General features: G+C 70.8%; 53 protein-coding genes (2 of these 53 cut by a window edge). 33 read left to right on the forward strand and 20 right to left on the reverse strand.

Features of this window, described 5'->3' with window-relative positions; genetic code table 11:
* Positions 1-957, reverse strand: partial view of a PA14 domain-containing protein gene (locus OO70_RS10220; RefSeq protein ID WP_043667240.1) — the start only. 1,065 nt of this gene lie to the left of the window's left edge; the window shows 957 of its 2,022 coding nt (coding positions 1-957); the start codon lies at positions 955-957; its stop codon lies off the left edge, out of view.
* 295 nt (positions 958-1,252) lie between these two features.
* Between OO70_RS10220 and OO70_RS10225 the strand changes: the two genes are divergently transcribed.
* Positions 1,253-2,359, forward strand: coding sequence for a sugar ABC transporter substrate-binding protein (locus tag OO70_RS10225; RefSeq protein ID WP_043667242.1), 1,107 nt, complete (start codon positions 1,253-1,255; stop codon positions 2,357-2,359).
* Between the two features lie 52 nt (positions 2,360-2,411).
* Here the strand turns inward: OO70_RS10225 and OO70_RS10230 are convergent, their stop codons facing one another.
* From OO70_RS10230 to OO70_RS10240, 3 genes are read right to left on the reverse strand one after another with little or no spacing between them, the layout of a single operon-like run.
* Positions 2,412-3,254, reverse strand: coding sequence for a transglutaminase family protein (locus OO70_RS10230; protein WP_043667245.1), 843 nt, complete (start codon positions 3,252-3,254; stop codon positions 2,412-2,414).
* A 1-nt stretch (position 3,255) separates the two neighbouring features.
* Positions 3,256-4,188, reverse strand: coding sequence for an alpha-E domain-containing protein (locus OO70_RS10235; RefSeq protein ID WP_043667248.1), 933 nt, complete (start codon positions 4,186-4,188; stop codon positions 3,256-3,258).
* On the reverse strand, positions 4,185-5,732 hold the full coding sequence (locus OO70_RS10240) for a circularly permuted type 2 ATP-grasp protein (protein ID WP_043667251.1): 1,548 nt from the start codon (positions 5,730-5,732) through the stop codon (positions 4,185-4,187). Before OO70_RS10240 ends, OO70_RS10235 begins: the two co-directional genes overlap by 4 nt.
* 263 nt (positions 5,733-5,995) lie before the next feature.
* On the opposite strand from OO70_RS10240, the gene OO70_RS10245 reads away from it, so the two are divergent.
* Entirely contained in the window at positions 5,996-7,063 is a 1,068-nt protein-coding gene (locus OO70_RS10245) for a helix-turn-helix transcriptional regulator (RefSeq protein WP_043667253.1), read from the forward strand.
* On the opposite strand, the gene OO70_RS10250 is transcribed toward OO70_RS10245, so the two are convergent.
* Genes OO70_RS10250 through OO70_RS10260 form a run of 3 tightly spaced genes read right to left on the reverse strand, consistent with a single transcriptional unit; the run spans position 7,026 to position 9,990 of the window.
* Complete coding sequence (locus tag OO70_RS10250; protein ID WP_043667257.1) at positions 7,026-8,009, reverse strand: helix-turn-helix transcriptional regulator; 984 nt, start codon at positions 8,007-8,009, stop codon at positions 7,026-7,028. The genes OO70_RS10245 and OO70_RS10250 overlap by 38 nt on opposite strands.
* Positions 8,006-8,989: a helix-turn-helix transcriptional regulator gene (locus OO70_RS10255; RefSeq protein WP_043667260.1), complete on the reverse strand. Its 984-nt coding sequence runs from the start codon at positions 8,987-8,989 to the stop codon at positions 8,006-8,008. The genes OO70_RS10250 and OO70_RS10255 overlap by 4 nt, the downstream gene beginning before the upstream one ends.
* Entirely contained in the window at positions 8,986-9,990 is a 1,005-nt protein-coding gene (locus OO70_RS10260) for a helix-turn-helix transcriptional regulator (RefSeq protein ID WP_078651335.1), read from the reverse strand. The genes OO70_RS10255 and OO70_RS10260 overlap by 4 nt, the downstream gene beginning before the upstream one ends.
* Before the next feature lie 370 nt (positions 9,991-10,360).
* Here OO70_RS10260 and OO70_RS10270 point away from each other — a divergent pair, with 370 nt between their 5' ends.
* A complete protein-coding gene (locus OO70_RS10270) occupies positions 10,361-10,657 on the forward strand; it encodes a Rieske (2Fe-2S) protein (protein ID WP_019070395.1) in 297 nt (98 codons plus the stop codon).
* Between the two features lie 195 nt (positions 10,658-10,852).
* Here OO70_RS10270 and OO70_RS10275 read toward each other — a convergent pair whose 3' ends face one another.
* Positions 10,853-11,266 carry a pyridoxamine 5'-phosphate oxidase family protein gene (locus OO70_RS10275; protein WP_043667267.1) on the reverse strand — a complete coding sequence of 138 codons (414 nt, stop codon included), beginning with the start codon at positions 11,264-11,266 and terminating at the stop codon, positions 10,853-10,855.
* Positions 11,267-11,379: 113 nt separating this feature from the next.
* Between OO70_RS10275 and clpB the strand changes: the two genes are divergently transcribed.
* Both clpB and OO70_RS10285 read left to right on the forward strand, forming a co-directional pair.
* Entirely contained in the window at positions 11,380-13,977 is a 2,598-nt protein-coding gene (gene clpB / locus OO70_RS10280; RefSeq protein WP_043667270.1) for an ATP-dependent chaperone ClpB, read from the forward strand.
* A 125-nt stretch (positions 13,978-14,102) separates the two neighbouring features.
* Positions 14,103-14,636 carry a type III secretion system chaperone family protein gene (locus tag OO70_RS10285; RefSeq protein ID WP_043667273.1) on the forward strand — a complete coding sequence of 178 codons (534 nt, stop codon included), beginning with the start codon at positions 14,103-14,105 and terminating at the stop codon, positions 14,634-14,636.
* 85 nt (positions 14,637-14,721) lie between these two features.
* Here OO70_RS10285 and OO70_RS10290 read toward each other — a convergent pair whose 3' ends face one another.
* The gene (locus OO70_RS10290) at positions 14,722-15,927 is read right to left on the reverse strand and encodes a pyridoxal phosphate-dependent aminotransferase (RefSeq protein ID WP_043667276.1); all 1,206 of its coding nucleotides are present in this window, start codon (positions 15,925-15,927) and stop codon (positions 14,722-14,724) included.
* 129 nt (positions 15,928-16,056) lie between these two features.
* Between OO70_RS10290 and OO70_RS10295 the strand changes: the two genes are divergently transcribed.
* From OO70_RS10295 to kynU, 11 genes are all read left to right on the forward strand, one after another.
* Positions 16,057-16,371, forward strand: a complete 315-nt coding sequence (locus OO70_RS10295; RefSeq protein ID WP_043667278.1) for a hypothetical protein — start codon at positions 16,057-16,059, stop codon at positions 16,369-16,371.
* 321 nt (positions 16,372-16,692) lie between these two features.
* A complete protein-coding gene (locus OO70_RS10300; RefSeq protein ID WP_043667281.1) occupies positions 16,693-17,229 on the forward strand; it encodes a DUF2617 family protein in 537 nt (178 codons plus the stop codon).
* 92 nt (positions 17,230-17,321) lie between these two features.
* Positions 17,322-18,917 carry a polyamine aminopropyltransferase gene (locus OO70_RS10305; protein WP_043667283.1) on the forward strand — a complete coding sequence of 532 codons (1,596 nt, stop codon included), beginning with the start codon at positions 17,322-17,324 and terminating at the stop codon, positions 18,915-18,917.
* Positions 18,918-19,018: 101 nt separating this feature from the next.
* Positions 19,019-19,846 carry an SRPBCC domain-containing protein gene (locus OO70_RS10310; protein WP_043667285.1) on the forward strand — a complete coding sequence of 276 codons (828 nt, stop codon included), beginning with the start codon at positions 19,019-19,021 and terminating at the stop codon, positions 19,844-19,846.
* 44 nt (positions 19,847-19,890) lie between these two features.
* Positions 19,891-20,679 carry an aldose epimerase family protein gene (locus OO70_RS10315; protein WP_043667287.1) on the forward strand — a complete coding sequence of 263 codons (789 nt, stop codon included), beginning with the start codon at positions 19,891-19,893 and terminating at the stop codon, positions 20,677-20,679.
* A gap of 31 nt (positions 20,680-20,710) precedes the next feature.
* Positions 20,711-21,259: an orotate phosphoribosyltransferase gene (gene pyrE, locus OO70_RS10320; protein WP_043667290.1), complete on the forward strand. Its 549-nt coding sequence runs from the start codon at positions 20,711-20,713 to the stop codon at positions 21,257-21,259.
* Between the two features lie 176 nt (positions 21,260-21,435).
* Positions 21,436-22,467, forward strand: a complete 1,032-nt coding sequence (fbaA, locus tag OO70_RS10325) for a class II fructose-bisphosphate aldolase (protein WP_043667292.1) — start codon at positions 21,436-21,438, stop codon at positions 22,465-22,467.
* 59 nt (positions 22,468-22,526) lie between these two features.
* Complete coding sequence (locus tag OO70_RS10330; protein ID WP_043667294.1) at positions 22,527-24,014, forward strand: MFS transporter; 1,488 nt, start codon at positions 22,527-22,529, stop codon at positions 24,012-24,014.
* 238 nt (positions 24,015-24,252) lie between these two features.
* A complete protein-coding gene (locus OO70_RS10335) occupies positions 24,253-24,666 on the forward strand; it encodes a DUF3151 domain-containing protein (protein ID WP_043667295.1) in 414 nt (137 codons plus the stop codon).
* Between the two features lie 154 nt (positions 24,667-24,820).
* Positions 24,821-25,660, forward strand: coding sequence for a tryptophan 2,3-dioxygenase family protein (locus tag OO70_RS10340; RefSeq protein ID WP_043667297.1), 840 nt, complete (start codon positions 24,821-24,823; stop codon positions 25,658-25,660).
* Positions 25,653-26,843 carry a kynureninase gene (kynU, locus tag OO70_RS10345; protein WP_043667299.1) on the forward strand — a complete coding sequence of 397 codons (1,191 nt, stop codon included), beginning with the start codon at positions 25,653-25,655 and terminating at the stop codon, positions 26,841-26,843. The genes OO70_RS10340 and kynU overlap by 8 nt, the downstream gene beginning before the upstream one ends.
* A gap of 15 nt (positions 26,844-26,858) precedes the next feature.
* Here the strand turns inward: kynU and OO70_RS10350 are convergent, their stop codons facing one another.
* On the reverse strand, positions 26,859-27,494 hold the full coding sequence (locus tag OO70_RS10350) for a TetR/AcrR family transcriptional regulator (RefSeq protein ID WP_043667301.1): 636 nt from the start codon (positions 27,492-27,494) through the stop codon (positions 26,859-26,861).
* A gap of 264 nt (positions 27,495-27,758) precedes the next feature.
* Between OO70_RS10350 and OO70_RS10355 the strand changes: the two genes are divergently transcribed.
* The 10 genes from OO70_RS10355 to OO70_RS10400 all read left to right on the forward strand — a co-directional run bounded on the left by OO70_RS10355 (position 27,759) and on the right by OO70_RS10400 (position 37,567).
* The gene (locus OO70_RS10355; protein WP_043667303.1) at positions 27,759-28,664 is read left to right on the forward strand and encodes an alpha/beta hydrolase; all 906 of its coding nucleotides are present in this window, start codon (positions 27,759-27,761) and stop codon (positions 28,662-28,664) included.
* Between the two features lie 149 nt (positions 28,665-28,813).
* Positions 28,814-29,914 (forward strand): alpha/beta hydrolase, encoded by a 1,101-nt coding sequence (locus tag OO70_RS10360; protein WP_078651336.1) that lies wholly within the window; start codon positions 28,814-28,816, stop codon positions 29,912-29,914.
* Positions 29,915-29,933: 19 nt separating this feature from the next.
* A complete protein-coding gene (locus tag OO70_RS10365) occupies positions 29,934-31,151 on the forward strand; it encodes an acyltransferase family protein (protein WP_051741105.1) in 1,218 nt (405 codons plus the stop codon).
* Positions 31,152-31,161: 10 nt separating this feature from the next.
* Positions 31,162-32,574 carry a sensor histidine kinase gene (locus OO70_RS10370; RefSeq protein WP_043667305.1) on the forward strand — a complete coding sequence of 471 codons (1,413 nt, stop codon included), beginning with the start codon at positions 31,162-31,164 and terminating at the stop codon, positions 32,572-32,574.
* Positions 32,571-33,248: a response regulator gene (locus tag OO70_RS10375; RefSeq protein ID WP_043667307.1), complete on the forward strand. Its 678-nt coding sequence runs from the start codon at positions 32,571-32,573 to the stop codon at positions 33,246-33,248. Before OO70_RS10370 ends, OO70_RS10375 begins: the two co-directional genes overlap by 4 nt.
* Positions 33,249-33,375: 127 nt before the next feature.
* Entirely contained in the window at positions 33,376-34,740 is a 1,365-nt protein-coding gene (locus OO70_RS10380) for a sensor histidine kinase (RefSeq protein ID WP_407702758.1), read from the forward strand.
* Positions 34,737-35,405, forward strand: a complete 669-nt coding sequence (locus OO70_RS10385; RefSeq protein WP_043667309.1) for a response regulator — start codon at positions 34,737-34,739, stop codon at positions 35,403-35,405. Before OO70_RS10380 ends, OO70_RS10385 begins: the two co-directional genes overlap by 4 nt.
* Positions 35,406-35,609: 204 nt before the next feature.
* Positions 35,610-36,254 carry a hypothetical protein gene (locus tag OO70_RS10390; RefSeq protein WP_043667311.1) on the forward strand — a complete coding sequence of 215 codons (645 nt, stop codon included), beginning with the start codon at positions 35,610-35,612 and terminating at the stop codon, positions 36,252-36,254.
* Positions 36,255-36,267: 13 nt separating this feature from the next.
* Positions 36,268-37,128, forward strand: coding sequence for a glycine betaine ABC transporter substrate-binding protein (locus OO70_RS10395; protein WP_043667312.1), 861 nt, complete (start codon positions 36,268-36,270; stop codon positions 37,126-37,128).
* A gap of 70 nt (positions 37,129-37,198) precedes the next feature.
* Positions 37,199-37,567, forward strand: a complete 369-nt coding sequence (locus OO70_RS10400; RefSeq protein ID WP_043667314.1) for a hypothetical protein — start codon at positions 37,199-37,201, stop codon at positions 37,565-37,567.
* Here OO70_RS10400 and OO70_RS10405 read toward each other — a convergent pair.
* From OO70_RS10405 to OO70_RS10415, 3 genes are all read right to left on the reverse strand, one after another.
* A complete protein-coding gene (locus OO70_RS10405; protein WP_106971651.1) occupies positions 37,546-38,379 on the reverse strand; it encodes a response regulator transcription factor in 834 nt (277 codons plus the stop codon). The genes OO70_RS10400 and OO70_RS10405 overlap by 22 nt on opposite strands.
* A 102-nt stretch (positions 38,380-38,481) precedes the next feature.
* Complete coding sequence (locus OO70_RS10410) at positions 38,482-42,318, reverse strand: nSTAND1 domain-containing NTPase (RefSeq protein ID WP_043667317.1); 3,837 nt, start codon at positions 42,316-42,318, stop codon at positions 38,482-38,484.
* A 464-nt stretch (positions 42,319-42,782) separates the two neighbouring features.
* Complete coding sequence (locus tag OO70_RS10415) at positions 42,783-43,190, reverse strand: ATP-binding protein (RefSeq protein WP_043667320.1); 408 nt, start codon at positions 43,188-43,190, stop codon at positions 42,783-42,785.
* Positions 43,191-43,408: 218 nt separating this feature from the next.
* Here OO70_RS10415 and OO70_RS10420 point away from each other — a divergent pair, with 218 nt between their 5' ends.
* From OO70_RS10420 to OO70_RS10430, 3 genes are read left to right on the forward strand one after another with little or no spacing between them, the layout of a single operon-like run.
* Positions 43,409-44,260, forward strand: a complete 852-nt coding sequence (locus OO70_RS10420) for a helix-turn-helix domain-containing protein (RefSeq protein WP_043667322.1) — start codon at positions 43,409-43,411, stop codon at positions 44,258-44,260.
* The gene (locus OO70_RS10425) at positions 44,260-44,475 is read left to right on the forward strand and encodes a DUF397 domain-containing protein (protein WP_051741041.1); all 216 of its coding nucleotides are present in this window, start codon (positions 44,260-44,262) and stop codon (positions 44,473-44,475) included. The genes OO70_RS10420 and OO70_RS10425 overlap by 1 nt, the downstream gene beginning before the upstream one ends.
* A gap of 54 nt (positions 44,476-44,529) precedes the next feature.
* Complete coding sequence (locus OO70_RS10430) at positions 44,530-45,042, forward strand: RICIN domain-containing protein (RefSeq protein ID WP_043667324.1); 513 nt, start codon at positions 44,530-44,532, stop codon at positions 45,040-45,042.
* Between the two features lie 48 nt (positions 45,043-45,090).
* Here OO70_RS10430 and OO70_RS10435 read toward each other — a convergent pair whose 3' ends face one another.
* The gene (locus OO70_RS10435; RefSeq protein ID WP_051741043.1) at positions 45,091-46,362 is read right to left on the reverse strand and encodes an MFS transporter; all 1,272 of its coding nucleotides are present in this window, start codon (positions 46,360-46,362) and stop codon (positions 45,091-45,093) included.
* 1 nt (position 46,363) lies between these two features.
* Positions 46,364-47,107, reverse strand: a complete 744-nt coding sequence (locus OO70_RS10440) for a GntR family transcriptional regulator (RefSeq protein WP_043667326.1) — start codon at positions 47,105-47,107, stop codon at positions 46,364-46,366.
* Between the two features lie 200 nt (positions 47,108-47,307).
* Here OO70_RS10440 and OO70_RS10445 point away from each other — a divergent pair, with 200 nt between their 5' ends.
* Complete coding sequence (locus tag OO70_RS10445; RefSeq protein ID WP_043667329.1) at positions 47,308-48,510, forward strand: cytochrome P450; 1,203 nt, start codon at positions 47,308-47,310, stop codon at positions 48,508-48,510.
* Here the strand turns inward: OO70_RS10445 and OO70_RS10450 are convergent.
* The 3 genes from OO70_RS10450 to OO70_RS10460 are packed head-to-tail and all read right to left on the reverse strand — an operon-like array spanning position 48,500 to position 51,287.
* A complete protein-coding gene (locus tag OO70_RS10450; RefSeq protein WP_043667331.1) occupies positions 48,500-48,718 on the reverse strand; it encodes a hypothetical protein in 219 nt (72 codons plus the stop codon). The genes OO70_RS10445 and OO70_RS10450 overlap by 11 nt on opposite strands.
* Positions 48,719-48,765: 47 nt before the next feature.
* On the reverse strand, positions 48,766-50,382 hold the full coding sequence (locus tag OO70_RS10455; protein WP_043667334.1) for an ABC transporter permease: 1,617 nt from the start codon (positions 50,380-50,382) through the stop codon (positions 48,766-48,768).
* Positions 50,379-51,287 (reverse strand): ABC transporter ATP-binding protein, encoded by a 909-nt coding sequence (locus OO70_RS10460; RefSeq protein WP_043667336.1) that lies wholly within the window; start codon positions 51,285-51,287, stop codon positions 50,379-50,381. Before OO70_RS10460 ends, OO70_RS10455 begins: the two co-directional genes overlap by 4 nt.
* A gap of 73 nt (positions 51,288-51,360) precedes the next feature.
* Between OO70_RS10460 and OO70_RS10465 the strand changes: the two genes are divergently transcribed.
* Positions 51,361-51,858 (forward strand): GbsR/MarR family transcriptional regulator, encoded by a 498-nt coding sequence (locus tag OO70_RS10465; protein ID WP_078651337.1) that lies wholly within the window; start codon positions 51,361-51,363, stop codon positions 51,856-51,858.
* A gap of 107 nt (positions 51,859-51,965) precedes the next feature.
* Here the strand turns inward: OO70_RS10465 and OO70_RS10470 are convergent, their stop codons facing one another.
* Positions 51,966-53,477: an APC family permease gene (locus tag OO70_RS10470; RefSeq protein WP_043667340.1), complete on the reverse strand. Its 1,512-nt coding sequence runs from the start codon at positions 53,475-53,477 to the stop codon at positions 51,966-51,968.
* A 171-nt stretch (positions 53,478-53,648) separates the two neighbouring features.
* Here OO70_RS10470 and OO70_RS10475 point away from each other — a divergent pair, with 171 nt between their 5' ends.
* Both OO70_RS10475 and eutC read left to right on the forward strand, forming a co-directional pair.
* A complete protein-coding gene (locus OO70_RS10475; RefSeq protein ID WP_043667342.1) occupies positions 53,649-55,037 on the forward strand; it encodes an ethanolamine ammonia-lyase subunit EutB in 1,389 nt (462 codons plus the stop codon).
* Entirely contained in the window at positions 55,034-55,792 is a 759-nt protein-coding gene (gene eutC, locus OO70_RS10480) for an ethanolamine ammonia-lyase subunit EutC (RefSeq protein ID WP_043667344.1), read from the forward strand. The genes OO70_RS10475 and eutC overlap by 4 nt, the downstream gene beginning before the upstream one ends.
* A gap of 138 nt (positions 55,793-55,930) precedes the next feature.
* On the opposite strand, the gene OO70_RS10485 is transcribed toward eutC, so the two are convergent.
* On the reverse strand, positions 55,931-56,495 hold the 3' portion of the coding sequence (locus OO70_RS10485; RefSeq protein ID WP_043667346.1) for a diacylglycerol kinase family protein. 299 nt of this gene lie beyond the right edge of the window; the window shows 565 of its 864 coding nt (coding positions 300-864); its start codon lies off the right edge, out of view — the gene reads right to left on this strand; the stop codon is at positions 55,931-55,933.

The following is a 56,495-nucleotide window of genomic DNA, read 5'->3' on the forward strand; positions in this document are numbered from 1 at the left end:
AGCGGTGTCGGTGGTCTCGGCGATCTCGGTGTACGAGGTCGCCGAATCGGACTTGCGGTAGACCCGGTAGAGCACGGCGTCGGCGGAGGCCGTCCAGGACAGGTTGTTGGAGGCCTCCACGGCGGTGGCGGTGAGGGCGGGGGCGGCAGGGGCGGTCCAGTCCACCGAGGTGATCGGCTGGTCGGCGGAGCCCGCCGACTCGTTGCCGGCCTTGTCGTAGGCGCGGACCTCGTAGTAGTACGACTGCCCGGTGGGCGGCGGCTCGTCCCCGGCCGTGCGCTTGGCCGCCGTGGTCGTGGCCACCTTGGTCCAGGCGCCGGAGCCCTTCAGCCGGCGGTAGACGCGGTAGCCGGCGAGGTCCATCTCCTTGTTGGCGGACCAGGCGAGCTCGGTGTACGCCCACTCCCCGTCGGGGATGTAGTCGGCGGAGACGCCGGTCGGGGCGAGCGGCCCGACCTTGTCGACGGTCGCCGAAGTGCGGGGCGTGTAGCCGACCTTGACCTTCGCGGCGCCGGTCCAGTTGACGTAGTCGATCCGCAGGGTGTGCCTGCCCTTGGGGATCGTCGCATTGACCGTCTTGGAGTGCGACCCGGTCGTGTTGGACCAGAGGTCGATCTTGCGGCTGTTGTCCAGGTAGACGCGGATGCCGTCCGTCCCGGCGGCGCTGAGCGCGAAGGGCCCGCCGGAGCCGAAGTCGCGGGTGACGGTCCAGCGGACGCCGAAGTTGTCCTTCGGGAGGCCGGAGGCGGGGGCGCCGCTCCAGCTCTCGTCGATCGCGCTGTCGCAGTCCGTCTTCTTCGCGGTGCCCGAGAACGTGGTGTTCGCGAAGAACTGCCGTTTGAGGGCGGGGGAGGTGCAACTGGCCGCCGCGGAGGCGGACGTCGTCGCGGCGGCGAGCAGGCCGCCCGCGACGGAGAGCGCGAGGGCGGCGGCCGTCGCGTGTCTGGCTGGGTTCATGCGGTCCTCTGTCGGATCGGTCACGGCGGCAAGTGGCCGTTGATGATCACGACTCGCGAGAAAAGCACTTGGTTGTGCTGATCTTTGCCCGTTCATGAACTCCCGTTGAGTGGAGGGTCCGTAAAGAGTGTTTGGAGGTGATTTCGCGAGGTCTCCACATACCAAACGGAACGTGGCGTTGCCATCTCGTTAAGCGGTTCCGCTTGACGCCGGTGGTCGTGGACGCGTTGGCTTTTCAGTCACCTGGGTTGCATGCTGCACCCACGTCCGGACGGCACCAGAAGTGAGCTCACCAATGCGTCGTATCGCCATATCCGTGGCCGCGTTCTCGCTGGCCCTCCCCCTGGCCGCCTGTGGCGTGCTCGACTCGTCGGGGAGCAGTGCGGACGCGACTCCGGCGAAGGGCAACGACATCACGGTGGGCGTGCTCATGCCGGAGAAGACGAACACGCGGTACGCGGAGTTCGACTTCCCGATCATGAAGGCGAAGATCCAGTCGCTCACGGCGAACAAGGGCAAGGCCGAGTACGCCAACGCCGGCGGCGACGCGGCCGTCCAGGACAAGCAGATGCAGGAGATGATCGACAAGAAGGTCGACATCATCGTGCTCGACGCCGTCGACTCGCACGCCATCCGGACCATGGTGGGCAAGGCCAAGGCCGCAGGCATCCCGGTCATCGCCTACGACCGCCTCGCCGAGGGGCCGATCGACGCGTACGTCTCCTTCGACGGCGAACTGGTCGGCGAGGTGCAGGGCCGCTCCCTGGTCGAGGCGCTGGGCAGCAACGTGGACACCTCCGACAAGGTCGTGATGATCAACGGCTCGCCGACCGACCCGAACGCCGCGGTGTTCAAGACCGGGGCGCTGTCCGAGCTGCAGGGCAAGGTGACGGTCGCCGCGAGCTACAACACCAAGGCCTGGGACCCGGTCATCGCCCAGAAGGAGATGACCGAGGCGATCGACAGGCTCGGCAAGAACAACATCGCCGCGGTGTACTCCGCCAACGACGCCATGGCCGGCGGCATCATCAAGGCCCTGAAGGCGGCGGGCCTGACGAAGATTCCGCCCGTCACCGGCCAGGACGCCGAACTCACCGCCGTGCAGCGGATCGTCACCGGCGAGCAGTACATGAGCGTCTACAAGCCGTACCCCGACCTGGCCGAGGCCGCCGCGAAGATCGCGGTCGCCAAGGTCCAGGGCAGGGACATCGAGTTCGACGCCCTCACCCGTGACTCGGTCGACAGCCCCACCAACAAGAAGATCCCCTCGCAGCTGGTGTCCGTGGTCGCGCTGACGCAGGACAACATCAAGTCGACGGTGGTCGCGGACGGGATCTACAAGATCTCCGACATCTGCACCGCCGACTACAAGACGGCGTGCGAGGCGCACGGGCTGAAGTAGCCCGCCCCGCCTCGCCCCCGCCCTGTCCAACTCGCCCGTCCGGCCCCGGAGTTCACGCCACCCGCGTGAACTCCACCGTCACCTCCGGCGGGCCGCCGGCCACGCCCCGGTAGATCCCCTTGTGCGGGGTCACGTCGTCGTAGTCCCGGCCCCGGCCGACCACGACATGGGACTCGTCGGGGCGGGTGCGGTTGGTGGGGTCGTAGCCGCACCAGTCGCCCGCCCAGTACTCGATCCAGGCGTGGCTCTGCCCGGCCACCGGGCGGTGCAGTTCCGCCTCGCGCTCGGGGTGGAGGTAGCCGGAGACGTAGCGCGTGGGCAGGCCGAGGCCGCGCAGCAGGGCGATCGTCACGTGGGCGATGTCCTGGCAGACGCCGGCGCCCTGCTCCCAGGCCTCGGTGGCGGAGGTGTTCACGCCGGTGACGCCGGGCAGGTACGCCACCCGGTCGGCGACCAGCGCGGAGACGGCCACCGCGGTCTCGTGCGGGTCGAGGCCCACGGCCGCCCTGCGCGCCTTCTTCAGCAGCTTGGGCGGGACCGTCGTACGGACCGTGGGGCCGATGAACTCCAACAGGCGGGAGTTCGTGGTCCGTTCGGTCACCTCCTGCCAGCCGGGCGCGGGGCCGAGCAGCTCCGGCGGGGCCGTCTCGACGAGGCTCGACGCGGTGATCGTGAGGTCCGCGTGCGGGTCCATCAGGTCGAAGCCGGTGACCTGGGTGCCCCAGTAGTCCCAGTACGACCAGGTGGGGGTCGTGGGGTTCACCGTGACGCGCGCGTCCAGCGTGGTCTGGCCGGGCAGCGTGAGCGGGGTCATCCGGACCTCGTTGTGGGAGGACACGGCCGCCTGGGCGTACGACACGCGGGTGGTGTGGCGGATGCGAAGCCTACGGGTCATCTCAGGCTCCTTCCTGGGCCCACTCGACGGGCCCCTGGTACGGGAAGAACAGTTCCGCCACGGCCTCCGCCGAGTCCATGCAGGCGTGCTGCAAGTCCTTGAGGAGGGCGGGCAGTTGTTCTTCCAAGGCGTGCGAGTCCAGGTATTCGAGGCGGGTGCGCAGCCGGCCGATGGGACGGCGCGCCGGGTCCTGCCGGGGGCGGCCGAGCGCGGTGAGGCACTCCTCGGCCGTCGTCAGCGCGTGCAGCGCCGAGCGCGGGAAGTCCCGGTCCAGGAGCAGGAATTCGGCCACTCTCGGGGTGTCCCCGAAACCGCCGTACACGCGCGCGTACGCCTCGTCGGCGCCGCTCGCGCTGAGCAGCGTCGTCCAGTCGGGCGCGTGCGCCGCGTCCAACACCCGTACCGACAGCAGCCGTACGGTCATGTCCACCCGCTCCAGGCTGCGGCCGAGGACGACGAAACGCCAGCTGTCGTCGCGGCTCATCGTGGAGTCGGCGAGCCCGAAGAACAACGCGGCGCGTCTGCGCACGAGTTCGAGATAGGCGTAGGGGCCCGTACGGCGGGCCGCGAGGCGTTGGTCGGCCAGGGCGTGCCAGGTGGAGTTGAGGCACTCCCACATCTCCGAGGAGACGGCTTCCCGGGCGCTGCGGGCGTTGAGCCGGGCGGCGCCGAGGGCGCCCTCGATGGAACAGGTCGAGCGGGCGTCGAAGGCGAGCTGGTCCAACACCTGCTGCATGTCGACGCGTTCGCCGCCCGCGTCGACGCCGAGGATCGCGTACAGCGACCGGCAGGCCACGTCCTCGTCGCGCCAGGGGTCCTCCAGCATGCGGTGCAGATAGGCGTCGAGGATGCGACCGGTGGTGTCGGCGCGCTCGACGTAACGGCCCGTCCACGTCAGGGCTTCGGCTATCCGGGAGAGGATCACGTCGTTCACTGCTGCTGCGCCCCTTCCTGTACGACCGCGGGGTTGCCGTCGGGGCCGAGCTGGCGTGGCGCCACCTCGGGCAGTTCGCCGTCCGGGGTCAGCGTGGCGGGCTGCTCGGTGGGGCCCTCCGCGAGCACCCAGGTGTCCTTGGAGCCGCCGCCCTGGCTGGAGTTGACGATCAGGTTGCCCTCCTGGAGGGCGACACGGGTGAGGCCGCCGGGCAGCACCCAGACGTCGGTGCCGTCGTTCACGGCGAACGGCCGCAGGTCGATGTGGCGCGGTGCCATGCGTTCACCCGCGAGGGTGGGGGAGGTGGACAGGGCGACCGGGCGCTGGGCGATCCAGCCGCGCGGATCGGCTGCGACGGCTTTGCGAGTGCGTTCGAGTGTCTTCGCGTCGGCCTTGGGTCCGATGACGATGCCCTGCCCGCCGGCGCCGTCGACGGGCTTGATGACCAGCTGGTCGATCTGGTCGAGGACCGCCTCCAACTGGCCCGGCTCGTCGGGGCGGTACGACTCCACGTTGGGAAGAATCGGTTCCTCGGAGAGGTAGTAGCGGATGAGGTCGGGGACGTAGGTGTAGAGGAGCTTGTCGTCCGCGATCCCGTTGCCGACCGCGTTCGCGAGTGTGACGTTCCCGGCCTGGGCGGCGTTCATGATGCCCGGGCAGCCGATCACCGAGTCGGGGCGGAAGTGCAGCGGGTCGAGGAAGTCGTCGTCGAGCCGCCGGTATACGACGTGGACGGGCACCTCTCCGCGCGTGGTCCGCATCCACACCCGGTTGTTGCGGCAGGTGAGGTCGTGCCCCACCACCAGCTGCACGCCCATCAGCCGGGCGAGCAGGGCGTGTTCGAAGTAGGCGGCGTTTCCCGGTCCCGGGGTGAGGACCACGACCCGGGGGTCCTGTGTCCCGGCGGGCGCGGCGGCCCGCAGGGCGGCCAGCAGTCGCCCCGCGTACCCGTCGACGGGGACCACGTGCTGCTCGGCGAAGAGGGACGGGAAGATCCGCGTCATGGCTCTGCGGTTCTCGATGACGTACGAGACCCCGCTGGGGACCCGCACGTTGTCCTCGAGGACCCGCAATTCCCCGGCCTCGTCCCGGACGAGGTCGATGCCGGCGACGTGGATGCGTACCCCGCCCGGTGGCTCGACCCCTTGCGCGGACCGATGGAAATGAGCCGAGTTGAGGAGCAGCCGCCAGGGCACGACACCGTCCTCGAAGGCACGGCAGTGCGAGTACGCGTCGGAGAGATAGGCCTCCAGGGCCCGCACCCGTTGCGCCACCCCGCGCTGGATGAGATCCCACTCCAGCGCGTCGATGATCCGGGGCACCAGGTCCAGTGGCCAGGGCCGTTCCTCGCCCGCGAAGGCGTAGGTGACCCCTCGGTCGGTGAACGCGCGGGCCATCTGGTCCGCGCGGAAGCGCAGTTCACTCGGCTCGATCGGCTGGAGTGCCGCCAGTACCGGCTCGTAGGCGGTTCTGACCTCACCCGGCCGCACAAACATCTCGTCCCACGCATCGGCCAATGCGTATGCGTCAAATATGTCCGCCATGAGGGGACGTTAGAGGCGATACGTAACACGGCGATCTCTGAGTGATTTCCGGCAGCTCACGCGGAAAGTGATACGACGACGGACCCGGTGTCGTGGGTCGGTACCCCCCCAGCTTGTTGCAAGGTGACGCCCGGAGGCCGGGAGATAGTGGCTTATATCGGCGATTTTCGGGGGCTGTTCGAGCGGGAGCCGTGTTGCGGAGCAGGTCCGGGCCGCGCATAGTTGCGCTGCGGAAGAGGCGCAAACCGGGGGTGGGACGGTCGATGGCCGGGCACAGGACGGACGAGCATCCACACGGTGCTGACCGACTGTGCGATGCCGGGGACCGCGTGTACTCCCGGGCCGTGCGGCGGGGCCGGGTGCCCCGCACGGACGCCGAGCCGGTGCCGTGCCTGTTGGAACTGGCCCTCCTCCACCCCGACCCCGACGACATGGACTGGCTGGTGCCGACCTCCCCGCAGGAGGTCATGACCCGGCTGCTGCGCGGGGTCTACGACGAGGTCAGCGAGAGCCACCGGCGGGTGGGCTCGGCGGTCGCGGCCTTCGAGTGGTACGCCGGTCTCGGCCGCCGTATCCAGGCGTCCGCGATGGCGTCGGCTTCGGCGACGCTGGAGGGCGGCGCCGCGATCCGCGTCCTCGACGGGCTCTCCCGTATCCAGGCGGCGATGGACGACGCGACCGAGGCCTGCACGGGCGAGGTCCTCACCGTCCAGCCCGGCGGCATCCGTCGCGAACCGGAACTCACGGAGGGCCTGCACCGCGCCCTCGCCCTGCGCTCGCGCGGGGTACGCATGCGCGACCTGTACACCCACGTCGCCCGGCACGGCCAAGGCCTCCTGAACTACCTGGAGTTGATGGGCGACGCGGTGGAGGCGAGGACGCTCGACGAGGTCGTCGACCGGCTGATCCTCTTCGACCGCACGGTCGCCTTCATCCCCGCGAGCGCCGACCACACGATCGCCCTGGAGCTGCGCCACCCCGCCCTCATCGACTACTTCGTCACGGTCTTCGACCGCCTCTGGCGCCTGGCGATCCCCGTCGCCGCCCCGCTCCCGGACACCGGCATCGAGGGCATCTCGCACCGCGAACAGTCCATCGCCGCCCTGCTCGCGGACGGCCACCAGGACGCGGTGATCGCGGAACGGCTCGGCATAAGCGTCCGGACGTGCCGGGCCCATATCGCCCGGCTGTCGGAGACACTCGGCGCGGCCAGCCGTACCCAACTCGGCGTGCGGATCGCCCAGGTGGGCCTGGACAGCCCCTCGTCACGCGTGCCGGACGTCCCGGCGCAGCTCACTCCTGCTGATCAAGAATCCCCGACTGTCCGATGAGGTAGCCGAGTTGGGCCCTGCTCTCGCTGCCGAGGGTGGCGGCGAGTTTGGCTATGTGGACGCGGGCGGTGCGGATGTTCATGCCGAGGCGGTCGGCGATGACGGCGTCGGTGTGGCCTTCGACGAGGAGGCCGGCGATGGCGCGTTGGCGGGCCGTGATGCCGTTGAGGGAGGGTTGCTGGACCGCCTCCGGGTACATGGGGGCGGCGAGGTGCCAGAGGCGGTCGAAGACCGTGACGAAATGGGTGATCAGCGCGGGATGGCGGACTTCGAGGGCCATCGTGCGGTCCGCGTTCGCGGGGATGAAGGCGACCGTGCGGTCGATGACGATGAGGCGGTCGGTGACCTCGTCGAGCGTCCGGGCCTCGGCGTCGCCGCTCAGCTGCTCGTAGCGGGTGAGGACGGAGGGCTGGTGGCGGAGCGCGTGCGGGTACAGGGTGCGGATACGGCCGCCGCGGTCCAGGAGGGCCTGGTCGCGGTGCAGGGCTTCGTAGCTGAGCTCCAGGGACTCGGGGTTCCGGCGGCGCGGCTGAATCGCGAGTACTTCCGCGGAGGCCACGGCCATGGCCTCCGCGAGGGCCAGGTTGATGTGGTCGAATCCGCTGACGACCATGATCGTCGGGGTGTCCGCGGTTCCCGTCCTGGGTCCGTCGATGCGCATGAGCGGTTCGAAGGTCTCGGCCAGTCGCTCCTCGCGCCGCCGTTCGTCCGCGATGCGCGCCCCCGAGGTGCGCAGCAACCGGTGGAGGGCCACGGCCGGGGCGACCGGCTCCAGCAGGCTCGCGTTCCCGACGGCCGGATGCAACAGGCCGTGATCGACCAGGCAGGGAGCCGAGTCGGCGTCCGCGCCGTTCACCCACCCTTCGCGCAGGGCGCGTTCGTACAGTTCCGTTCCGGCGGGACACAGGTCTTCGACACCGTGTTCCGTGTGGGGCGCGGATGTCACTCCGTCGCTCCCTCCTGTCTGAGGATTCCTGATTCCGCGATGAGGTAGCCGAGTTGGGCCCGGCTCTCGCTGCCCAGGGTGGCGGCGAGTTTGGCTATGTGGACCCGTGCGGTGCGGATGTTCATGCCGAGGCGGTCGGCGATGACGGCGTCGGTGTGGCCTTCGACGAGGAGGCCGGCTATGGCGTGCTGGCGCGGGCTGACGCCGTTCAGGGAGGGGCGTTCGACCGCCTCGGGGTACATCGGGGTGGCGAGGTGCCAGAGGCGGTCGAAGGTGGTGACGAAGTAGTCGATCAGCGCGGGGTGGCGGACCTCGAGGGCGAGGGTGCGGTCCCTGTTGGCGGGGATGAACGCCACCTGCCGGTCCATGACGAGAAGCCGCTCGGTGACCTCGTCGAGGGTGCGGGCCTGTGCGTCGCCCCGCAGTTGCTCGTAGCGGGCCAGGGCGAGGGGGCTGTAGCGCTGGGTGTGCTGGTAGAGGGTGCGGATGCGGCCGCCGCGGTCGAGCAGGGCCTGGTCGCGGACGAGGGCGACGGCGTGAGCTTCCGGACTGCTCGGGTTGACGCTGGGCTGGATGGCGAGCAGTTCGTCCGTGGCGTCCGTCATGGCCTCGGTGATGGCCTGGTTGATGCGTTCCTTGTCACCGAGGACCGTGATCGTCGGGGTGTCCGTGGCTGTCGCACGGGAGCCGTCGAGCTGCAACAACGGTGCGAAGACGGTCTCCAGACGCTCTTCGCGGCGCCGCTCGTCCGCGATGCGCTCCGCCGATCGCCGCAGCAGCCGGTGGAGTACGGAGGCGGGCGCGACGGGCCGTAGCCAGCCCAGGTCCTCGATCTCTGGTTGCAGCAGCCCGAGACCGACCAGACACGGAGCCTCGGCGGTGTCGTCGACACGCACGCGCCCGACGCGCAGGGCATGGACGTACAGGCTCAGGCCCGCCCCGCAGAGGTCGTCCGCTCCGTGCGTGTGCGCCTCGGTCACAGTGGGCCGTCTCCTCCTGGTGCCGGGTGGTCCTGGTTGAGGATGCCCGACTGGGCTATGAGGAAGCCGAGCTGGGCGCGGCTGCCGCTGCCCAGGGCCGTGGCGAGCTTGGCGATGTGGGCCCGGCAGGTGCGCACGTTCATCCCCAGGCGCCGGGCTATGGCCTCGTCGACGTGGCCCTCCACGAGGAGTTTGGCGATGGAGTGCTGGATGTCCGTGATGCCGTCGGGGGCGGTTTCGTAGGGGGCGCCGGCACTCAGCGGGACCGCGCGGCTCCACATGAACTCGAAGACCTTGATCAGGTAACTCACGAGACCCGGGTGGCGCAGTTCCAGGGCGACCTGACGGTCGTCCCGAATGGGGATGAACGCGACGGTCTCGTCGCAGATGATGAGGCGTTCGACGAGTTCGTCGATCGTGCGGTACTCCACCTTGCCGTCGGTGAAGTTGTCCACCCACGCGAGCCTCTCCGGGCTGTATCTGGCCGTGTGCTGGTAGAGGGTCCGGATGCGTACCCCTCGCTCGATCAGTGGCCTGTCGCGCTCGAGCGCCTCGACGAGCCGGCGTTCCGGGTGGCGGTGGCTCGGCTGGACTGCGAGCACCTCGTTCTGGCACTGCGCCGTCGCCAGGTCGAGCGCCGCGTTGATGCGGTCGAGTCCCTCGAGTACGGAGATCGAGTGAGTGGACTCCGTCACCTGAGCACTCAGCGCCATAAACGGCTCGAACACGTCGGCCATCTCGATCGACAGCCGTCGGCGGTCCGTTATCTCGCGTTCGATGGGATTGAGCCGCTGGGCCAGGGCGACCGCCGGAGGAACCGGGCACAGCCAGTTCGCGTCGTCGGGATCGGGATGGAGCAGGGCGAACTCCATCAGACAAGGGGCGGGTTCCACGTCCGCGCGGGCGATACGTCCAGTGCGGAGCGCGTTCGCGTAAAGACGACCTCCTTCCTCACACAACTCCGTCACAGCATGGGGATGTGTCGCTTTAGTCCGATTCATTGTCAAATCTCCACCCCCCAGGGTCCTGAACATGCAGGAACATGATGCACCGATCGTGTGGCCATGACGTGCCCGAATGAGCCATCGTCTTACTCGACGGGGGAATGAGGGGACCTTCAAGTGAGGACGAAGCCGACTATGCGTAAGAGAATGCTTCGCTCGGTGCTTGTCGCCGCCTTCTCCGCCGTTGTGGCCTTCGGAACGCTGAGTGGCCTCTCTGGTGCGAAGGGTGAGGTGCGGCAGGACACCGCTTGGTCGCTCGCGGCCGACACCGCGACCGTGACCACCGGCGATACTTCTGTCACCGCAGATGACACTGCGTGGAGTTGACGTGACCACCCCACCCGACGACCGCTCTTTCCGGCGCGAGATGGCCACGGCCTACCGCTCCGGCTGGCACTTCATCGACCTGGCCACCGCCATCCCCCACAGCGGTGACTCGCTCATGGTGACCGTGTTCGGTGAGCCGGTCGTCGTGACGCGGGACGAGGACGAGGACGTACGGGCGTATCGGTGTCTGCGGCGGCCTCGGGGGGCGCCGCAGCCGGTGCGGTGTGCCATTCGGTACGGAATGATCTTTGTGAATCTTGACCAGCGAGACCACCGGCTGGTGGAAACGGATGCCCCCGACGTCCAGACCATCTCAGCCACCCCCCGCAGTGCCTGACGCGATTCCCCCGTCGTAAAAGATCGCTCAGGTGCTTCCCCCCGCAGCGGCGTCACCGTGACCTGAACACGGTGACGCCGCTGCAGTTTGTGCGGAATGTGCGGGTATGTGCCCGGTGCCGGTGGCTGGAACTGATCGATTCGCGGGCCCTGGCACCCCTCAGCTTTTTTCATCGCTCCCCCCTTGCCGTCCCCTTCAGCCCTTCCCCATCGCCCGCGTCAGCTCGATCTCGATCACCACCCGGGACGGGTTCGGCGACGGCGTCCGCCCGTAGCGCTCCGCGTACCGGCGCTCCGCCTCCGCGACCCGGTCGCGTGCGGCGCGGACGAAGGCCCGGCCCTCCAGCGTCGCCCAGCGCCGCCCGTCCACCTGGCACACGGCGACCGGTGCGCCCCGGGTGCCGGCGGCCAGCACGTTCGCCACCTTCGTGCTCGACTTGTTCGCGATGACCCGAGCCAGCCGCGCCTGCGGGTCGTATGTCACTCCGACAGGGACGACATGCGGACTGCCGTCCGGGCGGAGGGTCGTGAGGGTGCACAGGTGTCGTTCCCGCCAGAAGGCGAGGTACGACGCGTCGGGATCGCCCGGGTCGACCGGGTATGTGGTCATGCCCCCGGAACTTAGTCGCCGGATCACTCCCTCCGCTGCCTTGAGTGGAATAGACTCAACTTTGTGTACGTTGGCTGAGTCAGCCGTAGGACACCGAGGAGGAGAACGCGAACGTGGACGCCGAGCTGACCAACAGGAGCCGGGACGCGATCAACGCGGCCAGCAACCGTGCCGTGACCGGGGGGCACGCGGATCTGACCCCGGCGCATCTGCTGCTCGCCCTGCTCGAGGGGCAGGACAACGAGAACATCACCGACCTGCTGGCCGCCGTCGACGCCGATCAGGCCGCCGTACGGTCCGGTGCCGAGCGGGTGCTCGGTTCGCTGCCGAGTGTGACCGGGTCGACCGTCGCGCCGCCGCAGCCCAACCGTGAGCTGCTGGCCGTGATCGCGGACGCCGGCCAGCGCGCGAAGGAGCTCGGCGACGACTACCTCTCGACCGAGCACCTGTTGATCGGTATCGCCGCGAAGGGCGGCGCGGCCGGGGACGTACTCTCCCAGCAGGGGGCCGGCGCGAAGAAGCTGCTGGACGCGTTCCAGAAGAGCAGGGGAGGGCGCCGGGTGACCACACCCGACCCCGAGGGGCAGTACAAGGCGCTGGAGAAGTTCGGTACGGACTTCACGGCCGCCGCGCGCGAGGGCAAGCTCGACCCGGTCATCGGGCGGGACCAGGAGATCCGGCGGGTCGTCCAGGTGCTGTCCCGCCGCACGAAGAACAACCCCGTCCTCATCGGTGAGCCCGGCGTCGGCAAGACCGCCGTCGTCGAGGGGCTGGCGCAGCGGATCATCAAGGGGGACGTGCCGGAGTCCCTCAAGAACAAGCGGCTGGTCGCGCTGGACCTCGGCGCGATGGTCGCGGGCGCGAAGTACCGCGGCGAGTTCGAGGAGCGGCTCAAGACCGTCCTGGCCGAGATCAAGGACTCCGACGGCCAGATCATCACCTTCATCGACGAGCTGCACACCGTCGTGGGCGCCGGTGCCGGGGGCGACTCCGCCATGGACGCCGGCAACATGCTGAAGCCGATGCTCGCCCGCGGTGAACTCCGCATGGTCGGCGCGACGACCCTCGACGAGTACCGCGAGCGCATCGAGAAGGACCCGGCGCTGGAGCGCCGCTTCCAGCAGGTGCTGGTGGCCGAGCCGTCCGTCGAGGACACGATCGCGATCCTGCGCGGACTCAAGGGCCGCTACGAGGCCCACCACAAGGTCGTCATCGCGGACAGCGCGCTGGTCGCCGCCGCGACACTCTCCGACCGGTACATCACCTCCCGCTTCCTCCCCGACAAGGCGATCGACCTGGTCGACGAGGCGGCCTCCCGCCTCCGTATGGAGATCGACTCGTCCCCCGTCGAGATCGACGAACTCCAGCGCTCCGTCGACCGGTTGAAGATGGAGGAGCTGGCGCTCGACAAGGAGACGGACGCCGCCTCGATCGAACGCCTGGAGAAGCTGCGCCGCGACCTCGCCGACCGCGAGGAGGAGCTGCGCGGTCTCAACGCCCGCTGGGAGAAGGAGAAGCAGTCCCTCAACCGGGTCGGCGAGCTGAAGGAGAAGCTCGACGAACAGCGCGGCCAGGCCGAACGCGCCCAGCGCGACGGCGACTTCGACACCGCCTCCAAGCTGCTCTACGGCGAGATCCCCTCCCTGGAACGTGACTTGGAGGAGGCCTCCCAGGCGGAGGAGGAAGCGTCCAAGGACACGATGGTGAAGGAAGAGGTCGGCCCCGACGACATCGCGGACGTCGTCGGCTCCTGGACCGGCATCCCCGCAGGCCGTCTCCTGGAGGGCGAGACGCAGAAACTCCTGCGCATGGAGGAGGAGTTGGGCCGTCGCCTCATCGGCCAGAGCGAGGCCGTACAGGCGGTCTCCGACGCCGTACGGCGCACTCGCGCGGGTATCGCGGACCCGGACCGCCCCACCGGCTCGTTCCTCTTCCTGGGCCCGACGGGCGTCGGCAAGACCGAACTCGCCAAGGCCCTGGCCGACTTCCTCTTCGACGACGAGCGGGCGATGGTCCGCATCGACATGTCGGAGTACGGCGAGAAGCACAGCGTGGCCCGGCTGGTCGGCGCGCCTCCCGGCTACGTCGGCTACGAGGAGGGCGGCCAGCTCACGGAGGCGGTGCGCAGGCGCCCGTACTCGGTGATCCTCCTCGACGAGGTCGAGAAGGCGCACCCCGAGGTCTTCGACGTGCTCCTCCAGGTGCTGGACGACGGGCGGTTGACGGACGGTCAGGGCCGCACGGTCGACTTCCGGAACACCATCCTGGTCCTCACCTCGAACCTGGGCAGCACCTTCCTGATCGACCCGCTCACCAGTGAGGACGAGAAGAAGGCTCAGGTCATGCAGGTGGTCCGGGCCTCCTTCAAGCCGGAGTTCCTGAACCGGCTGGACGACCTGGTGGTCTTCTCCGCCCTGAACAGGGAGGAGCTGGGTCGCATCGCGGCGCTCCAGATCGGCCGCCTGGCGAAGAGGCTGGCCGAGCGCAGGCTCACCCTGGAGATCAGCGACGAGGCCCTGACCTGGCTCGCGGACAACGGCAACGATCCGGCCTACGGCGCGCGACCGCTCCGCCGCCTCGTCCAGACCGCGATCGGGGACCGGCTCGCCAAGGAGATCCTGGCGGGCGAGGTCAAGGACGGGGACACGGTACGGGTGGACGCGTTCGGGGACGGGCTGATTGTGGGGCCGGCGACCGGCAAGACGCTGTAGGTGGCACCGTAGAACCCTGGGCCGACCGGATCAGGTCAGCCCAGGGCCGACAGTCCCGTCAGGGGTTGCCACGCCCCTCCCCGGATGGGGGAGGATGGCGGAATCCGTACGAAGGGAAATACACGGTGAGCATCGACCCGTCCTCGATTCCGAACTTCGGGGGCCAGCCCGAGCCGAACCCCCAAGGACCGGCGGGCCCCGTCGTCCCGGATCAGGACCTTGTGAAGCAGCTCCTCGAGCAGATGGAGCTGAAGTATGTCGTCGACGACGAGGGTGACCTCGCGGCGCCGTGGGAGCAGTTCCGTACGTACTTCATGTTCCGCGGCGAGGACGACCAGCTGGTCTTCTCGGTACGGACGTTCTACGACCGTCCGCACGACATCGACGTCAAGGCGCAGCTGCTGGAGTCGATCGACGACTGGAACCGCCGCACCCTGTGGCCCAAGGTCTACACGCACACCCACGACGACGGCACCGTCCGTCTCATCGGTGAGGCGCAGATGCTGGTCGGCACCGGCGTCGACCTGAACCACTTCGTGTCCTCGACGGTCAGCTGGGTGCGCGCCGCGATCGAGTTCGACCGCTGGCTCGTCGAGCAGCTCGGCCTCACCGAGGAAGTCGACGAGGCCGTCGAGAAGCCCGAGGACGACGAGGAGTAGTTCTCCTCGGTCCCGCAGGACCACGTATGACCGGCGCCCGTCCACAGCCTGTGGACGGGCGCCGTCGTATCCGTACCGCTCGGGCTCAGCCGGCCAGCTTCTTCAGCCGGCCCACCGCTTCCTCCAGCACACCCACCCGCTTGCAGAACGCGAACCGCACGAAGGGCGCACCCTCGTCCCGGTGGTCGTAGAAGACCGCGTTCGGGATGGCGACGACCCCGGCGAGTTCCGGCAGCGCGCGGCAGAAGGCGAAGCCGTCACCGTTCTGTGAGAGGTCCGGGCCGAGGGGGCGGATGTCGGTGGTGATGAAGTACGTGCCGGCCGGGCGGAAGACCTCGAAGCCCGCCTCCGTCAGACCCGCCGCCAGGACGTCCCGCTTGGCCAGCATGTCCGCGCGGAAGGCGTCGAAGTAGGAGTCGGGCAGGGCCAGCGCCTCCGCGACCGCGTACTGGAACGGGCCCGACGCCACATATGTCAGGAACTGCTTCGCCGACCGTACGGCGGTGACGAGCGGGGCCGCGGCGGTGACCCAGCCGACCTTCCACCCCGTGAACGAGAACGTCTTGCCCGCCGACCCGATCGACACCGTGCGCTCCCGCATCCCCGGGAAGGACACCAGCGGAATGTGCTCGGCCGCGTCGAACACCAGGTGCTCGTACACCTCGTCCGTGATCACCAACAGATCGCGTTCTACGGCGAGTTCGGCGACGGCGGCGAGTTCCTCGCGGGTGAGGACGGTGCCGGTCGGGTTGTGCGGGGTGTTGATCAGGAGGAGGCGGGTGCGGTCGGTGACGGCGGCGCGCAGTTCGTCGAGGTCGAGGCGGAAGCTGCCGTCGTGCGGACGCAGGGTGACCGGTACGCGCGTGCCGCCCGCCATCGCGATGCAGGCCGCGTAGGAGTCGTAGTACGGCTCCAGGGCGACGACCTCGTCGCCGGGCTCCACCAGGGCCAGCAGGGCCGCGGCGATGGCCTCCGTCGCGCCCGCCGTGACCAGGACCTCGGCGTCGGGGTCGTAGGACAGGCCGTAGCGGCGCTCCTGGTGGGCGGCGATCGCCGTGCGCAGTTCGGGGACGCCCGGGCCCGGCGGGTACTGGTTGCCGCGTCCGTCGCGCAGCGCGCGGACCGCCGCCTCGCGGATCTCCTCGGGGCCGTCCGTGTCGGGGAAACCCTGGCCGAGGTTGATCGACCCGGTCTTCAGGGCCAGGGCGGACATCTCGGCGAAGATCGTCGTTCCGAACTCGGCGAGCCGGCGGTTGAGGAGGGGGCGTGAGCTGGAGGTCATGCCCGTCATCCTGCGCCCAAGCTCTGGACTTCCTCAACTCTGCTTTGGCAGGTGAGACGGCCGGGCATCCCTGGTTCACGCACCACACGAGGCGCCCACGGGGGGCCGCTTCGGGGGAATCGGAAGGAGGGTGACGCCATGTTCTTCTTCGTCATCCTGGCAGTCGTCGCAGTCGCCTTCATCGCGGCGATCGTCCGCGCGGGGCGCAAGGACAAGCTCGGCAACGGATCGGGCCGCCGGGCCGGTATCGGCGGTGGGAGCAGCAGCAGCGGCGCCGGCAGCTGGTGGGCCGGAGACAGTGGTTCGTCCTCGGGCGGCGGGCACCACGGAGGCCATGGCGGCCATGGTGGTCACCACTCCTGCGGTGGCGGGCACTCCTCCTGCGGCGGCGGCTCGTCGTGCGGAGGGGGTTCGTCCTGCGGGGGCGGTGGCGGCTGCGGCGGGGGCAACTGACCAGCGCGTCGGGGGCCGTGGCGCCCGTCGGGAGACCGCTCCCGGCGGGCGCTCCGGCGCGCGCCTGACACGCCTGGGCGTACGCCTTGGTTGAACAGTTGAGCTGTGCAGCCCCCTGAGGGATGGAAACCCCACGAAGTTGGGTAAAAACGCTGTGGTGGCGCCACCGCTCATGATTCCCTCTACAACACCGACGCAGCCCTCGGGCGCCTGCAAGACACCTTCTCCTGACTGGGCCGACCGGGCCGATGTCCCGGTGTCGGCCGGGGTGTGCCGGACCCCCACACCTCCCCTTTCTTTGCGTGCTAGCGGAGCCGATCCATGCTCACGACCCTGAAGACGTCCTACACCGATACGCGCGCGGCCGACCTCGCCTGGACCCTGGGGCGCGAGCCGCTTCCCGCCCTGGCCACGCTCGACCTCGAACTCGCCGGTGCGAAGCTCCAGTTGAGACTGCTCGGCGCGTCCCACCAGGTACTCCTGGACGAGGAGCGGGGCAGCTGTTCGGAGACGGTCGCGTGCATCCCGGGTTCCAGCACACCGCTGCCGCTCGGGGTCGCCAAGCGGGTCGGCGACTGGGAGTACGAGTTCGCGGCCCGGGTCGAGGTGCTGTCCCCGGGACAGTTCGCGGGCCGCGCCCAGGAACTGCTCGCCCTGGTCGCCGACCATCCCAACGGACTGGCGGGGGTCTTCCCCGGCAGCCCGCACGCCTTCACCGCGATGCTCGCCCAGCGGTACGAGGGTCAGGTGCACTGGCGCACCTGGCACGCCTATCCGCAGGACGGACAGCTGGTGGCGACACGGACGCGGGTGGGGGTGCGGGTGCCGGTGGGGCTCGCCGTGCCGTCTCCCGCCTGAGTCGTGGGGCCGACACCAACCCCGGGCGGTGTAAACACATTCCACACGTGTGGGTGACGAAGCGTGCCCGTCATGTGACGTAACGTCGCAGCGTGATCGAACCGCACGCGCCGGCCCGGCCGGGTACCCAGCCACCGTGGGCAGGCCCCGCGCGGCTGCCCGTACGGCCGGGCACGGGCCGGTTCCTGGTGCTCGCGGGCGTCTTCGTCTGCGCGGCCTGCGGACTCGTGTACGAACTCGAACTCGTCGCCCTCGCCTCGTACTTGATCGGCGACTCGGTCACCCAGGCGTCCGTCGTCCTGTCCGTCATGGTCTTCGCGATGGGTATCGGCTCGCTCGCCGCGAAACGGCTGCGCTGGCACGCGGCGGCCGGTTTCGGCGCGGTCGAGGCGGCGCTCGCGCTGATCGGCGGGTGCAGCGCGATGGCGTTGTACGCGGTCTTCGCCTGGACCGGCAACTGGGGCGGCCTGTGGGCCCAGGGCCCGCGCTGTCTCCTGGTCGCCTTCTCCCTCGCCATCGGCCTGCTGATCGGCGCCGAGGTGCCGTTGTTGATGGAGCTGATCCAGCGCATCCGCCGCCAGGACGCGGGCGGTGCCGTAGCCGACCTCTTCGCTGCGGACTACGTAGGCGCACTGGTCGGCGGCCTCGCCTTCCCCTTCCTTCTCCTCCCCTTCCTGGGTCAGCTGACCGGCACCCTGCTCACCGGCACGGTCAACGTGGTTGCCGGCGGCTGCCTGGTCCTCGGCCTGTTCCGCCGCGACCTCACCCGCCGGGGCCGCTGGCTCCTGGTCGTCACCAACCTCACGGTGCTCGGCCTGCTCGCCTCCGCCGCCGTCCTGGTCGACGACTTCGAACGGGCCGCGCGGCACGCGATCTACGGCAAGGACGTCCGCGTCGCGCTCCAGACCGACGTCCAGGAGGTCGTCCTCACCGGCGGCGACCACGGCCGCCCCCTCGACCTCTTCCTCGACGGCCGCCTGAGGGTCAGCGGACGCGACGAGCGCCGTTACCACGAGGCCCTCGTCCACCCCGCGATGAACGGCCCCCACGCGCGCGTGCTCGTCCTCGGCGGCGGCGACGGCCTAGCGGCCCGCGAGGTGCTGCGCCACCGGGGCGTGCGCCGCGTCGACATCGTCGAACTCGACGCGGGCGTCGTCCGGTTGGCCCGCCACGACCCCGCCCTGTCCGCGCTCAACGACCACGTCTACGACGACCCGCGCGTCCACGTGACGACGGGCGACGCCTTCGACGTGCTGCGAGGTGTCCGCCCGGGGTCGTACGACGTGGTGATCGCGGACCTCCCCGACCCCGGCATCACCGCCAGCACGAAGCTGTACTCCCAGGAGTTCTACGGCCTCGCGCGCCGGGCGCTCACCCAGCGGGGGCGGCTGGCCGTGCACGCCGGGCCGGTCGTGTCCCGGCGGCACGTCTTCTGGACGGTGGTCTCGACGATGCGAGCGGCCGGGCTCCACACCGTGCCGTATCGGGTCGGGGGGCGGGCCTCCGGCTTCGCGGCGGGTCCCGATCGAACGACCGGTACGGCTGGGGCTCCGCGGGACTGGGGGTTTGTGCTGGGGGCGCGGGGTGCGGTGCCGGTGGAGGCGGGGTTGGAGAGGGAGGAACGGGCGGCGGAGCGGACAAGGGTGCCGGGGGTGGCGGCTTCTACGCTGGTGCATCCGCGGTACTGATCCCACGAGGGGCACCGTCCCTGGCTACGCCAGCACCAACACGCCGCACTTCCGCGCAACGCCAGGTGTACCCCCGCCCAACCTAGGTAGGCTCCGCAAGCATGGAGCATGAGGTGCACGTTCCGGTTCCCCCCGGTCGACTGCGGGACGCACTCCGCGACCCCGCCCGGGTCGCCCGCGCCGTCCCCGGCCTCCAGCAGGACGCCGGCACCGAACCCGTCGCCGGGCGCCTGAAGGTCCGCGTCGGCAGCCACTCCATCACCTACCGGGGCGCGGTGCGCGTCTCCGCGCAGGACGACGGTTCCTACGCCGTCGAGGGCGACGCGACCGAGGCCCGCGGCACCGGCTCCGTCAAACTCGCCCTCACCGTGCGCATCCGCGAGACCGACACCGGCTCCACCCTCACCTTCGACGGTACGGCGACGGCGGACGGCCGCGTGACCGAACTGGCCCCGGACGCGGTGAGCGCGGCGGCGACGAGACTGCTGGACCGTTTCGCGGTGAACCTGGGAGCGGAGACGGAGACGGCGGCGGAGACGGCGGCGGAGACGGCGGAGCCGGAGCAGGCCGACCCCTCCGATGAAGCCGATGAAGCCGACGAAGTGGACGACATCGAAGAAGTCGACGTGGTGGACGTAGTGGACCCGGACGACGACATCGAAGAGGCCTACGTCGTCGACGAACCCCACGTCACCGAGACCTTCGCCGAGAACCCCGAACCCCCCGCCGAAGCCGCGCACGCCCGCCGCACGATGATCGGCCGCAGCGCGGAGGAGGTCGACCACGCGCCGCCGCGCGGCCGTTACGCCCCCGTCCCCGCCCCGCAGACCGTCTCGACGAACGCCACTCTCCGCTGGGCGGCCCCCGCCGCGGCACTGGTCCTGGCCTCGGCGATCGTGGTCAACAGGGTGCTGCGCAAACGCCGTTGACGGGTCGCCGTCCGCGTTCCCGATCAGCCCAGTAGGGTCGTCCCGTGAGTAACGAAGAGATCACGCTGACCGCGGGCGACGCGGAAGTGACGGTGCAGCCGGGCAACGGCGGCCGTATCGGAGGGCTCCGCGTCGGCGGTACCGAACTCCTGCGCCAGGGCGAGCGGTTCGGGTGCTTCCCGATGGTCCCCTGGTGCGGCCGGATCCGCGACGGCCGCTTCCTGGACGGCGGGACCCTCCACCAGATGCCCCTCAACTCCCCGCCGCACGCCATCCACGGCACGGTCCGCGACGGCGCCTGGCGCACGGCCCGCAGGAGCGCCGACGAGGCGGTCATCACGTACGACCTGGTCGAGCCGTGGCCCTTCCCCGGCCGCGTCACCCAGGCCGTCGCGCTGACCGGGGACGCCCTGACGCTCACCATGGCCATCGAGGCCCACGGCGACTCGTTCCCGGCGCAGATCGGCTGGCACCCGTGGTTCCACCGCAACCTCGGCGGCGAGGACGTGCTCGTCGACTTCAGCCCCGCCTGGCAGGAGGAGCGCGGCGACGACCACCTGCCCACCGGGAACCGTATCGACGTGAAGCCGGGCCCCTGGGACGACTGCTTCGGCATGCCGGACGGCGTCGACGTCACCCTGACCTGGCCGGGCCAGCTGGAGCTGAAGGTGACGAGCCCCGAGCAGTGGGTCGTCGTCTACGACGAGCAGGAGGCCGCCGTGTGCGTCGAACCGCAGACCGGCCCGCCCAACGGCCTGAACACCCTGCCTCGCCTGGTCACCCCGATCGAGCCGCTCGAAGCCACGATGACCTGGAGTTGGACGCGCCTCTGAGCCCGCGGGCATCGCCTCTAAGCTGGCAGGCATGACGGACGTACGCGGCGTGGTGCTGCAGCAGATCAAGGACAAGGCCGTGGTGCACGGCAAGGTGACCCTGTCGTCGGGTCTCGAGGCCGACTACTACATCGACCTCCGGCGCGTCACCCTCGACGGGGAGGCCGCCCCGCTCGTCGGCCAGGTGCTGCTGGACCTGACCGCCGACCTCGACTTCGACGCGGTCGGCGGTCTGACCATGGGCGCCGACCCGGTGGCCACGTCGATGCTGCACGCCGCCGCCGCGCGCGGGCGGAAGCTGGACGCCTTCGTCGTGCGCAAGGCCGCGAAGGCGCACGGCATGCAGCGCCAGGTGGAGGGCCCCGAGATCAAGGGCCGCCGGGTCCTGGTCGTCGAGGACACCTCCACCACCGGCGACTCCCCGCTCACCGCCGTCGAGGCCGTGCGCGCGGCCGGTGCCGAGGTCGTCGGCGTCGCGACCATCGTGGACCGGGCGACCGGTGCCGCCGAGAAGATCGAGACGGGTGCGGGAGTGCCGTATCTCTTCGCGTACTCGAAGGACGAACTGGGCCTGGACTGACCGCCTCCGCCCTCGCGTCCGCCCGAGTTGTCCACAGGTCGGGACGGGCAGGGGTGACCATCCGGCCGCGTCTGGAAAGATGGGGCCGACGATGACGTCGCACCCAAGGTCTAGGTCAGGGCCGTAGTACGCAGATCGCGAAGATCGCCAACCCGCACATACCAAGGAGCGGACAGATGCCCATCGCAACCCCCGAGGTCTACAACGAGATGCTCGACCGGGCGAAGGCAGGCAAGTTCGCCTACCCGGCCATCAATGTGACCTCGACCCAGACCCTGCACGCTGCGCTGCGCGGCTTCGCGGAGGCCGAGAGCGACGGCATCGTCCAGATCTCCACGGGTGGCGCCGAGTTCCTGGGCGGCCAGTACGCCAAGGAGATGGTCACGGGTTCCGTGGCCCTGGCCGAGTTCGCGCACATCGTCGCCGAGAAGTACCCGGTCACGGTCGCGCTGCACACCGACCACTGCCCCAAGGACAAGCTCGACGGATACGTCCGTCCGCTGATCGCCGTCTCCGAGGAGCGCGTGAAGGCCGGCGGCAACCCGCTGTTCCAGTCGCACATGTGGGACGGCTCGGCGGAGACCCTCGCCGACAACCTCGCCATCGCGCAGGAGCTGCTGGCCCGCGCCGCCGCCGCGAAGATCATCCTCGAGGTGGAGATCACCCCGACCGGCGGCGAGGAGGACGGTGTCTCGCACGAGATCAACGACTCCCTCTACACCACGGTCGAGGACGCGATCCGTACGGTCGAGGCGCTCGGCCTCGGCGAGAAGGGCCGCTACCTGCTGGCCGCGTCCTTCGGCAACGTGCACGGTGTGTACAAGCCGGGCAACGTCGTCCTGCGTCCCGAGCTGCTCAAGGAGCTGAACGAGGGCGTCGCCGCCAAGTACGGTCAGCCGGCCGGCAGCAAGCCGTTCAACTTCGTCTTCCACGGCGGCTCCGGCTCCACGCCGGAGGAGATCGCCACCGCGCTGGAGAACGGCGTGGTGAAGATGAACCTCGACACCGACACCCAGTACGCGTTCACGCGCCCCGTCGCGGACCACATGCTGAAGAACTACGACGGTGTCCTGAAGGTCGACGGCGAGGTCGGCTCCAAGAAGACCTACGACCCGCGCACCTGGGGCAAGCTCGCCGAGGCGTCGATGGCCAAGCGCGTCACCGAGGCGTGCTCGCACCTCCGCTCCACGGGCACGAAGATCAAGTAACCCCCACGGTTCATCGCGAGCCCGGTGCTACGGCACCGGGCTCGTTGTATACCTGGGGCATGTCCGACGTCCGGCTCGCCTCGCCCCAGGGCAAGTGGATCCTGCTCACCACGGTCCTCGGCTCCAGCATGGCCATGGTCGACTCCACCGTCGTCAACGTCGCCCTGCCCCGCATCGGCCGCGACCTCGACGCCGACCTGGCCGCCCTCCAGTGGACGGTCAACGCGTACATGCTCACGCTGGCCGGCCTGATCCTCCTCGGCGGCTCCCTCGGCGACCGCTACGGCCGCCGCAGGATCTTCGTCCTGGGCGTCGTCTGGTTCGCGGCGGCCTCCCTGCTGTGCGGGCTCGCGCCCAACGCCGGGATCCTGGTCGCCGCCCGCGCGCTGCAGGGCGTCGGCGGCGCGCTCCTCACCCCGGGCTCCCTCGCCCTCATCCAGGCCTCCTTCCACCCCGACGACCGGGCGAAGGCGGTCGGCCTGTGGTCCGGCTTCGGCGGCGTCGGCGCGGCCGTCGGCCCGTTCCTGGGCGGCTGGCTGGTGGACGGCCCCGGCTGGCGCTGGGTGTTCCTGATCAACGTCCCGATGGCGCTGGTGTGCGCCCCCATCGCGGTCCGTCACGTCCCCGAGTCCTCCGACGGCCGCACACACGGCCGCTTCGACGTGCTCGGCGCGGCCCTCGGCGCCATCGCGCTGGCCCTCGTCACGTACGCGCTGATCGAGGCGCGGAACGGTTCGCTGGTGGTCGCGCTGACCGCCGTCGCCGGTGTGGTCGCGGGCATCGCCTTCGTCTACGTCGAGAAGCGGCGCCCCGACCCGATGATGCCGCCGGACATCTTCGCGTCGCGCCAGTTCACGGCGGTCAACCTCGTCACGCTCTGCGTCTACGCGGCCTTCAGCGGCTTCTTCTTCCTCACCGCGCTCCAACTCCAGGTCGTGGCGGGCTACTCGGCGCTCCAGGCCGGCACGGCCCTGCTTCCCACGACTGCCCTCATGCTCCTCTTCTCGGCCCGCTCCGGCGAACTCGCCCAGCGCATCGGCCCCCGCATCCCCCTCACGGTCGGCCCCCTCCTGTGCGCGGCGGCGATGCTGCTGATGCTGCGGGTCGGCCCCGACGCCTCCTACCTCGCCGACGTCCTGCCCGCCCTGCTGGTGATGGGCGCCGGAATGGTCACCCTGGTCGCGCCGCTCACGGCCACCGTCCTCGCCTCCGTGGACACCGCGCGGGCGGGCCTGGCCAGCGGCATCAACAACGCGGCGGCCCGCGCGGCCGGCCTGCTCGCCGTCGCCGCGCTGCCGCTGCTCGCCGGGATGGGCCCGGAGGCGTACCGCTCGGCGCACGCCTTCGACAACGCCTTCCGCCGCGCGATGCCGCTGTGCGCGGGCGTCCTGGTGGTCGGCGCGATCCTGGCCTACGCGACCGTACGGCGCCCGGCCCCGGACTGCCGCCGCCCGGAGTGCCTCACACACGGCTGGGTGACGGCACCACCGCTGGAGCCGCGGGTGGGGAAGGGGCGCCTGGAGGCCGGGGAGCAGCCGGGGGAGTAGCCGGAGAGCAGCCCGGGCCCGCTTGATGCCGGGCGGCGACGGGATGGCGGGCGGGGCGGGGACGGGATGCCGGTCGAGACGAGATGCCGGTCGGGACAGGACGGGACGGGACGGCGGTCGGGACAGGACGGCGGTCGGCGACGGGACGGTGGTCGGCAACGGGATGGCCGCCGGTAACGAGACGGCGGTCGGCGACGGGATGCCGGGCAATGGCCCTCCCTGGGGGAGACTGGAACCCATGACGATTCACGAGAACCTCCTCGGGGGACCGCCCCCGACCCACCTCCCCGAAGACCCCGGCCCGCGCGACCTCCTCGCGAGCGGTACGGCGCCCGCCGACGTCGCCGCCAAGTACCCGACCTCCTCGCTCGCCTGGGCCCTGCTGGCCGACGACGCGTTCGAGCGGGGCAGCGTCGTGGAGTCGTACGCCTATGCCCGTACGGGCTACCACCGCGGCCTGGACTCCCTGCGCCGCAACGGCTGGAAGGGCCACGGCCCGGTCCCCTGGGAGCACGAGCCGAACCGCGGCTTCCTGCGCGCCCTGCACGCCCTCGCGCGCGCCGCGCAGGCGATCGGGGAGCAGGAGGAGTACGCGCGCTGCTCGCAGTTCCTGAAGGACTCCTCGCCGACGGCGGCCCAGACGCTGGGCTAGATCCTTCGCGTTGTTGCAGGTCCGCCTGGTGTGACCAGGCGGACCTTGCGGACTCGGGGGACGATTGTGGAGGATGCCCGGTGGGGACCGGGGCCCCCGTGTCGGAATTCGGCAGGGGCGGACCGCTACCCGGAGTACGCATCAGGAGACAGCGATGTCCCAACCGGCTCAGGAACCTCAGGAGCCCGAGGCCCCGCATCTCGACTTCCAGGGAACGACCCCCTACGAGGACTACGTCCAGGCGGACGTCCTCACCCACCTTCAGCACACCCGCTCCGACGACCCCGGCGAAATGGTCTTCCTGGTCACCACCCAGGTGATGGAGCTGTGGTTCACCGTCATCGTCCACGAGTGGGAGACCGCCGCGCGCGCCCTGCGCGAGGACCGGGTGCCGGTCGCGGTCGACGCGCTGAAGCGTTCCGTACGCGAACTGGAGGCGCTGAACGCCTCCTGGCGGCCCCTCGGCCAGCTCACGCCGGCCCAGTTCAACTCCTACCGTGGCGCCCTCGGCGAGGGCTCCGGCTTTCAGTCGGCGATGTACCGCCGCATGGAGTTCCTGCTCGGTGAGAAGTCCGCGTCCATGCTCGTCCCGCACCGCGGCGCCCCGCGCGTGCACGCCGAGCTGGAGAAGGCCCTGCACGAACCGAGCCTCTACGACGAGGTGTTGAGGCTCCTCGACCGGCGCGGGCACGCGATTCCCGAGGCCGTGCTGAAGCGCGACGTGTCGCTGCGGTACGAGCCGTCGGAGGAGGTCGAGAAGGCATGGACCGACCTCTACTCCGGTGACGCGAACGACGAACTCGCCCGGCTGGGCGAGGCGTTGACCGATGTCGCCGAGCTGGTGTGGCGATGGCGCAACGACCATCTCGTCTCCACCCGGCGCGCGATGGGCGCGAAGACCGGCACGGGCGGCTCCGCCGGGGTGGCCTGGCTGGAGAAGCGCGCGCAGAAGAACGTGTTCCCCGAGCTGTGGACGGCGCGCTCCCATGTCTGAACTCGCGCGCAGGGCAGAGAAGTTGGACGCCGCTGACGAACTGGCGGGTGTGCGTGCGCAGTTCGTCCTCGACGACGTGGTGTATCTGGACGGGAACTCGCTCGGCGCGCTGCCGGCGTCGGTCCCCGGCCGGGTCGAGGACGTGGTCCGTCGTCAGTGGGGCGAGCTGCGCATCCGCTCCTGGGACGAGAGCGGCTGGTGGACCGCGCCCGAGCGGATCGGGGACCGTATCGCTCCGCTGGTCGGGGCGGCGGCCGGGCAGATCGTCGTGGGCGATTCCACAAGTGTCAATGTCTTCAAGGCACTTGTGGGTGCCGTGCGGCTGGCGGGGGAGGGGCGGGACGAGATCGTCGTCGACGCGACGACCTTCCCCACGGACGGGTACATCGCCGAGTCGGCGGCCCGGATGACCGGCTGCACGCTGCGGCCGGTGACCCCGGCGGAGGTCCCGGGCGTGCTCGGCGACCGCACGGCGGCGGTACTCCTCAACCACGTCGACTACCGCACCGGCCGGCTGCACGACCTGCCCGCGCTCACGGCCGCGGTGCATGCGGCCGGTGCTGTGGCCGTCTGGGACCTGTGCCACAGCGCGGGCGCCCTGCCGGTCGGGCTCGACGAGCACGGCGTGGACCTCGCGGTCGGCTGCACCTACAAGTACCTGAACGGCGGCCCGGGTTCACCGGCGTACCTCTATGTGCGCCGGGAGTTGCAGGACCGCTTCGACTCCCCGCTCCCCGGCTGGAACTCGCACGCCGAACCCTTCGGCATGCGGCCCGCCTACGAACCGGCGGCGGGCGCGTTGCGCGGTCGCGTCGGCACGCCGGACATCCTGTCCATGCTCGCCCTCGAAGCCGCCCTGGAGGTGTGGGACGGCGACGGCGTCTCGATCGAGGCCGTGCGCGCCAAGTCCCTCGCCCTGACGGACTTCTTCCTGGAGTGCGTGACGTCGTACGTCCCGGCCGGGCGGGTGGAGACGGTGACCCCGGTGGCCCATGCGGAGCGGGGCAGCCAGGTCGCGCTGCGCTGCGCGGACGCCGGTGACGTGATGAAGCGGCTGATCGAGCGGGGCGTGGTCGGCGACTTCCGGCACCCGGACGTACTGCGGTTCGGATTCACGCCGTTGTACGTCGGGTTCGGGGACGTGGAGCGGGCGGCGCGTGTGCTGGGAGACGTAGTCCGCTAGAAGCTGTACCCGCATCTAACCGTCGTGGTGCATGGGAGTGGTTAGCGTGCCTGTGACGAACACCCCTGCCACGGCGGCGGCCCGCGCGGCGCGTGCGGCCCGCTCCGCGGCGGGGGCGTCCGGGGCCGTCCCGGTGGTCAGCAACTCGTAGTAGAGGGGCGCCGACACGGCCCGTACGACCTGGGCGGCATCGGTGCCTGCGGGCAACTCCCCGCGCGCCACGGCCTGTTCGACGCAGGGCGCCCACTCGGCGACCCGCACCTCGTAGAAGTGGCGCAGGGCCTCGGCCGTACGGTCGTCGCAGGTAGCGGCGGCGATGACCGCGCGGAACAGGGCGCCTTGGCGGGGGTCGGCCAAAGTGCGCTGCACCAGCAGGGCGTTGGCGCGCAGGTCGCCGAGCAGCGAGCCCGTCTCCTCGCGGGGGAGCGACTGTTCGGCCATGTCGACGAGCAGGTCCGCGACCAGCGCGGTCACCGAACCCCAGCGCCGGTACACCGTGGTCTTGCCGACCTCGGCCCGCCGGGCGACGTCCGAGAGGTCGAGCCGGTCGACACCCTGCTCGGCCAGCACATCACCCGCGGCGCGCAGCACCGCCGTACGGACGCGTGCGGTGCGGCCGCCGGGGCGCAGGGTGCCGGGTTCGGTGGACATCGCGGTCTCCTTGGTGTGCCGACGAGGGGGTGACGAGATGCTGACAAGGTGTGCCGTGACGGGCATGGTGTCAGCGTAACGAAACAGCAGAACCGTTTAACCCTCACCCAGCGTGACATCCGCGTGTCCGCGCACGTCACCGGCCTGGTAGCGTCCCGCCAACGGCCGCAATCTTCTCCAGGTCCGCCACATCCGAACCGTCCAAATCCTCCCCCAGTGCCGAAAGCCTGGGAGGTACCCCCATCGTCGCTGAGAGGTTGGAGCATGCCGGACGACGTCGCCGCACGTGCCGCCGCAGAAGAGGAGTCCGCCTTCTCGCACCCCGCCGTCGACCCCGACAGCACCGCCGCGTACGGCGACCACCCCGACCAGGTGATCGACTTCTACGCCCCGCGCGGCGAACGCGTGCCGGGCGAGCCTGCCCCTCTGGTCGTAGTACTCCACGGGGGCGCGTGGCGCGCCCCGTACGACCGTCGGCACATCACCCCGTTCGCGGACTTCCTCGCCCACCGGGGCTTCGCGGTGGCCAACGTCGAGTATCGACGGGGGCCTGCGAGTCCCGCGGAGGGCGCTTCGATCCCGGCGCAGGGTGGTGCGACGGGCCTGGTCGCCGGCCGCTGGCCGGACACCTTCGACGACGTCGCGGCGGCGCTGGACGCGCTCCCCGCGCTCGTACGGGTGGCGTTGCCGCAGGCCGATCCGCGCCGCACGGTGATCACCGGCCACTCGGCGGGCGGTCATCTGGCCCTGTGGGCGGCGGCCCGGCATGTCCTCCCCAAGGACTCCCCCTGGCGCACCGACGCCCCCGCCGCCCTGCGCGGAGTGGTCGCCCTCGCCCCGATCGCCGACTTCACGGTCGCCGAGAAACTCGCCGTGTGCGGCGGAGCGGCCGGTCAACTCCTGGGCGGCGAAGCCAAGTTCGCCGAACGGCTGCCGTACGCGGACCCGACGTTCCTCCTCCCCACCGGCATCGCGACCACCCTCGTCCAGGGCCGCGCCGACGTCGACGTCCCCCAGGCGGTCGCCGAGTCCTACGCGGACGCGGCGGCGAAGTCGGGCGAGGTGGTCGGCCTCACGCTCCTGGAGGACGTGGGTCACTTCCCGTTGATCGACCCGGCGGCGGACGCGTGCGCGGTGGTCGCGGAGGAGATCGCACAGTTGGCGTGGTGAGCGCCCCTCGCCCGCCCCGGTCATACCCGTAGTACCTGAGAGCTACGACGCAGATGAGCTCCCTGGCGTGACGCGGACGACGAGCGCGGATCCGTAATTTCCCTTCCAGATGAGCCCGACGGCCGGGCGGACTGGGAGGGGGGACGGCGATGGGGCTCGACACGGGGGCGGGGCTCGATACGGGGGTAGGGCTCGATACGGAGGTGCACCGGGCGGCAACTGCCGGGTGGAGTACGGAAGTTTCCGCGCCGAGAGCGGCCGGCCGCGCCAGCAGCCCCGGCCGGCCCAACCGACCTCGCACCGGCAGATGGCGCCGCGCCCTCCTCGCCGCGCTGGTCACCACCGCCATAGTGATCCCCCTCTCGGCCGCGGCGCAGCCCGAGATCCCGGCACCGAAACCCGCCGCCCTCGCCCCGCTCACGTCGGCCACGCTGGACGAGGCGTACGCGGCGAACCGGGCCAATGCCTCCGAGGCGTCCCGCATGGCAGCCGCCGACGGCGACGAGCATCGCGCTACGGCAGACCGTGCGATGGCCGACCCCGCCCGCCGCTTCCTCGCCTTCGACGGGCGGGGCGAGGGCCAAGCGGCGGAGATTTTCGGTGACTTGGCGCACGCCGAGCACGTGGCCGTCCTGGTGCCGGGCTCGGACACCTCGCTCGACACCTACGACCGCTTCCGCGCGACCGCCCTGAACCTGCGCCGCCAACTGACCCTGGACGCCCCGCATTCGCCTACGGCGGTCGTGGCCTGGCTCGGCTACCGGACCCCGCGCACGGTGAGCACCACCGTGCTGACCGCAGACAGAGCGGACCAAGCGGCCCCGCAGCTACGGGAGTTCATACGACAGCTGCACGACATCACCGGCCGTGAGGCACAGGTCGCGCTGGTGTGCCACTCGTACGGCACGGTCGTCTGCGGTCGTGCCGCCGCCGGTCTGGACGTGGCGGACATCGCCCTGATCGGCAGCCCCGGCACGGGTGCCGACTCCGCCGCCGACCTGCACACCCCGGCCCGCGTGTGGGCGGGGCGTGGCCGCGACGACTGGATCGGAGACGTCCCGCACGTCAGCGCTGACCTCTTCGGTACGACCGTCGGCTTCGGCACCGACCCGGTGTCCCCGGCGTTCGGCGCCCGCGTCTTCGCGGCCGGCGACGTCGGCCACAGCGACTACTTCTCCCCGGGCTCGGCCTCCCTGGCCAACCTCGCCCGGATCGTCCTGGGCGAGACCTCGGAGGTGACCCATGCGTGACCGCAGCCTCAGCGGCGTGATGGACGGGAACAGGATCGGCACCGGGATACGGCAGGGCATCGTCGGCATACGGCGAGGCGCCACCCGTGTCGACGCCGCGACCCCGCCCGACCGGGACCGTGCCGTGGACGCTCTGCGCGCCTTCGCGATCCTCGGTGTCGTCATGGGCCACTGGTTGGTGACGGCCCTGGTCGCGGACAGCGGGGCGCTGCACACGGCGAGCCCCTTGCAGCACATGCCCTGGCTCGCGCCCATCTCCTGGGTGTTCCAGACGCTGGCGGTGTTCTTCCTGGTGGGCGGTCATGTGGCGACCCGGGGTCACGCCTCCGCACGGGCCCGGGGCACGACGTACGGTCAATGGCTGACCGCCCGTCTGTCCCGGCTGTTCAGGCCGGTGGCGGCAGTCCTCACCCTGTGGACGGTGGTCGCGATCGCGCTGCTGCTGTCCGGCGCGGACTTCGAAACGGTCCGCGCGCTGGTCAAGTTGGCGCTGTCCCCGATGTGGTTCCTGGTCGTGTTCGCGGGTCTGACGGCGGCCACTCCGCTCGTCGCGCGGCTCAACCCGCTGTGGCCGCTGGCCGTCGTACTGCACGTGGACCTGATCCGTTTCGGCTTGGGCGGCCCGTCCTGGCTCGGCTGGGTGAACGTGGCGGCCGGCTGGCTGGTGCCCTACACCCTGGGCGCGGCCTGGACCCGGGGCGAGTTGGACCGTGCCCGGGCGGGCTGGGTCCTGCTGGCAGGCGGTACGGCGGCGACGGCGGCACTCGTCCTCTTGGCGCGCTACCCGGCGTCGATGGTCGGCGTCCCCGGCGGCACGATCTCCAACCTGGACCCGCCGACCCTGGCCGCCGTCACCTTCGGCCTGGCCCAGTGCGGCCTGGCCCTGCTCCTCCGCGACCGCCTGCGCCGCACGATGCGCCGCCCGCTCGTCTGGTCGGCGGTAGCCCTGGTCAACCTCTCCGCGATGACGATCTTCCTCTGGCACCAGACCGCCCTGATGGCCACCACCGCCACGATGCTGCCCGCCGGTCACCTGCCGGGCCTGCACACACTCCCCGACGACCTGACCTGGGTGGCGGCCCGAGTGGCATGGCTCCCGGTGTTCGCGCTGGCCCTGACGATCTGCTGGACGGCGTTCCGGACGTACGAACAGGACCCGCGTCCCCGTCCGATCCGCACCCGCATGCGCCTCCGCTTCCGTACCCGCATCCGAGCGAAGTCCCCTCACCGTGCCTAGGGTTGACCGGGTGAACGCAGCCGCCGACGGTGCCGAGCCCGCGCAGGGGACATCCGCACCCGTCCCCGCGCCGGGACCGCACATCTCCAAACGCCGCTGGCTTCGCTACCTGGTGTACGCCCTCGTCTCCCTCGCCGCCCTGGGCCTCTCCCTGTCCGGCACGGACGAGATGATGGGCGAGTACAAACTGGGCGTACCCCAGGGCGTGTTGGCCGGTTTCGCGCAGGGCGTCGCCCTGGTCCTCGCCCTGCGTCGGCCCGTCCCCGCCTGGGCCCTGTCCCTCACCGCCACGGCCGTCACCGCACTGGCCGCGCGTGCTGCCATGGATCCCCGCCCCGCCCTGGGGCAAGTCCCGTACCCCGGCACCGGCCCCGGTCCCGACTGGCCCTGGAGCACCACCGAAGTCATCGTCCAGGCCGCCGTCCTCCTGCTCGTGGCCCTGCGCGTGCCCACCCGCAGAGCTCTCGCGGCGCTGGGCGTGACCGGCCTGACGACGTTCGTCATCCAGGGTGTGCTCGGCGCCCAGAGCTACTCCTCGACGGGCACGCTCGCGGTGGCCGTCTGCGCGGTCGCCGTCCTCGTCGGCACCACCCTGCGCGGCCGCAGCGAGGCCCGCACCCAGCTCGTGGAGCAGGTGACGATCACGGCGGAGGAGCGCAACCGCCGCACCCTCCTGGAGGAGCGCAGCCGTATCGCCCGTGAGCTGCACGACGTGGTCGCCCACCACATGTCGGTGATCTCCATCCAGGCCCAGGTCGCGCCCCACCTGGTCGAGAACCCGTCGGAGGAGCTCAAGGAGAACCTCGCCGGCATCCGACAGAACGCCCTCGAAGCCCTCACCGAACTGCGCCGGGTGCTCGGCGTGCTCCGCTCGGAGAACCCGGAGTATCCGGAGGACCCGTACGCCATCGGCGGCGCCGGTACGGGTGCCGCCCCTGATGCCCCGCAGCCCACCCTGGATCGCCTGGACGCCCTGATGGAGAACACCAGGGCCGCCGGTCTCGACGTGCGCAGCGATGTCAGGGGCGAGGTGCTCGCGCTGGCACCCGGGGTGGAGCTGTCGGCGTACCGGATCATCCAGGAGGCGCTCAGCAACGCGCTGCGTCACGCCCCCGGTTCCACGGTCGCCGTCGAGGTCACCCACGCCCCCGACGGGCTGCGGCTGTTCGTCACCAACTCCCGTCCGCAGCAGCCCGTTCCGCCCTCCCCGGGCGCTGGTCACGGCCTGCTCGGCATGCGGGAGCGGGCGGCGATGCTGGGCGGACACGTGACCGCGGGGAGGACGTTCCAGGGCGGCTTCGCGGTCGTGGCGTTCCTGCCCCGGGACGGTGTCGCCCGTCCCGCCGAACCAGCCGGTCCCTCCGGTGCCGGCACGTCCGCCGTTCCCGAGTTCATCTTCCCGACAGGAGACGACATCCCATGACGAGCGGCACCATCCGCGTACTCATCGCCGACGACCAGCAGATGGTCCGGCAGGGCTTCACCGTGCTTCTCAACGCCCAGCCCGGCATAGAGGTCGTCGGCCAGGCGGTCGACGGCCTGGACGCGGTGGCCAAGGTCGCCGAACTCGCCCCGGACGTCGTCCTCATGGACATCCGCATGCCCGAACTCGGCGGCATCGAGGCCACCCGCCGCATCACGGTCGCGACCCCGCAGATCAAGGTGCTGGTGCTCACCACCTTCGACCTCGACGAGTACGTGTACGAGGCGCTGCGGGCGGGCGCCTCCGGCTTCCTCCTCAAGGACGCGTCCGCCGAGCAACTGGCCGAGGCGGTACGGGTGGTGGCGGCCGGTGACGCACTGCTCGCGCCGGGCGTCACGCGCCGCCTGATCGCCGAGTTCTCCCGACTGAACGGCACACCGCGCACCCCGCTCAAGTCCCGCGTCGGCGACCTCACCGAGCGGGAGACGGAGGTGCTCGCGCTGATCGCGCAGGGCCTGTCGAACGCGGAGATCGCCGAGCACCTGGTGGTCGCCGAGCAGACCGTGAAGACCCATGTGGGCCGCATCCTGGTGAAGTTGGGGCTGCGCGACCGTACGCAGGCGGCGGTGTTCGCCTACGAGTCGGGGCTGGTCCGGCCGGGCGGGGGCCGCTGAAGCCACGGGAGCCAAAGTGCCGCTGAAGCCGGGCCGTCAGGCATACCCGTAGTACTTGAGACGGACGGACCAGGACCCTTCTCACAGGTGACGACGGCTACCCGCCCCTCCGCCTACCGTTTTGAATGTGACCGAGACGACCCAGCAGATGCCGCCAGTGGGCGGGGCCAAGCCGCGCAGCCCGGAGTTCCGGCTCGCCGCGGACGCCCTGCGCGGGCTGCGGCAGGACCTGTTCCACGATGCCTTCGCCTACCGCCCGTTGCCCCGCTCCACCGCCGAAGGCCCGCTGACCCGCCGCCTGAAGGGGCGGGCGCGGGAGAACGCGGCCTGGAGTCCGCACGCCCTGATCGTCGCGGCCGGCCTGCTCGCGATGTTCGTCGCGACGAACGACGAGGCCCGCGGCGCGGGCAGCAACCTGATCCTCGGCCTGCTCGCCCTGGCGCCGGTGCTGCTGACCATGGTGCGGCCGGTCGGCGCGTTCTGGCTGTCCATGGCGGCGACCCCGGTCGCCACCGCCCTGGCGACCGGGTTCGACGACGAGTGGCCGTGGCGGAATGGCAGCTTCGCCTGCCATCTGTTCGTGCTGACGATCGTGGCGATACGCACCCGGCCGCGCACGGCCGCCTGGATGTGGACGCTGACAGCGGTCTACGGCTTCATCGCAGGCAACGTCGCCGGCGGCCACGCCTTCGGCTCGGACACCGCCCAGTTGCTGTTCTTCTCCGCCTTCGCCCTGCTCGGCGTCGCCGTCTGGCAGATACGCCGCGAGGCCCGGCAGGAGGTCACCGCCCAGCAGACCGTCACCGCGCACGAGCGGTCCCGGCGCACGCTGCTGGAGGAGCGCACGACGATCGCCCGCGAGCTGCACGACGTGGTGGCCCACCACATGTCGGTGGTCGCCATCCAGGCGGAGGCCGCGCCCTACCGCGTGGAGAACCCGCCGCCGGAGCTGGAGCGCGCGTTCGTCACGATCCGGGAGAACGCGGTGGCGGCCCTGACCGAGTTGCGCCGTGTCCTGGGAGTGGTGCGTGCGGAGGACTACGAGGCGCCGGACGCCCCGCAGCCCACCCTCGCCGACATGGACGGACTGCTCGCCAATGTGCGCGACGCGGGCCTGAGCGTCGACAAGGCGGTGACGGGGGCGGTGCGTGAACTCCCGCAGGGCGTCGAGCTGTCGGCGTACCGGATAGTGCAGGAGGCGTTGAGCAACACGTTGCGGCACGCGCCCGGCGCGAGCGCCCGCGTCGAGATCGGTTATGTGCTGGGCGGGTTGGGCCTGCGGATAGTCAACGGCCCGATGCCCGAGCCGAGCCTGGTGAAGCCCTCGCCCGGTGCGGGGCACGGCATCACGGGGATGCGGGAGCGGGTGTCGATGTTGAACGGCGAGATGACGGCGGTGCCGGTGGAGGGCGGCGGTTACGAGGTGACGGTGTTCCTGCCGGTGCCGAGTGCGAGTGAACCGGTCCCGAGTACGAGCGGAGGTGACGCATGACCATCCGGGTACTGATCGCGGACGACCAGATGATGGTGCGCGAGGGCTTCTCGGTCCTGCTGGGCGCGATGCCGGACATCGAGGTCGTCGGCGAGGCGGTGAACGGCAGGGACGCGGTCGAGCGGGTGCGTGAACTGGCCCCGGACGTGGTGCTGATGGACATCCGGATGCCGGAGATGAACGGCATCGAGGCGACCCGGGAGATCGTCGCGGCGGACGGCGCGGCGAAGGTGCTGGTGCTCACCACGTTCGACCTCGACGAGTACGTGTACCAGGCGCTGCGGGCGGGAGCCTCGGGCTTCCTGCTCAAGGACGCCTCGGCACGCCAACTCGCCGACGGGGTAAGGGTGGTGGCGGCCGGCGAGGCACTGCTCGCGCCCTCCGTCACCAGACGGCTGATCACGGAGTTCTCGAAGTTGTCGGAGTCGCCCCGTCTGATGCCCGCCGCGCAGCCGGGGTCGTACGGGGAACTGACCGAGCGGGAGACGGAGGTGCTGGTCCTGATCGCGCAGGGCCTGTCGAACGGGGAGATCGCCGAGCGGCTGGTGGTGGCGGAGTCGACGATCAAGACCCATGTCAGCCGCGTCCTGGTGAAGTTGGGGCTGCGGGATCGTACGCAGGCGGCGGTGTTCGCGTACGAGGCGAGGCTGGTGAGGCCGGGGTAGGGACGGGTACGGGTACGGGTTGTTTGTGGCCGGGGGCGGGTTCCTCGTGGCCGGGGGCGGGCTCTGAGGAGACTCTGATGGAACGCTGAGCCGATTCTGTCCCGGGCTCTGAGGGGACGTTGATCAGCGGCGGACGAATCCGTTCGAGAGTGGTGCGCAGCAACTGGTGCTTCCACCGAATTCCCCCTCTCGATGGAGTGATCCATGGCATTCGCCCCGCGCAAGAAGACCTCCGCCCGGCGCTTCTCCCCCCGTACGCTCGGGGTGCTCGGTGTCCTCACCGTGGGCGCCTCGCTGCTCACGGCTCCGCAGGCACTCGCCGCCGACACTCCCACCAACGCCGAGCTGCTGAAGGCCTGCAACTGGGCCAGCTTCTGCAAGTTCCGCCCGCAGAGCTACTGGAGCTACACCGGCCCGGCGCACCAGGTCGGCAGCACCGCGTACAACTGCGGGACGCAGACCAACCAGCACCGGATCGACTGGTCGGACACGACCACCGCGGGCAACACGGTCGGCGTCTCGGTCACCGCCGGCTACAAGTTCGCCGAGGTCTTCGAGGTGTCGGTCGAGACGAGCTACAGCCACACCTGGCAGAACTCCCACACCGACACCGAGTCCAACACGGTCAACATCCCCTCGGGCAGCTACGGCTGGATCGAGCGCGGCACCGCGAAGCAGCAGGCCAAGGGGTGGTGGGAGATCCAGTTCAAGGACAAGTACTACGGCCACTACGACTGGTACGTCTACGACTACCAGGAGTCCGGTTTCAACAACGACAACCCCAGCTACGGCTATGTCACCTTCAAGGACAAGCCGATGAGCCTGGCCGATCGCGGCCGACACTGCTGACGGGCGGCGCGCGATGTCCCGTATCGCCGCTCTCGCGGTCTGCTCGCTCCTCCTCCTGACCGGCTGCGCGACCGCGAACGCCGAGGGCACGCACGTCGGTTACGCGGACCGTGCGGGGCCGACGGTGATCGGTACCGACGGCTCGGCGGAGAGCAGGGTCGTGGCGGCGCTCTACGGCGAACTCCTCACCGGGGCCGGACAGAAGGTGCGGACGGCGGATGCCTCGTACGCGTCGCCGGTCGCCACCGCGCAGGCCGTGGTGGACGGGAGGATCAGCATCGCGCCCGCCTACGAGTCCACTCTGCTCCGGGCGATGCCGGGCGGGCAGACCATGCCGGGGAACATGGAGGCGACGCTGAGCATGGCGTTGCCGCCGGGGATCGTCGCGCTGCCCCCGGCCGCCGCGCAGGGCGGGGTCGTCCTCGCGGTCACCCGGTCCACCGCGAAGCGGCACAAGCTGAGCGGCCTGGCGGATCTGCGCCGGGCCGGTACCGGTCTGACGCTCGGCGGTTCCGCGTCCGGTGATCCCGACGCCCCGTCCGTCGCCGCCCTGAAGGAGGCGTACGGCGTCACGCTCACCCCGGCCGGGACGGCGGGGACGGCGGACGTACGGGTGCTGCGCAGCACCGACCCGGCGATCGCCCGGGACGGGCTGGTGGTGCTCGCCGACCCGAAGGCGGTCGTACCGCCCGAGCACGTCTTCCCGTTGATCAGCGCCCCCGCCCTGGACCTGACCGGCCGGACGGCGCTGGCCAGGGTCAACACCCTGCTGACGACACCCCAGTTGGCGAAGCTCACCGCGTCGGTCGACGCGGGCGAGACCCCCGGCAGAGCGGCGAGGGCCTGGCTGCGCGCCAAGGGTCTCCTGCGCTAGCCCTGCACCAGCCCGCAATGGCTCAACCATCACCCCTCCACACAACTCACGTAGGAAAGGCGGTAGTTCCATGCGCACGGTCAGACGCAAGGTGGTCATGGCGATGCTCGCCGCGGCCGCCGCGGTCGGCGGTCTCGCGGCTCCCGGGACGGCCTCGGCGGCGAGCGACAAGTTCGTGACCCTCAGGGTCTGCAGCGGGTCCACCGAGACGGTGAAGTTCTTCTTCGTCGGGGAGAACCAGTACGGCGACTGGATCGGCTCGCAGTTCTGGGAGATCGCGCCGAAGGGCTGCACGACGGCGAGCGGTTACTGGTGGAAGGCCGGGCAGTCGGTCGAGTTCCACCACCGCAAGCCCAGCACCGGCTGGCGCTGGGAGCCCCGGCTCATCTCGTACAACGACACGAAGGACAAGGCGGTCTACGACCTCTGGATCGGCTGACCGCCGGCACCACTGCCGATCCCCGCACCGCCGATCCCCGTACTGCCGACCCCACCACCGATGCTCCCCTTCTCGGTGGTGGGGTCGGCGTTCACCAGATAGCCCGCGCCCCGCACGGTGCGGATGAGGGACTGGCCGGAGTCGCCCAGCTTGCGGCGCAGGTAGTAGACGTAGGTCTCCACGACCCCGGACTCGCCCTGGAAGTCGTACTTCCAGACGCTGTCGAGGAGGCTGCCCTTGGAGACCACCCGGCCCGCGTTCTCCATGAGGACCTTCAGCAGGGCGAACTCGGTGGCCGACAGGCGCACCGGCTGTCCGTGCCGCCATGCCTCGCGGGTGTCGACGTCGAGTTCGACGCCGCCCGCGCGCAGCCGGCGCGGGGCGGCGGGGATGTCGTGGCCGAGGGGCCGGAGCGGGACGGCGCCGCGGGAGCGGCGGATCAGGGCGCGGATGCGGGCGCTGACCTCGGTGAGGTCGAAGGGCTTGGTGACGTAGTCGTCGCCGCCCAGGGCCAGCGCGCGGCACTTGTCGGCGACCGAGTGGCGGCCGCTGAGGAAGAGCACCGGGGTGTTGTCGCCCGAGGCCCGCAGCAGCCGGCAGACCTCGGCGCCGTCCAGGTCGGGCAGGACGAGGTCGAGCAGTACGGCGTCGGGCCGGTGGTCGCGGACGGCGACCAGGGCCTCGGCGCCCGTGGCGACGGCATGCGCGTCGAAGCCGAGGAAGCCCAGGGCCGTCACGAGTGGCTCGGAGATACCGGCGTCGTCCTCCACCACGAGGACGGAGGGGCGGTGGGGGGAACGTTCTCGGGTCACGTCTGACGCACCTTCGGTCAAGGGGATCTGTCAGGCCTCACCCCCAAGGCTGACGATCAAAGGGTTGTCCACGTAGCCCCTTCCATCACTCCAGACAAACAATCACCGCTGTTCACAGGTGTTCCGGTAGGGCGCGTCGGGGATGTCCGCGGCCCATTCGGCCCGGGTCAGCACGGTGCCGGCGCGGGCGCACACCTGGGTGAGGACGGCGGAGGCGGAGACGGCGTAGCGCTGGAGCGGGACGTGGTCGCCCGCGACGTAGAGCGTGCTGTTGTCGGGGCTGAAGGCGAGGGAGCGGATGTCCTCGCCGGGGGTGGGCAGGGTGCCGCCGAGGGGTTGCCGGGTGGCGGTGTCCCAGAGCTGGACGGTGCCGGCGTCACCGGCGACGGCGAGGGTGCGGCCGTCCGGGCTGAACGCCAGCGCGCTGACGGCCTCGGGGGTGTTGGCGACGGGGGCGGGGAAGACGTTCGGCAGGATTCCCGCGCGGTCGCGCAGCGCCCCGTCCCACAGGGCGACCCGCCCGGTCAGGTCACCGGCCGCCAGCCGGGAGCCGTCGCCGCTGAACGCGAGGGCACCGATCCTCCCGCTCTGCCCGAGGGCCTGTGCGGTGACGGGTCCGGAGGGCAGGGCGACGGCGTGGCTGTTGCCGACGAGGAGCCGGCCGTCGGGCCGGACGGCGAGGGTGCCGCTGTCGAAGTCCTGGAGCACGGCGGTCCTGCGCTGCCGGGCGGTGTCCCAGACCTCGTCGGTGACCTCGGGGGTGCCGGTGGTGTCCGGGACGGCGCCCGCGAGACCGGTCAGCTCGGTGAGTTCGGGCAGGTCGTCGAGGTCGGGCATGACGACGGCGGCCGGAGCGCTCCACGTACGCGCGGCCAGCAGGGTGCGCCCGCCCGGACCGAGGGCGACCGCGACCGCGGGCCCCGACGCCGACGCGGAGGGGGCGGTGGCGAGATCGACCGTGCCGCGTTCCCGGCCGCGCGCGACATCCCAGAGGGTCAGCCGCTGGGTGGCGGTGTCCCGGCCCGGTGCGGACACCCCGTAGGCGAACGTGTCGCCGTCCGGGCTGAACGCCATCAGGGACCTGGTGTCCGCCGGCACGACCGGCTCGCTCCCGGCGCGGGCCAACGGGAGCGCGGGGGAGCGCAGTTGGCGCAGGAGCCGTCCGTTCACGGTGGCGCGGAGCTGGAAGCGGTAGTGGCCGCCGGTCCGTTCGGCGGTGGCGAGGACGCGGCCGGAGGGGTCGAGCAGCGCGTTGTCCAGCGGACGGTCCCGCCACCGGGGGGTGGTCGCGGCGGCGACGTCGAGGGTGTGGACGGTGGCGCCTTCGAGGTAGCGCAGGACGGGTTGGTCGGGGTCCCAGGCCAGACTCCCGGACGGCAGCTGCCCGTTGAGGGAGTACCGGAACACGGGCGCATCCGGCGCCGACAGCCGCCACACCCGGATCTCGTCACGGCACGAGGCCGCCAGGAACTCCCCGTTCCGGCTGAAGGCCGCGTACTGGACGTCCGGATAGAAGAGACCGGCGAGCCGCCGTCCCGAGGTGGTGTCCCAGGCGCGGATCCCGGTGCCGGACAGGGCGATGAGCCGATGGTCCGCGCCGAGCCCGAGCAGTTCGTACGCGTCGTCGCAGATCCCGTGCGTGTGCTCCCACGCGCCGTGCAGCGCACGCCGACGGCCGAGGTCCCACACGGCGGGCGCGTGCCCCTTGGCGCAGACGGCGACCTGCCGGTCGTCCGGACTCGGCGCCACATCGGGCCCGCCCGCGCCCGAGGCCTCGTAGAGCACCCGGTCGTCCGTGACGGCCCGCAGCCACGTCCGCCCGCCGCGCGGATCGCGCACCACATAGCTGCGGCCGCTGGGCCCGAAGCCGATCCGGTACGACGACGGCAGCGCCCGCGCGGGCCCGGTCCACTTCCCGGTGGCGGTGTCCAACAGCCGCTTCCCGCCCGGCACTTGGAGCGCCACGACCCGGGCGTCGGGAGAAGCGGCGAGCACCGTGGCGGCCCCGGGCAGGGGTCCGAAAGCGATACGGCGGTGGGTGGTGACGTTCCAGGTGCCCCAGGTCCGTCCCTCGGTGCTGAGCACGGCGCGGCCGGAGTCGGTGAGGAAGCGCGGGGTGTCGCCGTCCGACCCGGGCGCGGTGAAGGCGTCCAACTGGGGCTGGGTGAGCGCGCCGAGCAGCGCGGAGCGGCTCTCGGTGAGCGGGGCCGTGCGCCAGGCGGCGACGCTGAGCAGCATGGCCGTCCTGGGGTCGGTGGCCCGCATCGAACCGGCGACCGAGGCGACCCGGCGCGCGGCCGTCTCGACGCGTTCCCGTACGCCGTTGCGATGCAGCTGCCAGGCGACCAGACCGGTGACCAGTGACAGCGCCACGGCGGCGGACAGCGAGAGGATCAGGCGCCGGGCCCGGCGGGCGGTCCGGGTGGCCGAACGGCGTTCGTGCGCGCGGGCGTCGAGCGCGGCGGTGAGGAACTCCCGTTCCAGCGTGTTGAGTTCGGGGGAGAGTCCGGCCGAGAACATCTCCTCCGCGTGGGCCAGCCGGTTGCCCCGGTAGAGGGTGCCGGTGTCACGGCCGAGCTCCGCCCAGGTGCGGGCGGCCTGGGTGAGGCTCCGGTGGTGGCGCAGCCGTTCACGGTCTTCTTCCACCCAACTGTGCAGCCTGGGCCAGCTGTTGATGAGGGACTCGTGGGCCAACTCCATACCCTCGGCGTCCACGGTCAGCAGCCGGGCACGGGCCAGCCGTTCGACGACCTCGCACAACTCCGGTTCGGAGGCGTCCAGTTCGTCCCGCCGGACCGGGCGCCGGGTGTCCGTGGTCCCCTGCCCCGGTTCGACCAGCCGCAGCAGCACCCGCCGGGCGGTGCGGGCCTGGGCGGGGGAGAGGCTGTCGTAGAGGTGCTCGGCGGTCGCGGCGATCGCGCCGCACACTCCGCCCGCCGCCTCGTAGGCGGCCATGGTCAGGGTCCGGCCGCGGCGCCGGTGCCAGGTCTCCAACAGGGCGTGCGACAGCATCGGCAGCGCGCCGGGCCGGTCGACGACCTCGTCGATGATCCGGGCGGTCAGCTCCCGCTCGACCAGCAGCCCGGCAGCGGCGGCCGGCCGGACCACCGCCTCCCGCAACTCCGTCGCGTCCATCGGCCCGACCAGCAGATGGGCCTCCCGCAACGCGTCCACCAGCCCCCGGTGTTCGGCGCACCGGGCATAGAAGTCGGCCCGTACGGCGATGACGACCCTGAGCCGGTTTTGCCGGTCCCGCGCGGCGAGCAGCAGCTCGATGAACCGGGCCCGTTCCTCCCGGTCCCGGCACAGCGTGAAGATCTCCTCGAACTGGTCGACCACCACCCAGCTGTCCGGCTCCCCGTCCCCCGGAGCCAGCAGATGCCCGTGGGTCGCCGCCGGCGTGGCCCCCGGGGTGAGCACCCGCAGCACCGCCGCGCAGCCGTCCTGCTGGACGCGCCGCCGCAGCCGGGGTATCAACCCGGCCCGCAGCAACGACGACTTCCCGCTGCCGGACGCCCCGAACACCATCGCCAGCCGGTGCTCGCACACCAGCTCCAGCAACTCCCCGACCAGCCGCTCCCGCCCGAAGAACAGCTCCTCGTCACCGGGTTCGAACCGCACGAGCCCGCGATACGGCGGCTCGTCCGCACCGCCTCCGTCCTGCCGGGCGGCCATGTCCTCCTCGGCCGCCGCCTTCCACCGCGTCTCCCATTCCCCGGGGTCGGCGTCACAGGCCCGCGCATACGCCTGCACCACGGCGAGCGACGGCAACCGCTCCCCGCCGGCCGCCTGCGCGAGGGTGGCCGCCGAGTAGTGCGCGCGCCGGGCCATCGTCCGGTACGACGGCCCGCCGCACCCGGCACGCAGTTCCCGCAACTGATGCGCGAGCCGCTGCACGGCCCCGGCCTCGGGATCCACCGGCCGCTCGGGACGTCCCATCGCACCACCAATCGCCCGTTCCTGGCAGGGTCGCAATGATTGAAACATCAAGAAGCGGCGGGCGGGCCGGGACCGGGAACGGGGGCTGCGATATTCACCACAAGTCCACACGGGGGTGCGGGCGCCGGCCGGGAGCTCCTGGTCAGCAGCTTGTCCAACGGTCGGCGTCCGTCCATAGCAGCGGCTGACGACCTCGCCTTCGGCCTCTGGGGCCCGGCGGTCGTGTCCGACCCGTACGTCGCCTGCGCGGGTCTTCGATCTTGAGCGGTGCGACCCTGTGCCGGTCTTCCCGGAGGGGACTGTCCCTGCGGAAGTGTGACAGTTCGGCGCGGAGTGTCACACTTTCTGGGCTGCACTCTCCTGGCGCCGAAGATCCCCGCGCACCGCCCAACACCGCTTCACCCACGAGGACTTCGGCCGTACGGCACCCCCGCCCGAGCGCGAGCCCTTCCATACGGTGCCTCTCACGCTGCGTCCAGTTCGCACCAGACGTACTTGCCGCGGTTGCCGTTCCTGGACTGTGGTTGCCAGCCCCATTGGTCGGCGCAGGCCCGGACCAGTGCGAGGCCGCGGCCGTCCTCAGTGGTGGTGAGGTGGTCCCACGCCTGTGGTGGCTCCGGTGGTTCGGGGTTCGCGTCCCAGGCGCCGATGCGGAGAGTACGGGGCGACCAGGAGACTCGTAGGGCGGCGGGGCCGTCGGTGTGCCGTACGGCGTTGGCGATCAGCTCCGTGGCGAGGAGTTCGGCGGTGTCGACGAGGGTGATCAGGCCGTGCATCGTGAGGATCAGGCGGAGGGTGCGGCGACTGATCGTGACGGCGCGGGGGTCGTTGGGGATCTGGAGTGTGTACTCCCAGGGCGCGCTTTCGGGCATGGGTGAACTCCGTTCGTGGGGTGGGGAGTTGGCGTTCAGGGCCGGTGGCAGTGCCGCAGCCGTCGTGGCAGGACGGAGCGGTGCGCTTCCGGGTCCCCGGGGTTTCGCAGGGTGTGCGTCGCAACACCGACGGTAGTGCAAAAATTTTTGTCAGCGCAAGCGGGTGTCGTAATCTGACCCCCGAACGAGGCAAGCCAGTAAGGCGGTTGAGGAGGGGTATGGCGCCGAGGAGTCAGCCCACGGCGAGGCAGGTGCGCCTGGGCGAGGAACTGCGTCGGCTGAGGGAAGCGGCCGGGCTGAAGGCCCGTGAGGTGGCCGGCCTGCTCAATTCGACGTCGGCCCAGATGAGCCAGGTGGAGGCGGGCAACGTCGGCGTCAGCGAGGAGCGGGTACGACGCCTTGCCGCCCACTACGCCTGCACGGACGAGGCGTTGATCGACGCCCTCGTGGCGATGGCGACCGACCGTACCCGTGGCTGGTGGGAGGAATATCGGGGCGTGCTGCCGCCGGTGTTCCAGGACACTGCCGAGGTGGAACACCATGCGACGTTCCTGCGCGAGGTTGTGATCACCCATGTTCCGGGGTTGTTGCAGACCGCCGACTATGCCCGTGCGATCTATACGTACGTGCAACCTGGGCTGCCCGAAAGCGAATTGGCGCCTCGGGTGGACCACAGACTGATGCGGCGAGCCGTGATCGAGGGCGATACCCCGACCCCGTACGAAACGCTGATCCACGAGTGCGCCCTGCGCATCCAGGTGGCCGACCACCGGACCTCCCTGTCTCAGCTCCGGCGCATCTTGGACGAGATCGACAACGGGCACGCCACTGTGCGGGTCATCCCCCTTGACCGGGAGGGATTTGCCGGAGCCGGAATCTCGATGATGTACGCGGGTGGTCCGGTGCCACGGTTGGACACAGGACTACGGGACGCCCCGACCGGCGTCGCGTTCATCGATGCGGAAGCTCAGTTGGAGCAACTGCGAGGCCTCTTCCTTAGGATGCAAGAGGCGTCGCTGGAACCCACCGCGTCGCGGGACTTCATCCACCGGCTGGCGAAGGAACTGTAATGAACTGGCGAAAGTCGACGTACTCCGGCGGCGGCGACGGCGACACCTGCGTCGAGATAGCCACCCTCCCCACCCGCACAGCCGTCCGCGACTCCAAGGTGCCCACTCGCGCCACCCTCTCCTTCCCCACCCCCGCCTTCACCGCCCTCGTCGAGCACATCAAGGCCGGTGACAGTGATCGTTTCTGCGGTGAATCGGGTCCGCCGGTCGGGTGAACGGCCGTGTCCTGAGCTGTTGGTGCAAACCGGGCGCCCGCTACACCAGGACGCATGATCAAACACCTGAAGTACGGCCTCACCGCACTCGCGTTGACCGTCCTGCCCGTCCTCGCCAACGCGCCCGCGAGCCACGCGACCACGACGTCCGCCGGTTCCTCCGGTTCCTCCGGCGCCCGCGCCGCCGTCAGCACCTTCCGCATCATCTCGCGCTTCAGCAACCGATGTCTGACCGCCAACGGCGACAACGTGGAGGTGACGGACTGCAGTGCCCGGCCGGTGTCGAGCCAGGACTGGTACTGGCAGGACACGAAGCTGGTCAACTACGCCGAGGCGAAGTGCCTCGACGTCAGGAACGGCGAGCTCGACGCCCCGGCCCAGCTCGTCGGTGACTGCCACGGCCAGGCCAACCAGCGCTGGCAGTGGCACGGCGAGCAGCTGCGGACCGACGTCAACTACCAGTGCCTGAGCATCCAGAACCGCGGCGACTGGAGCACGCACGCGGGCATCAACCTCCGCAACTGCGAGGACACCGCCACCTGGCAGCGGTGGTACACGCAGGCCTAGCCGACCCGTAGCGCGAGACGTGACCCACGGGGCGCCGGTCCCCGTGGGTCACGGTGCCGACAGCAGGTTGGGCAGGGCGCTCGCCGTCATGCCGGCCGCGCCGATCCACAAGGTGGAGGTGGCTCCGAAGACGGTGCCCGCGGCTCCGCCCAGCAGGCCGCCCAGCGGAATGCCGCCCCAGGACACGAAACGGGCGGTCGCGCTCATCCGGCCCAGGAGCCGGTCGGGGGTGAGGGACTGTTGGAGGCTCGCCTGTGCCACCACGCGGACGACTCCGCCCAGCGACAGGGCCGCGAGCCCGAGCGCCGCCGCGCACAGGGTCCACCCCGGCCGGGCCAACGGCATCAGGGCGGTCGGCGGGCAGGTGATCAGCGGCGCGAGCCGGATGACGCGAGCCTGTCCGAGCCGGTTGGAGAGCCTGGTCGCCATCAGTGCGCCCAGCAGCGCACCGCAGCCCATGCCCGACAGCACGACACCGATGCCGAAGGAGCCGAGACCCATGTCCCGCTCCAGGAAGACCAGCAGCATCGTCTGGTACATGACCAGGAAGAGATTGAACATCGCGTCCCCCATCACGATCGCACGGAGCGCGGGATGGCCGATGACGAACCTCAGCCCTTCCCTTATGTCCCGGCCCAGTTGGGGTCGAGCACTTGCCTCCGGACCACCGGGCTCCGGCTTCTGTTCGGGCTTGCGGATGCCGAGCGCGAGCAGACCCGACAGGGCCATCCCCGCCGAGCTCACCAGGAGCGTCGCAGGGGCTCCGGCCCAGCCGACGAGCGGCCCCGCCACCCCGGGCCCGCTGATGCTGGTCACCGAGCGGATGGCCGAGAGCTTCGCGTTTCCCTCAACCAGGTTCCCGCGGCCCACCAGGTGCGGCAGGTAGCTGACGTAGGCGACGTCGAAGAAGACGGTCAGGACTCCATGGGTCAGGGCGACCGCGTACAGCCACCAGATGGTGAGGAGGCCCGCCCACCACGCCAGCGGTACGGTCGCGAGGACCAGTGCCCTGGCGAGGTCGGTGCTGATCATCACCGGCCGTTTGCGCATCCGGTCCACCCAGGCGCCGGCCGGCAGTCCGACCAGGAGCGAGCCCGCCGTGGTGGCCGCGGTCAGCAGGCCGACCTGTAACTCGTCGGCGCGCAACGCAACGATGGCGACCAGGGGCAACGCCAGGAAGATGACGCGGTCGCCCAGCTGGCCGAGCGCGGTCGCGGCGGACAGCCGTCCGAAGTCGGGGTCGCGAAGGGGCCCGAGCCGGGAGGGTGTTGGCGGGTGCGGGGAGGAAATCGGCGGGTGTGGGGAGGGAGTTGATGACATGTTATGGCCGGTCCACCGCGAACTCGTAGACCACTTCCCTGCGTACGTCGGGTATGACGAGGTCGGCGGTCTCCACCGGGCGTCCGTCGGTGGCGTAGATGGTCCGCTCGATCCGGAGCACCAGGTCGCCGAGGCTGATCCCCAGGAGGTTCGCCTGTTCCTGGGTGGCACGGGCCGGGCGCGGGAGTTCGACCACGGTCTCGACCTCCACGCCGAGGGAACGCATGCGCTCCACCACCCCCTTTCCCGCGAGCGGTCCCCGCTCGGGCAGCACGACCGGCGTCCCGGCCGTGAGGGCCATCGGCTCCCAGGAGGCGGAGAGCTGGACGGGCTGCCCGTCGGCCAGGAACTCGTAGTGCGTGTGGACGCAGAGGTCCCCGGGGCTGATGGCGAGCCGCTCGGCGATGTCCTCGGGTGCGGGGACGCGCGTCCGGCTGTGCGCGTCCCAGGCCTGGGCCCGGCCCCGCTCGGTCAGGCCGGCGCGGCTGCGTTCGCGGTGCCGGGAGCGGATCATGCGCAGGCGCTCGCGCGGCGACCGGACGTAGGTGCCGGAGCCCGCGCGTCCTTCGAGGAGGCCCAGGGCGATCAGGTGGTCCATGGCCCGCTGCGTGACGTTGCGCCCCACGCCGTACTCCTCGGCGAGCCGCACCCGCGACGGCAACCGCTCCCCGATCCCCCACTCTCCCGCGAGGATCCGTGCGCGCAGCGCGTCGGCGACCACCAGATAGGGCGCCTCTCGGGGCATGGCCGACTCTCCTCTTCGTCTGCTCTCCATCCGGTGATCCCGGACCGCGTTGGCAAGCTACCGCGCCGGGCGGAAGCTACTGGAGCAGAAACTGGAGCAGAGATACGCAGGGTGACCGGCGGTCCCGCCGCCTCCCGGGTCACCGGGATCACGCGGGTCGCCCCTGGTCAGACCGGGTGCTGTCGGGCTAGCGTCCGTGCATGGCAGCCTTTGACCCCTGGGACCCCGCGTTCGTCGACGACCCGTACCCCGCCTACGCCGAACTGCGCGACCGGGGCCGGGTCACCTACTACGAGCCCACCGACCAGTGGCTCGTCCCCCGGCACGCGGACGTCTCGGCGCTGCTGCGCGACCGCCGCCTCGGCCGCACCTACCAACACCGCTTCACCCACGAGGACTTCGGCCGTACGGCACCCCCGCCCGAGCACGAGCCCTTCCACACCCTCAACGACCACGGCATGCTCGACCTGGAGCCCCCGGACCACACCCGCATCCGGCGTCTGGTCTCCAAGGCGTTCACCCCGCGCACGGTCGAGCAACTGAAGCCGTACGTCAGCCAGTTGGCCGGTGAACTGGTGGACCGCCTGGCGGCCGCGGGCGGCGGCGACCTGCTCACGGACGTGGCGGAACCCCTCCCCGTCGCGGTGATCGCCGAGATGCTCGGCATCCCGGAGTCGGACCGCGCCCCGCTGCGCCCCTGGTCGGCGGACATCTGCGGGATGTACGAACTGAGCCCGTCCGAGGACACGGCGGCGAAGGCAGTCCGCGCGTCGACCGAATTCTCCTCGTATCTACGCGAGTTGATCGCCGCCCGCCGCAAGGAACCCGGCGACGACCTCATCTCCGGCCTCATCGCGGCCCACGACGAGGAGGACCGGCTCACCGAGCAGGAGATGATCTCCACCGCCGTCCTCCTGCTGAACGCGGGCCACGAGGCCACGGTGAACGCCACGGTGAATGGTTGGTGGGCGCTGTTCCGCAACCCGGACCAACTGGCCGCCCTCCGCGCGGACCACTCCCTGATCCCGTCCGCCGTCGAGGAGTTGATGCGTTACGACACCCCGCTCCAGCTCTTCGAGCGGTGGGTGCTGGACGAGATCGAGATCGACGGCACGGTGATCCCGCGCGGCGCGGAGATCGCGATGCTGTTCGGCGCGGCCAACCACGACCCCGCCGTCTTCGCCGACCCGGAGCACCTCGACCTCACCCGCGCCGACAACCCGCACATCAGCTTCAGCGCGGGCATCCACTACTGCATCGGCGCACCCCTGGCCCGTATCGAACTGGCCGCCTCCATGAAGGCGTTGCTGGAGAAGGCCCCCACCCTCGACCTCGCGACGGAGCCGAAACGCAAACCGAACTTCGTGATCCGGGGCTTGGAAGGGCTGAGCGTCACGGTCTGACCCGCCGGACCAGGGCCCAGACACCCAGCGCGGCGGCGACCCCGCCGAGGACCGCCAGCGGCAACTCGGCATAGAGGACACTCCAGTCGGGGCTCGCCTCGAACCGCTGGAACCGCCCCCGGACGCCGTACGACCACACCGCCAGTCCCAGGCCCGCGCCAAGTGCGACGGTCAGACATCCCCCGGCGGCCTGCGCACGTTGTCCCATGCCCGGGACGGACGCGCCCGGGCCGCCGGAGGTTCCCGTCCCGCCGGTCAGGTCGTGAGGTCCCGCCGCCGCAGACCCGCCAGTCCTACGGCGACCAGGGCGGCGGCGATCGCGGTCAGGACCGCCACCGGTCCCCACGCCATGTCTCCGCCCGGCAGCTTCGGCAGATGGCCGAAGGGGGAGACGTCCAGGACCGCCTGGGGGAGGTTCAGCGCGAGTCCGATCCAGCCGAGCAGGAGCGCGAGTCCGGCCGCACCCCAGGACGCCGGGGACAGGCGCGGCGAGATGCCGTGCAGCAGGACCGCGAGGGCGCCCAGGGTCCAGACCGCCGGGACCTGGACCAGGCAGGCGGCGAGGATCGGGCCGGGTTCGGCGCCGTAGCCGAGGGTCAGGCCGAGGCCGCTGAGCAGCATGATCAGGACCGCGCCGGCGAAGGCGATGGTGAGGTGGCCGGCGGCCCAGCGCAGGCGGCCGACCGCGTTCGCCAGGATGGGTTCGGCGCGTTGGCCGGTCTCCTCGCTGTGCAGCCGTAGGACCGAGGAGACCGCGTACAGCGCGGCGAGCATGCCGAACATGCCGACCATCGTGGCCAGGAACGCGTCCTCGATACCGGACTGGCCGCCCATCCGCTCGATGATCTCGCGGGTCTTGGCGTTGTCCCCGACCAGGTCCGCGGCCCCCTTCGTGATGCCGCCGAAGGCGACCCCGGCCGCGAAGAATCCGAGGCTCCAGCCCAGGACGCTGCCCCGCTGGAGACGCCAGGCGAGCGCACCCGCCGTGCCGAGACGGCCGTGGGCCGGGCCCGGGCGGGCCGGGAAGAAGCTCATTCCCACGTCTCGGCGGCCCGCCAACTCGTAGGCGACGAAGCCCTGGAGGAGGGATGCGGTGACGAACAGAGCCAGTACCCACCAGCGTTCGGCCGCGAACGGGCGCAGGTTCTCCAGCCAGCCGATGGGCGAGATCCAAGTCAGGGGAGAGGAGCCGTCGTTGGTGGTCGAGTCGCCCACCGCGCGCAGGACGAACGCCACTCCCACCAGTCCACCGGTCAGGCCCTTCGCGAGCCTTCCGCTGTCCGTGAACTGCGCGACGATCGCCGCGAGCGTCGCGAACACCATGCCCACTCCGCCGATGCCGAGCCCGAGTGCGAGGGCTCCCGCCGTCCCCTGACCAGTCATGCCGGCCGTAATCAGCAGCGCCAGCGCGGAGTTGGCGACGAGCGCCGTCAACAGGGCTGCTGTCAGCGGGGCGCGGCGGCCCACCATCGCCGACGACACGAGTTCCTGCCGGCCGCTCTCCTCCTCGTCACGCGTGTGCCGTACGACGACGACCAGGCTCATGATCCCGGCGAGGATCGCGGCGTACCCGCCGATGCGCCAGGCGGTGAGACCGCCGAGCGAGTCGCTGAACACCGGGCCGTAGGTGGCGCGGAGTGAGCTGTTGGCGAGCATCTGGCGGGCGATGTCGGCGCGTTGGGCGGGAGTGGAGTAGACGCTGCGCAGTGAGCCGGGGAGGGAGAGGACCAGCAGGCCGGTCACTGCCACCCAGGCCGGGATCACCACCCGGTCGCGGCGCAGGTTGAAGCGCAACAGGGCTCCCGTGCCCGCGAGTTGGCGTGAGCTGCCGGTGTTGGTGCCGGTGCGTACGGGGAACGCGGCGGCGGTCATCCGGCCACCTCGTCTTTCGTGTCCGTCTCCTGGTAGTGACGGAGGAACAGCTCCTCCAGCGTCGGCGGCTTCGAGGTCAGAGAGCGCACGCCAGAGTCGCTCAATGACCGCAGGACGGCGTTGAGTTGGTCCGTCTCGACCTGGAGGTGGACGCGGTGACCTTGCACGTCGAGGTCGTGCACGCCGGGCAGGGACGCCAACCCGTTGGGCAGGCCGGTGAGTTCGGCGGTCACGCTGGTGCGGGTGAGGTGGCGCAGGTCGGACAGTGAACCGCTCTCCACCGTGCGGCCCTTGCGGATGATGCTCACTCGGTCGCACAACTCCTCGACCTCGCTGAGGATGTGGGAGGAGAGCAGGATCGTACGGCCCCGGTCGCGCTCCTCCTCCACGCAGCGCTGGAAGACCTCCTCCATCAACGGGTCGAGGCCGGACGTCGGTTCGTCCAGGATCAGCAGGTCGACGTCCGAGGCGAACGCGGCGACGAGGGCGACCTTCTGGCGGTTGCCCTTGGAGTACGTGCGGCCTTTCTTCGTCGGGTCCAGCTCGAAGCGGTCGATCAGCTCGGCGCGGCGGGCCTTGTCGAGGCCGCCGCGCAACTTGCCGTAGAGATCGATGACTTCGCCCCCGGAGAGGTTGCGCCACAGCGTCACGTCGCCGGGGACGTAGGCGACCCGGCGGTGCAGTTCGACCGCGTCGGTCCATGGGTCGCGGCCCAGGAGCTGGGCGGCGCCCGAGTCGGCGTGCAGCAGGCCGAGCAGGACGCGGATCGTCGTGGACTTGCCGGAGCCGTTGGGGCCGAGAAAGCCGTGTACCTCGCCGGTCTCGACGGCGAGGTCGAGGCCTGTGAGGGCATGCGTCTTGCCGAACGACTTGTGCAGGCCGGAGACGGTGATTGCCTTCGTCATGGAGCCGAACGTACGCTTCTTTCAGAAATTTGTGAAGTTAAGGAAGCGTGTGAAGCGCGGGTAGGGTGAGTCCATGACGGATACATCTGGTGCGCGGGACGCAGAGTCCGTGTCGAAGTTCGTCGAGTCCTTCGCGGCGCAGCTGGTCGAGGCCGGGATGCAGCGGATGCCGGCCCGGATCTTCGCCGCGCTGCTCTCCTCCGACGAGGGCGCGATGACCTCCGTCGAGCTGGGAGAACAGCTGCGGATCAGTCCGGCGGCGGTGTCCGGTGGGGTGCGGTACCTGGCGCAGCAGCACATGGTGTCGCGCGAGCGGGAACCGGGTTCGCGGCGCGAGCGGTACCGGGTTCAGGGCAACCAGTGGTACGAGGCGCTGACCAACCGCGAGGCCGTGCTCAAGCGGTGGGAGGCGGCTCTCAGCGAGGGGGTTGCGAGCCTCGGCGCGGAGACCCCGGCGGGGCGCCGTATGACCGAGACCCTCGCGTTCTTCGAGTTCGTCGACGGGGAGATCGTGGCGATGATGGAGCGGTGGCGGGTTCACCGTGAAACGCGCTTCGGTGGACTCACCTAAGGGGCGCGGGGAACTGCGCGACCAGCCACAACGCTCCCGCAGATTCGTACTCGTCTGCAGGCCGGTGGTGGGCTGGTTGCGCAGTTCCCCGCGCCCCTAAAAGAACCTCAGCGCTCCTTGGTTTCTTCGAGCACCGTGCGGCCGAGCAAGGCATAGCGTTCAGGCGCCCGGCGCTTCAAGTACTGGGCGTAGCCGATGCCCGTTGCCGCGACCAGGGCTACCAGCCACGGGGTCGCCTTCAGGAGCAGGGAGTCGGACTCCGCGCCCGCCGCCACGCTCATGTTGGACACCAGGAGCAGCACCACCGCCAGCATCGCGATGCCGCCGAGCAGCGGAGCGGTGAACGTCTTGAACCAGTGCCGGCTCTCGGGGTGGTGGGTCCGGAAGTACGCCAGCACCGCGAACGAGCACACCGCCTGCACCACGAGGATCGCCATCGTGCCGAGGATGGCCAGCAGGACGTACATCGCGTTGGCCGGGTCCTTGCTCGTGGCCCAGAACGCGACGATCAGGACGGCGCTGATCACGGTCTGGACGAAGCCCGCGATGTGCGGGGAGCCGTGCTTGGCGTGGGTGCGGCCGATGGTGTTCTTGAGGGAGGGGAGGACGCCCTCGCGGCCCAGCGCGTACATGTAGCGGCTGGCGCAGTTGTGGAAGGCCATGCCGCAGGCGAGCGAGCCGGTGATCATCAGCCACTGCATGAGGTCGACCGCCCAGTGGCCGACGTAGTGCTCGGTGGGGTTGAAGAAGAGGGCGAGCGGGTTCGCCGAGGAGGCGACCTTGACGGCCTCCGTCTCGCCGTTGCCGATGATGGCCATCCAGGAGACGAAGACGTAGAAGACGCCGACGCCGAGGACCGAGATCATCGTCGCCTTGGGGATGATCTTCTTCGGGTCGCGGGACTCTTCGCCGTACATGGCCGTGGACTCGAAGCCGACCCAGGACCAGAAGGCGAAGAAGAGGCCGAGACCGGCGCTCGTCCCCTTGAACGCGTTGACCGGGTTGACCGGGCCGAAGGTGAAGCCGTGCGGGCCGCCGCCGTGCAGGGCGACCGAGATCGCCATCGCCGCGAGGACGGTCACCTCCGTCCCGAGGAGTACGACGAGCAGCTTCTCCGCGACCGAGACGCCGAACCACGTGCCCGTCGCGTTGACGGCCAGCATCACGATCGCGCAGGCCCACCACGGGATGTCAAGTCCCGTCTGGTCCTTGAAGGTTCCGGTGGCGAAGACCGAGAAGATGCCGATCAGCGCCGGTTCGAACACGACGTACGCGAAGGTCGCGAGGAGGCCGGAGGCGAGTCCGACGGTGCGGCCGAGGCCGTAGGAGATGAAGCCGTAGAAGGCGCCCGTCGACGTGATGTGCTTGGCCATCGACGTGAAGCCGACGGAAAAGATTGCCAGGACGACCATTGCGACGAGGTAGCTCGCCGGGGCGCCTATGCCGTTGCCCGACGAGACCATGAACGGCACGTTGCCGGTCATCGCGGTGATCGGGGCGGCGGTCGCGACGGCCATGAAGACCACGCCCAGCAGGCCGATGGCGTTGGGCTTGAGCCGGTGAACGGCGCCGTCCTCGCTTGTGTTCGCCGCGGGGGCGACCCCTTCGTCCACTGCCATCGGATGGCCCCTCTCCTGCTGCTCTCGCTGCCGCTCGGCTGGTGTTTCGAAGCGGAACTCTGTAGGCCGAATGAGTCGGGAAAGGGTTTCGTCGCGTTAAATGTTTGTCAACCAGACCTTTAGAAATCTGAGGAAATCTGGGGGCAACACGCGCCTCGTACGGTCACCGCCATGAGTACGTACACCTCCACCCTCGGCGGCCGGCGCTACCGCTTCGGCTCCCTCGCGCGCCTGCTCGCCGCCGCGAGCCCCGAGCGCTCCGGCGACCGGCTGGCGGGGCTCACGGCCGAGAGTGCCCAGGAACGGGTGGCGGCGCGGTGGGCGCTGGCGGACGTACCGCTGACCGCGTTCCTCACCGAGCCGGTGATCCCGTACGAGACGGATGACGTGACCCGGTTGATCGTCGACACGCATGACACGGGCGCGTTCGCGACGGTGGCCGGGCTGTCGGTGGGCGGGTTCCGGGAGTGGCTGCTGGCCGCGGACACGTCCCAACTGGCCGCCGTGGCAGCCGGGTTGACGCCCGAGATGGTCGCGGCGGTGTCGAAGCTGATGGGCAACGCGGACCTGGTCGCGGTCGCGCGGAAGGTGCGGGTGGTGACGGCGTTCCGGTCGACGATCGGGCTGCCGGGCCGCCTCGCCACCCGCCTCCAGCCCAACCACCCCACCGACGACCCGGCGGGCGTGGCCGCGGCCCTGCTCGACGGGCTGCTGCTCGGTTCCGGCGACGCGGTGATCGGCATCAACCCGGCGACGGACAGCCCGAAGGCGGTACGGGACCTGCTGGAACTGCTGGACGGCGTGATCCAGCGCTACGCCATCCCCACCCAGTCCTGCGTGCTGTCCCACGTCACGACGAGCATGGACCTGATGGCGGCCGGCGCTCCAGTGGACCTTGTCTTCCAGTCCATCGCGGGCACGCAGGCGGCGAACGCGTCCTTCGGCGTCACGCTGGGCCTGCTCGACGAGGCGTACGAGGCGGCGAAGGCGCTCGGCCGGGGCACGGTCGGCTCCAACGTCATGTACTTCGAGACCGGCCAGGGCAGCGCACTGTCGGCGGACGCGCACCACGGCGTGGACCAGCAGACGGTGGAGGCACGGGCGTACGCGGTCGCCCGCCGCTACGACCCGCTCCTGGTCAACACGGTGGTGGGCTTCATAGGCCCGGAGTACCTCTACGACGGCCGCCAGATCCTCCGCGCCGCCCTGGAGGACCACTTCTGCGGCAAGGTGCTCGGCCTGCCCATGGGCCTGGACATCTGCTACACCAACCACGCCGACGCGGACGACGACGACATCGCCACGATGCTCACCATGCTCGGCGTGGCCGGCGCGTCCTTCGTGATCTGCACACCCGGCGGCGACGACATCATGCTCAACTACCAATCCGCCTCGTACCACGACGCGTTGTACCTCCGCGAGGTCCTCGGCCTGCGCCCGGCACCGGAGTTCGAGGCATGGCTCGACTCGATCGGCCTGCTGGGCGAGAGCGGCGAGATCAGGGACGTGTCCGGTACGACCCACCCGTTGACGGCGATCGGAAGGGAACTGGCGGCATGACGACCAGTCAAGTGGCTTCGGTGGACCGGGACTTGTGGCCGTCCCTGCGCCGACACACCCAGGCGAGGATCGGCCTGGGCAGAGCGGGCACGGGCCTCCCGACCCACCACCGCCTGGAGTTGCAGGCAGCGCACGCGGCGGCACGGGACGCGGTCCACTCCCCGTTCGCCCCGGACGTGGTGGCGGAGGCGCTGCGGGGAGAACCGACGATCCGGGTCCGCAGCGCGGCCCCCGACCGCCTCACCTACCTCCAACGCCCCGACCTGGGCCGCCGCCTGGAGCCAACCGACCGCGCGCACCTCCCGGTGGGTGACTGGGACGTCGTCTTCGTGGTCGCCGACGGCCTCTCCAGCCGAGCGGTGCACGAACACGCGGCGGCGATGGTCCGCGCGACGACGGCACTCCTCCCGCCGACCTGGCGAGTGGCCCCGGTCGTCCTCGCGGAACAGGCCCGCGTGGCCCTCGGCGACGACGTGGCCTCGGCGATGGGCGCGACGATGGTCGTGGTCTTCGTCGGCGAACGCCCCGGCATGTCGGCGGCGGACTCCCTGGGCGCATACCTGACGTACCACCCGAAGCCGGGCGTGACGACGGACGCCGACAGGAACTGCCTGAGCAACATACGGCCGCCGTTGGGGCTGACGTACGAGGTGGCGGCGGGGAAGCTGGCGGGACTGATGGGCAGGGCAAGGGAGTTGGGGTCGACGGGCGTGGCGTTGAAGGACGAGTCGGACGCGCCGATGCTGGCGAACTAGCCCAATCTCAGCCCCTCCGGCGTTTGAGGAGCGGGGGTTCGGGGGCTGGCCCCCGTGACGGGGTCGAAGGGGCGGCGCCCCTGGAGGATGGGACGGGTAGGGGCGGCGGGGGCGAGAAAATCCCCCCGCCCCCGGAGGTCACCCCACCGAAGGCAACGTAAGCCCCCAAGCCCCCTCCCGAACCACCCACGTCCGAGTCCGCACCGGCCCCGCCACCACCGCGTCCGCCCGGTACCGGAAGTCCGCCCCGGACACGGTGACCGTCCGTCCCCTCGCGTACAGCGGAGACGCCTCCGCCCCCACCGACACCGGCCGTACCTCCACCTCGGCCAGCCCCGACGCCCCCGGCCGCACCGAAACGCCCTCCACCGGCTGGTCCAGATCGACCAACGTCACCCCGTCGACCTCGACCCGCAGCCGCGCAGGCCCGAACCGCGGCACACCCACGAGCGGTTCCCGTGACGGCCGGGCCGGCACCAGTGTCCGTACCAGTGACTGGCACGTCCGCAGCCACGACGCGTGCCCGTTGCCGGCGGGCGAGGGCACAGCAGGCGAGGGGAGCGAAGGAATCCGCAACGCGCCCAGCACCACCCCGTCGCTGTCGTCCACCAAAAGATCCATCCGGTGTACGACCCCGTCGAGGACCGCGCGCGCGGCCGCCACCGCCCCCGTGGGCACCCCCAGCGCCCCCGCCAGCGACAGC

The sequence above is a fragment of the Streptomyces xylophagus genome, from assembly GCF_000716435.1.
Taxonomy (GTDB): domain Bacteria; phylum Actinomycetota; class Actinomycetes; order Streptomycetales; family Streptomycetaceae; genus Streptomyces; species Streptomyces xylophagus.

Coding starts and splice junctions, on each gene's coding strand:
- OO70_RS10225 (WP_043667242.1), top strand. CDS start 1,253: ATGCGTCGTATCGCCATATCCGTGGCCGCGTTCTCGCTGGCCCTCCCC.
- OO70_RS10230 (WP_043667245.1), bottom strand. CDS start 3,254: ATGACCCGTAGGCTTCGCATCCGCCACACCACCCGCGTGTCGTACGCC.
- OO70_RS10240 (WP_043667251.1), bottom strand. CDS start 5,732: ATGGCGGACATATTTGACGCATACGCATTGGCCGATGCGTGGGACGAG.
- OO70_RS10245 (WP_043667253.1), top strand. CDS start 5,996: ATGGCCGGGCACAGGACGGACGAGCATCCACACGGTGCTGACCGACTG.
- OO70_RS10260 (WP_078651335.1), bottom strand. CDS start 9,990: ATGAATCGGACTAAAGCGACACATCCCCATGCTGTGACGGAGTTGTGT.
- OO70_RS10270 (WP_019070395.1), top strand. CDS start 10,361: ATGGCCACGGCCTACCGCTCCGGCTGGCACTTCATCGACCTGGCCACC.
- OO70_RS10275 (WP_043667267.1), bottom strand. CDS start 11,266: ATGACCACATACCCGGTCGACCCGGGCGATCCCGACGCGTCGTACCTC.
- OO70_RS10290 (WP_043667276.1), bottom strand. CDS start 15,927: ATGACGGGCATGACCTCCAGCTCACGCCCCCTCCTCAACCGCCGGCTC.
- OO70_RS10295 (WP_043667278.1), top strand. CDS start 16,057: ATGTTCTTCTTCGTCATCCTGGCAGTCGTCGCAGTCGCCTTCATCGCG.
- OO70_RS10300 (WP_043667281.1), top strand. CDS start 16,693: ATGCTCACGACCCTGAAGACGTCCTACACCGATACGCGCGCGGCCGAC.
- OO70_RS10310 (WP_043667285.1), top strand. CDS start 19,019: ATGGAGCATGAGGTGCACGTTCCGGTTCCCCCCGGTCGACTGCGGGAC.
- pyrE (WP_043667290.1), top strand. CDS start 20,711: ATGACGGACGTACGCGGCGTGGTGCTGCAGCAGATCAAGGACAAGGCC.
- fbaA (WP_043667292.1), top strand. CDS start 21,436: ATGCCCATCGCAACCCCCGAGGTCTACAACGAGATGCTCGACCGGGCG.
- OO70_RS10330 (WP_043667294.1), top strand. CDS start 22,527: ATGTCCGACGTCCGGCTCGCCTCGCCCCAGGGCAAGTGGATCCTGCTC.
- OO70_RS10335 (WP_043667295.1), top strand. CDS start 24,253: ATGACGATTCACGAGAACCTCCTCGGGGGACCGCCCCCGACCCACCTC.
- OO70_RS10340 (WP_043667297.1), top strand. CDS start 24,821: ATGTCCCAACCGGCTCAGGAACCTCAGGAGCCCGAGGCCCCGCATCTC.
- kynU (WP_043667299.1), top strand. CDS start 25,653: ATGTCTGAACTCGCGCGCAGGGCAGAGAAGTTGGACGCCGCTGACGAA.
- OO70_RS10350 (WP_043667301.1), bottom strand. CDS start 27,494: ATGTCCACCGAACCCGGCACCCTGCGCCCCGGCGGCCGCACCGCACGC.
- OO70_RS10355 (WP_043667303.1), top strand. CDS start 27,759: ATGCCGGACGACGTCGCCGCACGTGCCGCCGCAGAAGAGGAGTCCGCC.
- OO70_RS10360 (WP_078651336.1), top strand. CDS start 28,814: ATGGGGCTCGACACGGGGGCGGGGCTCGATACGGGGGTAGGGCTCGAT.
- OO70_RS10365 (WP_051741105.1), top strand. CDS start 29,934: ATGGACGGGAACAGGATCGGCACCGGGATACGGCAGGGCATCGTCGGC.
- OO70_RS10375 (WP_043667307.1), top strand. CDS start 32,571: ATGACGAGCGGCACCATCCGCGTACTCATCGCCGACGACCAGCAGATG.
- OO70_RS10385 (WP_043667309.1), top strand. CDS start 34,737: ATGACCATCCGGGTACTGATCGCGGACGACCAGATGATGGTGCGCGAG.
- OO70_RS10390 (WP_043667311.1), top strand. CDS start 35,610: ATGGCATTCGCCCCGCGCAAGAAGACCTCCGCCCGGCGCTTCTCCCCC.
- OO70_RS10395 (WP_043667312.1), top strand. CDS start 36,268: ATGTCCCGTATCGCCGCTCTCGCGGTCTGCTCGCTCCTCCTCCTGACC.
- OO70_RS10400 (WP_043667314.1), top strand. CDS start 37,199: ATGCGCACGGTCAGACGCAAGGTGGTCATGGCGATGCTCGCCGCGGCC.
- OO70_RS10410 (WP_043667317.1), bottom strand. CDS start 42,318: ATGGGACGTCCCGAGCGGCCGGTGGATCCCGAGGCCGGGGCCGTGCAG.
- OO70_RS10415 (WP_043667320.1), bottom strand. CDS start 43,190: ATGCCCGAAAGCGCGCCCTGGGAGTACACACTCCAGATCCCCAACGAC.
- OO70_RS10420 (WP_043667322.1), top strand. CDS start 43,409: ATGGCGCCGAGGAGTCAGCCCACGGCGAGGCAGGTGCGCCTGGGCGAG.
- OO70_RS10425 (WP_051741041.1), top strand. CDS start 44,260: ATGAACTGGCGAAAGTCGACGTACTCCGGCGGCGGCGACGGCGACACC.
- OO70_RS10430 (WP_043667324.1), top strand. CDS start 44,530: ATGATCAAACACCTGAAGTACGGCCTCACCGCACTCGCGTTGACCGTC.
- OO70_RS10435 (WP_051741043.1), bottom strand. CDS start 46,362: ATGTCATCAACTCCCTCCCCACACCCGCCGATTTCCTCCCCGCACCCG.
- OO70_RS10440 (WP_043667326.1), bottom strand. CDS start 47,107: ATGCCCCGAGAGGCGCCCTATCTGGTGGTCGCCGACGCGCTGCGCGCA.
- OO70_RS10445 (WP_043667329.1), top strand. CDS start 47,308: ATGGCAGCCTTTGACCCCTGGGACCCCGCGTTCGTCGACGACCCGTAC.
- OO70_RS10450 (WP_043667331.1), bottom strand. CDS start 48,718: ATGGGACAACGTGCGCAGGCCGCCGGGGGATGTCTGACCGTCGCACTT.
- OO70_RS10455 (WP_043667334.1), bottom strand. CDS start 50,382: ATGACCGCCGCCGCGTTCCCCGTACGCACCGGCACCAACACCGGCAGC.
- OO70_RS10460 (WP_043667336.1), bottom strand. CDS start 51,287: ATGACGAAGGCAATCACCGTCTCCGGCCTGCACAAGTCGTTCGGCAAG.
- OO70_RS10465 (WP_078651337.1), top strand. CDS start 51,361: ATGACGGATACATCTGGTGCGCGGGACGCAGAGTCCGTGTCGAAGTTC.
- OO70_RS10470 (WP_043667340.1), bottom strand. CDS start 53,477: ATGGCAGTGGACGAAGGGGTCGCCCCCGCGGCGAACACAAGCGAGGAC.
- OO70_RS10475 (WP_043667342.1), top strand. CDS start 53,649: ATGAGTACGTACACCTCCACCCTCGGCGGCCGGCGCTACCGCTTCGGC.
- eutC (WP_043667344.1), top strand. CDS start 55,034: ATGACGACCAGTCAAGTGGCTTCGGTGGACCGGGACTTGTGGCCGTCC.